The sequence below is a fragment of the Pseudomonas sp. TE12234 genome (assembly GCF_054061835.1).
In genome coordinates this window covers 1-57,671 of record NZ_JBSSEP010000004.1, presented here as the reverse complement: position 1 = coordinate 57,671, position 57,671 = coordinate 1, and the positions used below count along the sequence as shown (strand labels likewise).

46 protein-coding genes are annotated in these 57,671 nt (G+C 59.9%); 18 read left to right on the top strand and 28 right to left on the bottom strand.

Features of this window, described 5'->3' with window-relative positions:
* Positions 1-22 precede the first annotated feature (22 nt).
* Positions 23-322, top strand: coding sequence for a PilZ domain-containing protein (locus ACVWYU_RS08295; RefSeq protein ID WP_090318623.1), 300 nt, complete (start codon positions 23-25; stop codon positions 320-322).
* 60 nt (positions 323-382) lie between these two features.
* Here the strand turns inward: ACVWYU_RS08295 and ACVWYU_RS08290 are convergent, their stop codons facing one another.
* Entirely contained in the window at positions 383-1,072 is a 690-nt protein-coding gene (locus ACVWYU_RS08290) for an MlaA family lipoprotein (RefSeq protein WP_390955274.1), read from the bottom strand.
* 200 nt (positions 1,073-1,272) lie between these two features.
* Between ACVWYU_RS08290 and ACVWYU_RS08285 the strand changes: the two genes are divergently transcribed.
* Positions 1,273-1,893 carry an HAD family phosphatase gene (locus ACVWYU_RS08285; protein ID WP_390955273.1) on the top strand — a complete coding sequence of 207 codons (621 nt, stop codon included), beginning with the start codon at positions 1,273-1,275 and terminating at the stop codon, positions 1,891-1,893.
* Positions 1,894-2,002: 109 nt separating this feature from the next.
* Positions 2,003-2,266 carry a DUF4404 family protein gene (locus tag ACVWYU_RS08280; protein ID WP_090318615.1) on the top strand — a complete coding sequence of 88 codons (264 nt, stop codon included), beginning with the start codon at positions 2,003-2,005 and terminating at the stop codon, positions 2,264-2,266.
* 44 nt (positions 2,267-2,310) lie between these two features.
* Here ACVWYU_RS08280 and queF read toward each other — a convergent pair whose 3' ends face one another.
* Positions 2,311-3,141: an NADPH-dependent 7-cyano-7-deazaguanine reductase QueF gene (gene queF, locus ACVWYU_RS08275; RefSeq protein WP_247254151.1), complete on the bottom strand. Its 831-nt coding sequence runs from the start codon at positions 3,139-3,141 to the stop codon at positions 2,311-2,313.
* Between the two features lie 61 nt (positions 3,142-3,202).
* Positions 3,203-3,739: a copper-resistant cuproprotein CopI gene (copI, locus tag ACVWYU_RS08270; protein WP_457372411.1), complete on the bottom strand. Its 537-nt coding sequence runs from the start codon at positions 3,737-3,739 to the stop codon at positions 3,203-3,205.
* A gap of 155 nt (positions 3,740-3,894) precedes the next feature.
* Between copI and ACVWYU_RS08265 the strand changes: the two genes are divergently transcribed.
* Together ACVWYU_RS08265 and ACVWYU_RS08260 are read left to right on the top strand one after the other, a co-directional pair.
* On the top strand, positions 3,895-4,575 hold the full coding sequence (locus ACVWYU_RS08265; protein ID WP_090318607.1) for a heavy metal response regulator transcription factor: 681 nt from the start codon (positions 3,895-3,897) through the stop codon (positions 4,573-4,575).
* On the top strand, positions 4,575-5,924 hold the full coding sequence (locus ACVWYU_RS08260; protein ID WP_457372410.1) for a heavy metal sensor histidine kinase: 1,350 nt from the start codon (positions 4,575-4,577) through the stop codon (positions 5,922-5,924). The genes ACVWYU_RS08265 and ACVWYU_RS08260 overlap by 1 nt, the downstream gene beginning before the upstream one ends.
* Before the next feature lie 121 nt (positions 5,925-6,045).
* Here ACVWYU_RS08260 and ACVWYU_RS08255 read toward each other — a convergent pair whose 3' ends face one another.
* The 3 genes from ACVWYU_RS08255 to ACVWYU_RS08245 all read right to left on the bottom strand — a co-directional run bounded on the left by ACVWYU_RS08255 (position 6,046) and on the right by ACVWYU_RS08245 (position 9,298).
* Positions 6,046-7,290 carry a lipoprotein-releasing ABC transporter permease subunit gene (locus tag ACVWYU_RS08255; RefSeq protein WP_090318600.1) on the bottom strand — a complete coding sequence of 415 codons (1,245 nt, stop codon included), beginning with the start codon at positions 7,288-7,290 and terminating at the stop codon, positions 6,046-6,048.
* 66 nt (positions 7,291-7,356) lie between these two features.
* The gene (gene lolD, locus ACVWYU_RS08250; protein WP_457372409.1) at positions 7,357-8,040 is read right to left on the bottom strand and encodes a lipoprotein-releasing ABC transporter ATP-binding protein LolD; all 684 of its coding nucleotides are present in this window, start codon (positions 8,038-8,040) and stop codon (positions 7,357-7,359) included.
* 7 nt (positions 8,041-8,047) lie between these two features.
* Positions 8,048-9,298 (bottom strand): lipoprotein-releasing ABC transporter permease subunit, encoded by a 1,251-nt coding sequence (locus ACVWYU_RS08245; protein ID WP_090318594.1) that lies wholly within the window; start codon positions 9,296-9,298, stop codon positions 8,048-8,050.
* A gap of 94 nt (positions 9,299-9,392) precedes the next feature.
* Here ACVWYU_RS08245 and ACVWYU_RS08240 point away from each other — a divergent pair, with 94 nt between their 5' ends.
* The gene (locus tag ACVWYU_RS08240) at positions 9,393-9,974 is read left to right on the top strand and encodes a PilZ domain-containing protein (protein ID WP_090318591.1); all 582 of its coding nucleotides are present in this window, start codon (positions 9,393-9,395) and stop codon (positions 9,972-9,974) included.
* Positions 9,975-9,988: 14 nt separating this feature from the next.
* Complete coding sequence (locus ACVWYU_RS08235; RefSeq protein ID WP_090318588.1) at positions 9,989-10,711, top strand: glycerophosphodiester phosphodiesterase; 723 nt, start codon at positions 9,989-9,991, stop codon at positions 10,709-10,711.
* Positions 10,712-10,753: 42 nt separating this feature from the next.
* Here ACVWYU_RS08235 and sthA read toward each other — a convergent pair whose 3' ends face one another.
* Complete coding sequence (gene sthA / locus ACVWYU_RS08230) at positions 10,754-12,148, bottom strand: Si-specific NAD(P)(+) transhydrogenase (RefSeq protein ID WP_007984277.1); 1,395 nt, start codon at positions 12,146-12,148, stop codon at positions 10,754-10,756.
* A 207-nt stretch (positions 12,149-12,355) separates the two neighbouring features.
* Positions 12,356-13,330, bottom strand: coding sequence for an FAD:protein FMN transferase (locus tag ACVWYU_RS08225; protein WP_457372600.1), 975 nt, complete (start codon positions 13,328-13,330; stop codon positions 12,356-12,358).
* Between the two features lie 326 nt (positions 13,331-13,656).
* Here ACVWYU_RS08225 and tcuC point away from each other — a divergent pair, with 326 nt between their 5' ends.
* Positions 13,657-14,955, top strand: a complete 1,299-nt coding sequence (tcuC, locus tag ACVWYU_RS08220) for an MFS transporter (protein WP_390955269.1) — start codon at positions 13,657-13,659, stop codon at positions 14,953-14,955.
* A 97-nt stretch (positions 14,956-15,052) separates the two neighbouring features.
* On the opposite strand, the gene ACVWYU_RS08215 is transcribed toward tcuC, so the two are convergent.
* The 5 genes from ACVWYU_RS08215 to ACVWYU_RS08195 all read right to left on the bottom strand — a co-directional run bounded on the left by ACVWYU_RS08215 (position 15,053) and on the right by ACVWYU_RS08195 (position 23,098).
* Positions 15,053-16,492: an efflux transporter outer membrane subunit gene (locus tag ACVWYU_RS08215; RefSeq protein WP_390955268.1), complete on the bottom strand. Its 1,440-nt coding sequence runs from the start codon at positions 16,490-16,492 to the stop codon at positions 15,053-15,055.
* 9 nt (positions 16,493-16,501) lie between these two features.
* A complete protein-coding gene (locus ACVWYU_RS08210) occupies positions 16,502-18,652 on the bottom strand; it encodes a glycosyltransferase family 2 protein (protein WP_457372408.1) in 2,151 nt (716 codons plus the stop codon).
* A gap of 1 nt (position 18,653) precedes the next feature.
* Positions 18,654-19,898, bottom strand: coding sequence for a hypothetical protein (locus tag ACVWYU_RS08205; protein ID WP_457372407.1), 1,245 nt, complete (start codon positions 19,896-19,898; stop codon positions 18,654-18,656).
* Positions 19,895-21,100 carry an HlyD family secretion protein gene (locus tag ACVWYU_RS08200; protein ID WP_090318570.1) on the bottom strand — a complete coding sequence of 402 codons (1,206 nt, stop codon included), beginning with the start codon at positions 21,098-21,100 and terminating at the stop codon, positions 19,895-19,897. Before ACVWYU_RS08200 ends, ACVWYU_RS08205 begins: the two co-directional genes overlap by 4 nt.
* A gap of 534 nt (positions 21,101-21,634) precedes the next feature.
* Positions 21,635-23,098, bottom strand: coding sequence for a glyceraldehyde-3-phosphate dehydrogenase (locus ACVWYU_RS08195; RefSeq protein ID WP_090318567.1), 1,464 nt, complete (start codon positions 23,096-23,098; stop codon positions 21,635-21,637).
* 363 nt (positions 23,099-23,461) lie between these two features.
* Here ACVWYU_RS08195 and mfd point away from each other — a divergent pair, with 363 nt between their 5' ends.
* Genes mfd through ACVWYU_RS08180 form a run of 3 tightly spaced genes read left to right on the top strand, consistent with a single transcriptional unit; the run spans position 23,462 to position 30,192 of the window.
* Complete coding sequence (gene mfd / locus ACVWYU_RS08190; RefSeq protein ID WP_457372406.1) at positions 23,462-26,911, top strand: transcription-repair coupling factor; 3,450 nt, start codon at positions 23,462-23,464, stop codon at positions 26,909-26,911.
* A gap of 10 nt (positions 26,912-26,921) precedes the next feature.
* Positions 26,922-27,488, top strand: coding sequence for a CsiV family protein (locus tag ACVWYU_RS08185; RefSeq protein ID WP_090318560.1), 567 nt, complete (start codon positions 26,922-26,924; stop codon positions 27,486-27,488).
* Positions 27,489-27,498: 10 nt separating this feature from the next.
* Complete coding sequence (locus ACVWYU_RS08180) at positions 27,499-30,192, top strand: SNF2-related protein (protein ID WP_457372405.1); 2,694 nt, start codon at positions 27,499-27,501, stop codon at positions 30,190-30,192.
* A gap of 115 nt (positions 30,193-30,307) precedes the next feature.
* Here ACVWYU_RS08180 and ACVWYU_RS08175 read toward each other — a convergent pair whose 3' ends face one another.
* From ACVWYU_RS08175 to ACVWYU_RS08165, 3 genes are all read right to left on the bottom strand, one after another.
* The gene (locus ACVWYU_RS08175) at positions 30,308-31,045 is read right to left on the bottom strand and encodes an S-methyl-5'-thioinosine phosphorylase (RefSeq protein ID WP_390955261.1); all 738 of its coding nucleotides are present in this window, start codon (positions 31,043-31,045) and stop codon (positions 30,308-30,310) included.
* Between the two features lie 12 nt (positions 31,046-31,057).
* Positions 31,058-32,056, bottom strand: coding sequence for a beta-N-acetylhexosaminidase (gene nagZ / locus ACVWYU_RS08170; protein WP_457372599.1), 999 nt, complete (start codon positions 32,054-32,056; stop codon positions 31,058-31,060).
* A 170-nt stretch (positions 32,057-32,226) separates the two neighbouring features.
* Complete coding sequence (locus ACVWYU_RS08165; protein ID WP_247254138.1) at positions 32,227-32,934, bottom strand: TetR/AcrR family transcriptional regulator; 708 nt, start codon at positions 32,932-32,934, stop codon at positions 32,227-32,229.
* 229 nt (positions 32,935-33,163) lie between these two features.
* On the opposite strand from ACVWYU_RS08165, the gene lexA reads away from it, so the two are divergent.
* Entirely contained in the window at positions 33,164-33,772 is a 609-nt protein-coding gene (lexA, locus tag ACVWYU_RS08160; RefSeq protein ID WP_090318547.1) for a transcriptional repressor LexA, read from the top strand.
* A 10-nt stretch (positions 33,773-33,782) separates the two neighbouring features.
* Complete coding sequence (sulA, locus tag ACVWYU_RS08155; RefSeq protein ID WP_090318543.1) at positions 33,783-34,256, top strand: SOS-induced cell division inhibitor SulA; 474 nt, start codon at positions 33,783-33,785, stop codon at positions 34,254-34,256.
* Positions 34,257-34,346: 90 nt separating this feature from the next.
* Here the strand turns inward: sulA and ACVWYU_RS08150 are convergent, their stop codons facing one another.
* From ACVWYU_RS08150 to ACVWYU_RS08120, 7 genes are all read right to left on the bottom strand, one after another.
* Positions 34,347-34,580 (bottom strand): hypothetical protein, encoded by a 234-nt coding sequence (locus ACVWYU_RS08150; RefSeq protein ID WP_046041430.1) that lies wholly within the window; start codon positions 34,578-34,580, stop codon positions 34,347-34,349.
* Positions 34,581-34,732: 152 nt separating this feature from the next.
* A complete protein-coding gene (locus ACVWYU_RS08145; protein ID WP_457372404.1) occupies positions 34,733-35,257 on the bottom strand; it encodes a DUF6586 family protein in 525 nt (174 codons plus the stop codon).
* A 151-nt stretch (positions 35,258-35,408) separates the two neighbouring features.
* Positions 35,409-38,036: a type I DNA topoisomerase gene (gene topA, locus ACVWYU_RS08140; RefSeq protein WP_247254135.1), complete on the bottom strand. Its 2,628-nt coding sequence runs from the start codon at positions 38,034-38,036 to the stop codon at positions 35,409-35,411.
* A gap of 113 nt (positions 38,037-38,149) precedes the next feature.
* Complete coding sequence (locus ACVWYU_RS08135; protein ID WP_034147901.1) at positions 38,150-38,386, bottom strand: DUF1653 domain-containing protein; 237 nt, start codon at positions 38,384-38,386, stop codon at positions 38,150-38,152.
* Positions 38,387-38,485: 99 nt separating this feature from the next.
* Positions 38,486-39,661: an acetyl-CoA C-acyltransferase FadA gene (gene fadA / locus ACVWYU_RS08130; RefSeq protein WP_090318533.1), complete on the bottom strand. Its 1,176-nt coding sequence runs from the start codon at positions 39,659-39,661 to the stop codon at positions 38,486-38,488.
* Between the two features lie 29 nt (positions 39,662-39,690).
* Positions 39,691-41,838 carry a fatty acid oxidation complex subunit alpha FadB gene (gene fadB, locus ACVWYU_RS08125; protein WP_457372403.1) on the bottom strand — a complete coding sequence of 716 codons (2,148 nt, stop codon included), beginning with the start codon at positions 41,836-41,838 and terminating at the stop codon, positions 39,691-39,693.
* Positions 41,839-42,433: 595 nt separating this feature from the next.
* Entirely contained in the window at positions 42,434-42,871 is a 438-nt protein-coding gene (locus ACVWYU_RS08120; protein ID WP_247254133.1) for a hypothetical protein, read from the bottom strand.
* 104 nt (positions 42,872-42,975) lie between these two features.
* Between ACVWYU_RS08120 and ACVWYU_RS08115 the strand changes: the two genes are divergently transcribed.
* Positions 42,976-43,416, top strand: coding sequence for a universal stress protein (locus ACVWYU_RS08115; RefSeq protein WP_090327238.1), 441 nt, complete (start codon positions 42,976-42,978; stop codon positions 43,414-43,416).
* A gap of 183 nt (positions 43,417-43,599) precedes the next feature.
* Here the strand turns inward: ACVWYU_RS08115 and ACVWYU_RS08110 are convergent, their stop codons facing one another.
* Positions 43,600-45,519, bottom strand: a complete 1,920-nt coding sequence (locus ACVWYU_RS08110) for an ATP-binding cassette domain-containing protein (RefSeq protein ID WP_090318524.1) — start codon at positions 45,517-45,519, stop codon at positions 43,600-43,602.
* Between the two features lie 213 nt (positions 45,520-45,732).
* Between ACVWYU_RS08110 and ACVWYU_RS08105 the strand changes: the two genes are divergently transcribed.
* Positions 45,733-47,661 (top strand): transglycosylase SLT domain-containing protein, encoded by a 1,929-nt coding sequence (locus ACVWYU_RS08105; RefSeq protein WP_390959771.1) that lies wholly within the window; start codon positions 45,733-45,735, stop codon positions 47,659-47,661.
* A gap of 77 nt (positions 47,662-47,738) precedes the next feature.
* On the opposite strand, the gene ACVWYU_RS08100 is transcribed toward ACVWYU_RS08105, so the two are convergent.
* On the bottom strand, positions 47,739-49,520 hold the full coding sequence (locus ACVWYU_RS08100; RefSeq protein ID WP_162493933.1) for an ABC transporter transmembrane domain-containing protein: 1,782 nt from the start codon (positions 49,518-49,520) through the stop codon (positions 47,739-47,741).
* A gap of 251 nt (positions 49,521-49,771) precedes the next feature.
* Between ACVWYU_RS08100 and ACVWYU_RS08095 the strand changes: the two genes are divergently transcribed.
* Positions 49,772-49,951 (top strand): PA1571 family protein, encoded by a 180-nt coding sequence (locus tag ACVWYU_RS08095; RefSeq protein WP_090318513.1) that lies wholly within the window; start codon positions 49,772-49,774, stop codon positions 49,949-49,951.
* Between the two features lie 152 nt (positions 49,952-50,103).
* Here ACVWYU_RS08095 and pdxB read toward each other — a convergent pair whose 3' ends face one another.
* Positions 50,104-51,246 carry a 4-phosphoerythronate dehydrogenase PdxB gene (gene pdxB, locus ACVWYU_RS08090; protein ID WP_457372402.1) on the bottom strand — a complete coding sequence of 381 codons (1,143 nt, stop codon included), beginning with the start codon at positions 51,244-51,246 and terminating at the stop codon, positions 50,104-50,106.
* A gap of 223 nt (positions 51,247-51,469) precedes the next feature.
* Here pdxB and ACVWYU_RS08085 point away from each other — a divergent pair, with 223 nt between their 5' ends.
* Entirely contained in the window at positions 51,470-52,873 is a 1,404-nt protein-coding gene (locus tag ACVWYU_RS08085; RefSeq protein WP_247254130.1) for an MATE family efflux transporter, read from the top strand.
* A gap of 105 nt (positions 52,874-52,978) precedes the next feature.
* Here the strand turns inward: ACVWYU_RS08085 and tusA are convergent, their stop codons facing one another.
* Together tusA and rlmM are read right to left on the bottom strand one after the other, a co-directional pair.
* Complete coding sequence (gene tusA, locus ACVWYU_RS08080; RefSeq protein ID WP_247254129.1) at positions 52,979-53,230, bottom strand: sulfurtransferase TusA; 252 nt, start codon at positions 53,228-53,230, stop codon at positions 52,979-52,981.
* Positions 53,231-53,407: 177 nt separating this feature from the next.
* The gene (gene rlmM, locus ACVWYU_RS08075; protein WP_457372401.1) at positions 53,408-54,481 is read right to left on the bottom strand and encodes a 23S rRNA (cytidine(2498)-2'-O)-methyltransferase RlmM; all 1,074 of its coding nucleotides are present in this window, start codon (positions 54,479-54,481) and stop codon (positions 53,408-53,410) included.
* A gap of 222 nt (positions 54,482-54,703) precedes the next feature.
* Here rlmM and acnA point away from each other — a divergent pair, with 222 nt between their 5' ends.
* A complete protein-coding gene (acnA, locus tag ACVWYU_RS08070) occupies positions 54,704-57,445 on the top strand; it encodes an aconitate hydratase AcnA (protein ID WP_457372400.1) in 2,742 nt (913 codons plus the stop codon).
* The last annotated feature ends 226 nt before the right edge of the window (positions 57,446-57,671 follow it).

Genomic DNA, 57,671 nt, shown 5'->3' with positions numbered 1-57,671 from the left:
ACCCAATGGAAGGATCAAGCCCATGAGTCAAACCCGTCGAGACTACAGCGAAAAGCGCGATTACATCCGCATGCGGGTCGATGCCGATGTGTCGCTGATTCATGAGGGAGATGAGGTGCCAGCCGTCTGCATCGACCTTTCCAGCAGTGGCATGCAGCTACAGGCACCGCGTTCTTTCAAGGTAGGAGACCGACTCAGTGTGCGTATCGAATCCGACCACGCCGCGCTGAAGGGGCTCGAAGCCGATACCGAAGTGGTGTGGGTGAAGGAACAGGACGCTGGAAGTCAGAAACTCGGCCTTACAATCTTAAAGATGAAGTAACGGCTCTCCAGACAAAAAAGCGGCCGAAACAGGCCGCTTTTTTGTTTGATCGGTCAGGATTTAAAAATCATCTTCGACATGACCGTCCTTGACCTTGAATTCGCGGTTCTGCAAGTACGCGTTACGGATGAAGATGTATTTGTCGCCAGTGATCAACTTCTCGCTCGACAGCAGGTTGGCACGGGTGTCGGTGACATCCAGCGCGTAGAACGAGTTACGCACCGGCACGTCGTTCACATAGCGGTAAGCGCCGGTGTAGGTGTCGATGAATTTCGACGGCGCATCACGCAAGGTGCTTGGACCGAAGAAGGGCAGCATCACGTAAGGACCACTGCCTACGCCCCAATAACCGAGCGTCTGGCCGAAGTCTTCATCATTGCGATGCAAGCCCATCTTGGTGCCGACATCGATGAAACCCAACACGCCGAAGGTGGTGTTGAAAATCAGCCGCGCCGTGTCGACACCGGCGGCGGCCGGCTTGGCTTGCAACAGGTCGTTGGCCAGGTTGCGCACATCACCGATGTTCTGGAAGAAGTTATGAATGCCGTCTTCGACAAACTGCGGCGTCACATACTGGTAGCCCTTGGCCAAAGGCTTCAGCGCGTAGGTATCGAGCACATCGTTGAATTTGTAGATCGGACGGTTGATGCTTTCCCAAGGGTCGTCTTCCGAAGCTGCCTGGGCAACGAACGGTACCAGCAACGCGCTGGCGCACACACAAAGCTGAGCGAGATGATTGCTCCAGCGCATAGAAAACTCCTTGGATTGTACGGTCACCGGGCGCATTGGCCCGGCGCAAAGAGCGTTAGTATAAGATGGAAAGGCTGTTTTAGGCAGCATCGGGCCAGTCGGACCGCAGATGATTTCGCATCGATTGTGGCCATTCACATCCATGTCACTCAACTGTCACCGTCGTCGCCTAGCCTCGAGGCTATTTCAGGGACGTTGACATGCCGCACGCTGAAACCTCGCCTCAACCTGCGCCAAGCCTCACCGCCGTGCTGTTCGGCCTCAGTGGCTGCCTGGTGGATTTCGGTGCCCGTGCGCGCCTGAACGGCGGTCATGCGGCCGAGCACGCCGAGGCCACGCCCGGCGCCCTGGAGAGCCTGCGCAGTTTGCAGCATCTGCAAATTCCTTGCGCCTGGCTCGATGAATTGCCCTCCGCCCTCAGCCATCCCCTGGCCGCCGCCCTGCCGGAATGGATCAAACCTTCGCAACACCCCGCAACAATCAATCCTTGGCCGGCGCCGCATGCCTGCTGGCAAGCGTTGATGGCGCTGAACGTCGAAAGGCTGGATGGCTGCGTGCTGGTCAGCGGTGAACCGCGCTTGCTGCAAGCGGGGCTCAATGCCGGCTTGTGGACGATTGGCCTGGCGTCTTGCGGGTCGCTTTGCGGCATGTCACCCACCGAATGGCAGGCGTTGACACCTCAGGAACGGGACCTCAAACGCGGCAAGGCCACAATGCAGCTCTTCGCCCTGGGCGTGCATTCGGTGATCGATCACTTGGGCGAGCTCGGCACCTGCCTGGCCGATATCAGCCTGCGCCGGCTCAAAGGCGAAAAGCCCTGATCGAGATCATGCAGGTTAGGCGCGAGTGGATTAATCTAAAGGTCAGCCATAGACCTTTGGCGCGCCCTCGCGGTCTATGCCAGTGCCTATCGATAAAAGGAAGAACGCCATGCCTGCCCGCGAACTGCAAGAACAGCTCAATGCCCTGCGCGAGCAATTGGAACAGAATCCTCCGCTGACAGAAGCCGAGCGCGAAGACCTGCACGCGCTGATGCAACAGATCCAGCTTGAACTTGAACTCGAAACCAAGACCAAGGATGTCAACCTCGCCGACGGCGTCAATCTGGCGGTGGAACGCTTCGAACTCGAACACCCGACCCTGGCCGGCACCCTGCGCAACATCGCGCAAGCCCTGGGTAACATGGGGATCTGAAAAAACCTTGTGGGAGCGAGCTTGCTCGCTCCCACATCAGGGATTCATTGACGAACCAGACGATGGTTCGGCAACTGCACTTCTTCAGTACTGCGATACGGATTGATATCCAGTCCGCCACGACGAACGTAACGCGCATAAACCGTCAACTTCTCCGGCTTCAGCAAGCGCTGCAGGTCAAGGAAGATGCGCTCGACGCATTGTTCGTGGAAGTCCGAGTGCTGACGGAAGCTGACGATGTACTCCAGCAAGCTCGCATGATCCAGTGCCGCGCCACGGTACTCCACCGCCACGCTGCCCCAGTCCGGCTGACTGGTGACTGGACAATTGGACTTGAGCAAATGACTGTGCACGCTTTCTTCGACTATTCGGGTCTCGTCGCAACGCAACAGTTCCGGACGCGGATGCTCGTAGTTGCTGACACTGATATCCAGCTCATCGATACACACACCGGGCAACGCCACGACACCTTCGGCCTCGACATCTTTCAGGCTGCGAATACGCACGCCGACCGGTTTGCCGGCTGCGGCGGACAGGTCTTTGACCAGCGTCGCCTCAAGGCTCGCGGTATCGGCGAACGGGGTCTGGTTCAGGGAATTGAGGTACAGCTTGAACGACTTCGACTCGATGATGTTCGGCGAATCTGCCGGAATGCTGAACTCAGCGATGGCCACCACCGGCTTGCCGGACGGCAACAGCCACGACAGTTCAAAGCAGTTCCAGAAGTCCACGCCCTTGTACGGCAGGGTTTCAGCCGTCAAACCCAGCTCGGCCCACTTCGCGGTACGCGGAATCGGGAACAGCAAGGACGGCGTGTAAGTGGCGATGTATTCGCTGGATTTGCCCAGCGGCGAGTGTTCGGCTGCGGGATGCATGGCGGAAACCTGACTGAAGAATCAGCGGATTCTATCAGCCTTTGCTCCCGCCTTTGAGTGCTTACTGACTGACTGTCAATTTGCCTACCATGCCGGCCTGGTAATGGCCGGGGACGTTGCAGGCAAATTCCAGGTTGGCGGCTTTGCTGAAGGTCCAGGTCAGCTCGGCGGTCTTACCCGGTTCGACCAGTACACTGTTGGGATCGTCGTGCTTCATCGTATGCCCTTGTGAGGCGTGATCCATTCCGGCCATCGAACCGTGATCCATGCCCATCATGCCCGTAGGCGTCATCATGCCGCTTTGCTGCATCTGCAACATTTCCTGCTGGTGTTGGGCATGCATCGCCGCGTCACCGAGGTTGAACTCGTGCAGTAATTGACCTTTATTCACCAGGACAAAGCGAATGGTCTCCCCGGCCTTGATATCGATGGCCTTGGGAGTAAACGACATGTCGGCCATCACCACCTCGACGGTGCGGGTCGCCGTGGACGCCGGTGCCGGTTGGCCGAAATCATAAGTGCTCGCAGGCGCCGCCCACACCGGTGAGCTCAGCGCCAACACACAAGCGGCCAATGCCACAGATTTGCGAAAAAACATGGTCGTACTCCAACAAGATAAGGTTCAGCCTGTGGAAAACTCTAGACTGCTACCGCTGCCCACAACCTGACAGCCAGATTACAACTTTGTCAGCTTGGCCTGCCGCGTCGCCACCCACGGTATAAAGCTGTCGTTCCATTTAGCCCGAGTCGCCCATGAAACTGCTGATCGTCGAAGACCAACCGAAAACCGGCCACTACTTGCGCCAGGGCCTGAGCGAGGCCGGCTTCAACACCGAACTGGTGGCCGATGGCAGCACCGGCCAGCAGATGGCGTTGAGCGGCGATTACGCGCTGCTGATTCTCGATGTGATGCTGCCCGGTCGCGATGGCTGGCAAATTCTCCAGGCCGTACGCAATGCGGGCCTGGATACGCCGGTTTTGTTTCTGACCGCACGAGATGCTGTAGAAGACCGGGTTCACGGCCTCGAACTCGGCGCCGATGACTACCTGGTCAAGCCCTTCGCCTTTTCCGAACTGCTCGCTCGGGTTCGTAGCCTGTTGCGTCGTGGCAGCGCGACACCTCAGGAAACCAGCCTGCAACTGGCCGACCTGCGCCTGGACCTGATCCGCCGTCGGGTCGAACGCGGCGGCCAACGCATCGACCTGACCGCCAAGGAATTCGCCTTGCTGGAAATGCTCCTGCGCCGCCAGGGCGAAGTGCTGCCAAAATCACTGATCGCCTCCCAGGTCTGGGACATGAATTTCGACAGTGACACCAACGTCATCGAAGTCGCTATCCGCCGCCTGCGCCTGAAAATCGACGATGACTTCCCCAACAAACTGATCCACACCGTGCGCGGCATGGGTTACGTGCTCGAAGAGCGTCCAGCCTGATGCCGCGACTTTCACTGAGCAGTCGCCTGGCACTATTGTTCGCGGCGTGTACGGCGGTGGTGTCGCTGTTCGCCGGGGTGCTGTTCAGCCGTGCCAGCGAGGCGCACTTTGTTGAGCTCGATCAGCAGTTGCTCGACGGCAAGCTGATTGGCCTGCGGCGGGCGCTGCAAGACATTCAGTCGCGTGAAAGCGAAATCAAACTGGCCGATGAATTGAGCCGCCAGGCCGATCTCTCACTGCGCATCACCGGCAGCGACGGTCGGCGCTGGTATGACAGCTCGGCGAGTCTGCCCGATCAGCTTCCGCAACAACCGGGGTTGTCGACCGTCAACGATGACGGCACCGACTACCGCGTGCTGAACGCGCCCTTGTTTGAAGGCAAGCCCGATTCGCCGCAACTGACCCTGCTGCTGGACATCACCCATCACCAGCACTTCCTGCAACGCATGCAGCACTTGATCTGGCTGACCGTCGGCCTGTCGGCCCTGGCCACTGCCCTGCTCGGCGCCTGGGCAGCACGCAGCGGGTTGCGACCGCTGCGACGCATGAGCGCGATAGCCAGCGGTGTTTCAGCGCACTCGCTCAACGCCCGCCTGCCGGAAGAGCGCATGCCGCCAGAACTGGCGGAAATGGCCCACAGCTTCAACGCCATGCTCGGACGCCTCGACGACTCCTTTCAACGGCTTTCGGCGTTCTCCGCCGACATCGCCCATGAACTGCGCACACCACTGTCGAACCTGCTGACCCACACCCAAGTCACCCTCACCCGCCCTCGCCCCATCGAGGACTACCGCGAAGCGCTGCACAGCAACCTCGAAGAACTGCAATGGATGGCGCAATTGGTCAACGACATGTTGTACCTGGCGAAAGCCGACCACGGATTGTTGATGCCCAAGCGCGAGCCGCTGGAACTGGCGCAAGAAGCCGATATGTTGCTGGAGTTTTTCGCACCGCTGGCCGAGGACGCCCGGGTGACGTTAAGCCGAGTCGGTGGCGGGCACCTGGAGGGCGATCGCAGCATGTTGCGCCGGGCGCTGTCCAACTTGCTGGACAATGCGCTGCGGTTTACCCCGGCCGGTGGCGACGTTCGGGTGCAGATTGTCGATCAACCCAAAGGCTTGAAACTGACGGTGGAAAACAGTGGGGCCGAGATTTCCGAAGATTTGTTGCCGCGCCTGTTCGATCGCTTCTATCGGGCCGATCCGGCGCGCCATGAAGGAAGCAGTGAACATGCGGGATTGGGATTGGCGATCACCGAGTCGATTGTCCGCGCCCATGGCGGGAAGATTCATTGCGAATCGGAAAACGGCTGGACGCGGTTTGTGATCGAGTTGCCGAAGGGAGATTGAGGCCAGCAGGTCTGGCCTCATCGCGAGCAAGCTCGCTCCCACCGTTTTTTTGCACTCACATAATCTGTTTACGACGCAGCCCCTGTGGGAGCGAGCTTGCTCGCGATGGCGGTGTAACTGCTTACGAATAGCGTAGAGCGTGAGCCGGCTCAATCTTCGCCGCACGCCATGCCGGGTATACCGTTGCCAGGAAGCTCAGAACGAACCCCGCCGAGCAGATCAACAGAACATCACCGCCCTGCAACTCGGACGGCAGGTTGCTGACGAAATACACGTCGGAACTGAAGATGTGCTGTCCGCTGACCCGCTCGATCCAGCCCACCATTTCACTGACGTTCAACGCGGCGATCACGCCGAGTACGCCACCGATCAGGGTGCCGACAATCCCGATCACCGTGCCCTGCACCATGAAGATCGCCATGATCTGACGCGGCGTGGCGCCGATGGTGCGCAGGATCGCGATGTCTGCGCCCTTGTCGTTCACCACCATGATCAGGGTGGCGATGATGTTGAACGCCGCCACCGCGACGATCATCAGCAACAGCAGGCCGATCATGGTTTTTTCCATCTTCATCGCACTGAACAGGCTGCCCTGGGTGTGGGTCCAGTCGTCAGCCTTGTAGGCCGTGCCCAGCCCCGTGGCGATGTCGCTCGACACCTGTGGCGCGGCGTACAGATCCTTCACCGCCAGGCGCACGCTCTGTACCTGATTCGGCGCCCAATGCTGCATTTGCGCGGCATCGGCCATGTGGATCAATGCCATCGTGCCGTCGAGCTCGGCGCCTACCTTGAACACACCGACCACGTTCAAACGCTGCATGCGCGGCGTGATGCCACCCGGTGCATTGCTCACCTCCGGCACGATCAGGGTGATCTTGTCGCCCACGTTCAAACGGAAGCGCCGCGCGGTGATTTCGCCGATCACCACGCCGAACTCACCCGGCTTCAAGGCTTCGAGGCTTCCCTGGACGATGTGCTTGGCGACGATCGACACCTGGCCTTCCAGCGCCGGATCAACGCCGCTGACCTGGATCGGCTGCATCGTGCCCTTGTAGGACAGCATGCCTTCCATCTCCGTGAACGGTACGGCGGCCGTGACTTCGGGGTTTTTCATCGCAGCAGCGGCCACGGGTTGCCAATCATCGATAGGGTTTACACCGACGATGGTGGCGTGCGGCACCATGCCGAGGATGCGCGAGCTCATTTCGCGCTGGAAACCGTTCATCACCGACAACACCACGATCATCGCCAGCACGCCCAGGGCGAGGCCGATCATCGAGGTCATCGAGATGAAGGAAACAAAGCGATTGCGGCGCTTGGCGCGGGTATAGCGCGTGCCGATAAAGATCGATAACGGTCTGAACATTCGCTGGGGCACCGTATAAAAATAAAAGACCCGACGTGCTTTTCAGTCCCGCCGGGTTTCAGCCAATCAGATAGGCGTCAGACAGCCTTCCTGCAATTGCAGGACGCGATCCATCTGGCGGGCCAGGTTCATGTCGTGGGTCACCACCAGGAACGCCGTGCGCATCGAGGTGCTGAGTTCCAGCATCAAATCCTGAATCCCTTCGGCGGTGTGCGAATCGAGGTTGCCGGTCGGCTCGTCGAGCATCACCAGGCCCGGGTTGTTCACCAGGGCGCGGGCGATGGCCACCCGCTGGCGTTCACCACCGGACAACTCGGCCGGCTTGTGCTCCAGGCGATGACCCAGCCCCACCCGCTCCAGCAACGCCGTTGCACGCTTGCGCGCCTCCGGGATCGCAGTCTTGCCGATCAGCAGCGGCATGCAGACGTTTTCCAGCGCGGTGAATTCAGGCAGCAAGTGGTGGAACTGGTACACGAAGCCGAGCACGCGGTTACGCAGCAAGCCACGCTTCTTCTCGCTCAGCGCCGAGAGTTCTTCGCCGTCGAGCCAGACACTGCCCTGAGTTGGCGTATCGAGGCCGCCCAGCAAATTGAGCAAAGTACTTTTGCCCGAACCCGATTTGCCGACAATCGCCACGCGCTCGCCCGGATGCAGCTCCAGCTGCAGCCCGGCCAGCACCTCAACCGACTCCGGGCCTTCCTCGTAGGATTTGCCCAGGTTGCGGCAGCTCAAGATTGCTTTATCACTCATGCCCGACTCACTCATAACGTAGCGCCTCCGCAGGCTGGGTGCGCGCGGCACGCCAGGCTGGATACAGGGTGGCGAGGAAACTCAGGACCAACGCGGCGGCGCAGACCATCACTACATCCTGGCTCTGCACCTGCGACGGCAGGTAATCGATGAAGTACACGTCGGCGTTGAGGAACTTGTGCCCGATCAGGCCTTCCAGCGCCGAAATCGCGGCGCTGACGTTCAGCGCGGCGAAGATCCCGACCACGGCGCCGATGGCCGTACCGACCACGCCAATCACCGTGCCCTGCACCATGAACGTGCGCATGATCGTGCCAGGCGTGGCGCCGAGGGTACGCAGAATCGCGATGTCACCCTTCTTGTCGTTCACCACCATCACCAGCGTGGAAATGATGTTGAACGCGGCCACGGCGACGATCAGCAGCAACAGCAGGCCGATCATGGCTTTTTCCATGCGGATCGCCTGATACAGGTTGCCGTGGGTGCGGGTCCAGTCTCGGGCGTAGTAACGGTCTTCGCCAAGCTCGCGGGCGATGCTCCACGCCGTGCGCGGCGCCTGGAACAGGTCGTCGAACTTCAGCCGCAAGCCCTGGACCTGGTCCGGCTTCCAGCGATGCAACCGCGCCAGGTCCTGCAGGTTTGTGATGCCCAGGTAACCGTCGAGCTCGCCGGCGCCGACATGGAAGATGCCGACCACGGTGAAACGCTTCATGCGTGGGAACATCCCGGCGGGGGTGACGGTGACTTCCGGCGCCACGAAGGTCAGCTTGTCGCCGATCGCCGCGCCGAGCTTGGCCGCCGCCTTGTCGCCGATGACGATGCCGAACTCGCCGGGCACCAGATCGTCGAGTTTGCCCTGCTGCATGAAGTTATCAATGATCGACACCTGGCGTTCTTGCGCCGGGTCGATGGCATTGAGCAGGACTTTCGAGACCTTGCCGTTGTTGGTCAGCAATCCCTGCATCTGGGTGAACGGCGCAACGGCCGTCACCTGCGGGTTCTGCCGGACCTTGGTGGCGAGGCTTTGCCAATCGCTGATCGGCTCGCCGGACTCGATGGTCGCGTGGGGCACCATGCCCAGCACGCGGGTGCGCATCTCATGATCGAAGCCGTTCATGACCGACAGCACCACGATCATCACGACCACGCCAAGGGCGAGCCCGATCATCGAGGTCAGGGAAATGAATGACACAAAATGATTGCGACGCTTTGCACGGGTATAACGCGTGCCGATAAATACGAAGAGAGGTCTGAACATGTCGGGGCTTGTTCGGAGGGAAAAGGAACGTCCTTGTGGCGGGGGTCGATAACCAGCTTTACACTCAGACCACCGCCGCTACCATGGGTTCGCCATGTCGACATTAGATGAAGAAGATCGCCGCGAATACTACCGTATCGAGGACACGATCGCACTGGAAATTCGGCCCCTGTCCGCTCCCGAAGCTGCAGGCCAGGAAGTGTTGCAAGATGCTTCCCCACTCTTCAACGTGCTCAGCGAACTGCACCTGAGCGAATTCGAGTCACAGCACCTGTTGCGCCAGATCAGCGAGCGTGACCGCAACCTCTCGGCGTTCCTGAAATCCCAGAACAAACGCATCGATTTGCTGAGCCAGGTGATCGCCATCACCGTGCTGGGGCAGATCGGCGAACCGCAGCCAGTGATCATCTCCGAAGGCGGAATCGACTTCCAGCATCCCACGCCCATTGATCCCGGGGCACACCTGTCGGTCAAACTGGTGCTGATGCCGCAAGCCCTCGGTCTGTTGCTGCGCGCTCGCGTCACCCATTGCGACCGCAAGGGCGACGGCTACGACGTCGGCACCGAATTCGAACACCCGACCGACGCGCAGCGGCAACTGCTGGCACGCTACATCTTGCAAAAGCAGGCCCAGGAACGACGCCTGGCCCGCGAACAACTCGAATCAGGCAATTAATTTAAGGAAGAACCGTGACCCTCATCTACGGCCATCGCGGCGCCAAGGGCGAAGCACCGGAAAACACCCTGACCAGCTTTCAGGAATGTCTCAAGCACGGCGTGCGTCGCTGCGAACTGGACCTGCACCTGTCCATGGACGGCGAACTGATGGTCATCCACGACCCGACCCTCAAGCGCACCACCGACCGGCGCGGCAAGGTGGTCGAGCACACGGCGGCGGAGCTGGTGACCTACGACGCGCGCAAGGGCGGCCCCGGCTGGATCAAGCCGTGCCCGATTCCGACCCTGGATTCGCTGTTCGAGCAATGCGATTTCGATCACTGGCAACTGGAAGTCAAAAGCGCCTCGCGCACCCGCGCCGCGACCACCGTGCTGGCGATTCGGGAAATGGCGCAACGGCATGGCCTGATGGACAAGGTGACGATCACTTCCAGTTCACGGGAAGTGCTGAAAGCGGCGCTGGACCTGGTGCCGGACGTATCCCGCGGACTGGTGGCCGAGTACGCCTGGCTGGACCCGCTTAAGGTCGCGGCAAGCTATGGCTGCGAGATTTTGGCGCTGAACTGGACCCTGTGCACGCCGGAGCGCCTGGAAAAGGCGCAGCGTCAGGGCCTGCATGTGTCGGTGTGGACCGTCAACGAGCCCGCGCTGATGCGCAGACTCGCTGACTTCGGCGTTGACAGCCTGATTACAGACTTTCCCGGTTTGGCCATCGCCACGCTCGAGAATTGCTGAAATCGGTCTCCCCGGCCGGCTCAGGCCACCGGCCGGAGCCGCTCAAAAAAGCCGGTTGAGGCCGTCGTACGCCGCTACCCGATAGGCTTCGGCCATGGTCGGGTAGTTGAACGTGGTGTTGACGAAATACTTCAGGGTATTGAGTTCACCCGGCTGGTTCATGATCGCCTGACCGATGTGCACGATCTCCGACGCCTGATAACCGAAGCAGTGCACGCCCAGCACTTCCAGGGTTTCGCGGTGGAACAGGATCTTCAGCATGCCTTGCGGCTCGCCGGCGATCTGCGCACGCGCCATGCTTTTGAAGAACGCCTTGCCCACTTCGTACGGCACCTTGGCCTGGGTCAGCTCTTGCTCGTTCTTGCCGATCGAACTGATCTCCGGAATGGTGTAGATCCCGGTCGGTACGTCATTGACGAAGCGCCAGCTGCCGTTGTCGACGATGCTGCCAGCGGCCGAACGGCCCTGGTCGTGGGCGGCACTGGCCAGGCTCGGCCAGCCGATCACGTCACCGGCGCCGTAGATGTTCGGCACGCAGGTGCGGTACGCCTCGTCGACTTCGATCTGGCCACGGCTGTTGACCTTGACGCCGATGTTTTCCAGACCGAGCTGATCGGTGTTGCCGGTACGGCCGTTGCACCAGAGCAAGGCGTCGGCCTTGATTTTCTTGCCGGACTTCAGATGCAGGATCACGCCGTTGTCCACGCCTTCGACGCGGTCGTAGTCTTCGTTGTGGCGGACCGTGATGTTGTTGTTGCTGAAGTGGTAGCTCAACGCCTGGGAAATTTCCGAGTCGAGGAAGCTCAGCAACTGACCACGGTTGTCCACCAGCTCGACCAGTACACCCAGACCACTGAAAATCGATGCGTATTCGCAACCGATCACGCCGGCGCCGTAAACGATCAGTTTGCGCGGGGTGTGGCCGAGGCTGAGGATGGTGTCGCTATCGTAGATACGCGGGTGATGGAAATCGATGTCGGCCGGGCGATACGGACGCGAGCCGGTGGCAATGATGATGTGCTTGGCCACCAGTTTTTCGACCACGCCGTTGGCGCAGACCACTTCGATGGTTTGCTCGTCGGCGAAGCTGCCGGTGCCGAAGAACACGTCGACACGGTTGCGGGCGTAGTAGCCGGTGCGCGAGGCGACTTGTTTGGAGATGACTTTTTCGGCGCTTTTCAGCACGTCCGGGAACGAGAACCAACGCGGCTCACCAATGGCCCGGAACATCGGGTTGGTGTTGAACTGCATGATCTGCCGGACCGAGTGACGCAGTGCCTTGGACGGGATGGTGCCCAAGTGAGTGCAGTTGCCGCCGACCTGGCGACGGCTATCGACCATCGCCACCTTGCGCCCTGCTTTGGCGGCGTTCATTGCCGCGCCTTCCCCCGCCGGGCCGGAACCCAACACCACCACGTCGTAGTTGTAGACAGCCATGCGTACTCCTCAGAACAGGCCGTGGCGCCATCGGCACCTGCGGCTAAATCACGCCAATCTGTGGCATGAAGGAACAATTTGGGGCCAGTGCAGAACCCGGACACAGTCTATAGAAGCGTCAACGCCGCGCACATTAACCCTTGGTCGCGTCGTAGGCTAGTTTTGCCTGCACTACAAAGCCAGTCTTCGGCGCTTGAAACGCCGTGATCATTTGGTTTTCCCGCCCGTGACGCGCTCAAAAGCGTGACTGGTGCGTGTGACGAAACCTGTATCGGCACGAATCACAAAAAATGCGCCGATATCGTGTTTTTCCGCGTAATCCCAACCGCGCTCCGGACCAAGAATGAGCAGCAGCGTCGATAAGCCATCGGCCATCAACGCAGAAGGATGAATTACCGTGACGGAGGCCAGGGCGTGTGTGATCGGTGTACCGGTGCGGGCATCGAAGGTGTGGGAATAGCGCCGGCCATCCTGCTCGAAATAATTTCGGTAGTCGCCGGAGGTGGACAAGCCTAAACCGTCGACGGCGACGATACGTTCGGCCACCTGTTGATCATCGCGCGGTTCTTCCAGGGCGATGTGCCACGGCGAACCGTCAAGCTTCTTGCCCGCGGCCTTGAGTTCGCCAGTGGCTTCGGCCAGGTAGTCGTGGATGCCCAGCGCTTCGAGTCTTGCAGCGATCGTATCGACCGCGTAACCGGCGGCAATGCTGTTGAAATCAACCTCGACTGCAGCGTCCTTGCACAGCTGATCACCCTCGATGCGCAGGTGCTGATAACCGACTCGCTGTCGCGCCTGCGCCAATGCCTGTTCAGCCGGGACTTTTTCCTCGCGCCCCTGTGGGCCAAACCCCCAAAGATTGAGCAGCGGTTCCACCGTCAGGTCGTAGGAGCCTTCGCTTTGCTCCGACAGTTGTTCACCCACGCGGATCAATTTGAGGATGGACGCGGGCATTTTCTGACAGCGATTGGCGGGCAAGTCGTTGAAGCGCGAGATATCCGAATCGCTGCGGTAGGTCGACATTTGCCGGTCGATTTCAGTGAGGATTTTTTCCACTTCGACACGGACATCTGCCGGTGCCGGAAGTCCGGCACGCCGCACGTACTTGATCGAATACGTGCTGCCCATGGTCGGACCGCCAAAGCTTTCCATGGAGTCGCCGTTGCCACAGGCGGACAACATGACGATCAGAGTCACAAGACCACATAGCCGCCCATTCAACAAACCCAGGATCTCCGACAGTCCATGGCACAACGCCAAGGCCAGCGATTATGCGACAGGCCCCGACATTTTTGCGCTGTGTGTCCCACTTAATTCGCTCCAGTGCGCCATTGGAAGCGTGTAATGGCAAAAACGTTTAAGCAGCAAGCTAATTAATGGTTGCCTATCCATATATCCACACATATTGTTACAAATGCTCGCCGAAGGTGCCCAGCCATCCCAGCGACAGGAAGGACGTTTCCAAATCATGGATTTCCAATAAGACAGCCAACAGCGAGTACGTTCTAATGTCCTCTAATACGGGCAAAGGCAAGGCGATTTTTCGCGTTGTCAGCGGTAATTTCCTCGAGATGTTCGACTTTATGGTCTATGGCTTCTACGCCACGGCCATTGCCAAAACCTTCTTCCCTGCCGATAGCGCCTTCGCTTCCCTGATGCTCTCGCTGGCCACTTTCGGGGCCGGTTTCCTGATGCGCCCGTTAGGGGCGATTTTTCTCGGTGCCTATATCGACCGCCATGGCCGTCGCAAGGGGCTGATCATCACCTTGGCCTTGATGGCCGCCGGTACGATATTGATCGCTTGCGTGCCGGGCTACGCGACCCTCGGTGTCGCCGCGCCGCTGGTCGTGCTGTTCGGTCGACTGCTGCAAGGCTTCTCGGCGGGGGTGGAACTGGGTGGTGTGTCGGTGTACCTGGCGGAAATTTCCACGCCAGGCCGCAAAGGGTTCTTCGTCAGTTGGCAGTCCGCCAGCCAGCAAGCCGCGGTGGTATTCGCCGGCCTGCTGGGTGTTGGCTTGAACCACTGGCTCAGTCCGGAACAAATGGGTGATTGGGGCTGGCGCGTACCGTTCCTGATCGGTTGCATGATCGTACCGGTGATCTTCGTGATTCGTCGTTCGCTGGAAGAAACACCCGAGTTCCAGGCCCGCAAGCATCGCCCTTCCCTTCGCGATATTGTCCGCTCGATCAGTCAGAATTTCGGCATCGTCATCGCCGGCATGGCGCTGGTGGTCATGACCACCGTGTCGTTCTACCTGATCACCGCCTACACCCCGACTTTCGGTAAAGCCGAACTGCACCTGTCGGACATGGATGCCTTGCTGGTCACCGTGTGCATCGGCCTCTCGAACTTCTTCTGGTTGCCGGTGATGGGTTCGGTGTCGGACAAGATCGGACGCAAACCCCTACTGCTGGCGGCGACGATTCTGGCGATTCTCACTGCCTACCCGGCACTGTCGTGGCTGGTGGCGAACCCGAGCTTCAGCCATCTGCTGATCGTCGAACTCTGGTTGTCGTTCCTCTATGGTTCGTACAACGGCGCCATGGTGGTGGCCCTGACCGAGATCATGCCGGTGGAAGTTCGTACAACCGGCTTCTCCCTGGCCTACAGCCTGGCGACGGCGACTTTCGGCGGTTTTACTCCGGCGGCGTGCACTTACCTGATTCATGTCCTGGACAACAAAGCAGCACCCGGGATCTGGCTCAGTGCCGCAGCGGTACTGGGGTTGATCGCGACACTGGTACTGTTCCGCGGCAACAAGCATGAACTGCGCACGGCACGCGCGTCAGTGGCTGGCGGCGCCTGACCGATCGATATCGCGGGCAAGCCCGCTCCCACAGAATTTGTGAACACCACAAAACCTGTGGGAGCGAGCCTGCTCGCGAAAAGGCCCTCAAATCACCTCACCGATCCGCCATCTTCAACGACTGACTCCACCCGCCTCCCAGCGCCTTGTACAACGTCACCTGGTTGATCTCCCGTGCCAGCTCCAGCTGTGCCCACTTCTGCTGCGCATCAAACAACGAACGCTGGGCATCCATGGTGGAGAAATAGCTGTCCATGCCTGCTTCGAAACGCAGGCGCGATTGCCGATAGGCTTCCTGGTAATCCCCCACCAGTTTTTTCTGGAACTCCACCTGCGTGAGCATTTCCTGCCGGGCATTCAAGGCATCGGCGGCTTCGCGAAAAGCGTTCTGAACCGTGGCCTCATAAGCCGCTGACTGACCGTCGAAACGCGCATGACTGGCGTCCACTTGCGCCCGTCGCCCGCCACCGTCGATCAACGGCAACGAGCCCGCCAGCGCCACCGACCAGAACTCGGCCGGCCCACTGAGCAAGCGGGAAAAATCCCCGCTCAGACTGCCCAGTGCCGACGTCAGGGAAAAGGTCGGGAAGTACGCCGTGCGTGCCGCGCCGATATCCGCATTGGCGGCACGCAATTGAGCCTCGGCTGACATGATGTCCGGCCGACGCTCAACCAGTGCCGAGGGTAATCCCGCCGGCACATCCAGTGTGGCCATCCGCTCACCGAGCGGCCCCGTGGGCAGCAGCCCCTCTGGCACCGGCTGCCCCACCAGCACCCGCAGTGCATTAAGGTTCTGTGCCACCTGCATGCGGTAAGTGTTGACCTGCACCGCCGCTGTGTTGGTTTGTGCGTCGGCCTGATGCACATCGATCCGGGCGCTGGAACCCAGGTTATAACTCTTGCGCAACAGCTGGCCGTAGCGGTCCTGGGATTGGTAGGTGTTTTGCGCGAGATCCAGCAAATGCTGATTGGCCTTCAGGCTCAACCAGGTGCTGGCGACTTCGCCGATCAGCGCCAGCCGCGCCGTTTGATAGTCCGCCTCGGACGCCTCGAAGCGCGCCCCCGCCGCATTGCGTTGGCTGCGCAGGCGGCCGAAAAAGTCCAACTCGTAAGACGTAAAACCCGCGGTGGCCTGAAAGGTATTGGCGATACTGCCGGCCGTGGCGCCCCCGCCAGGCGTGCGCACCAGCGGCGGCAGCTTGCTGCGCCCGGCATAAGTGTCGATGCCGATGGTAGGAAAAAGCCCCGACTCGGCACTGTCATAGCCGGCCCGTGCGACTTCGACGCTCGCCGCGAATTGGCGCAAGCTGCGGTTGTTGACCAGGGCCATTTCGATCAACTGGCGCAGTCGGTCATCGACCACGAAACCGCGCCAGTCTTTGTCGAACGCCTGCTTGCCGGCGCAACATTCACCAGCGGTGTTCGCCGGCCATTGTTGGTCGATCGGAGCATCGGGTTTTTCGTAGGTCGGTTCCAGCGAACAACCACCGAGCAACAGCAAAGACATGAAGCAAGACGTGGATAAGCAACGGTTCATGGCGCGCACCTACAAGCGTTGGCCGAGCAAAGCTCGCAAGGGAGAAAGAAGCAGTGTCCACAGGCTTGTGCGACTGACATTGAGCGACGGCAGAGACGGTTGACGCGAACGGACCCGGACCGGCCGCCAGCGCGCAGGCGAAACGTGGGACGGCAGATTGACCGGTTTCGGCGCACGCGGCGCCAGGCGCTTCTCCCCCAACAGGGAACGCTGCAGTAAGGTGCCAAAGGCCTGCGCCGGCTCTGCCTTGCTGACGACGTTGATGCTCGCGTCGCTGAACAACCGGGCAATCAGCTGGCGCCGCACGCCTTCGTCCAGGTCCGCAAACCTCAGGCCCAATCGGTCATCGCCGTGATTGCGCATGACTTCCACATCCAGCCAGCCCAACTTGTCGACCCACACCTGGCCGCACAGCCCCGGCTTGATCGAGGAAGCAAAGGCGCAGGTAAAGGACGTGCCACTCAGGGAAATGTCCACCAGGCGCCCCGGAAGGACTTTGCCGCCGAAGCGAAATCCGCTGGCCTTGTCGAATGGAAAACGCTCCTCGCCATGCAACCGTGGCCGGTCGACGCAGGCCACCAGCGTGGCCAGGTTGTAGACCAGCGCAACCACCGTCCAGCACAGGTTGAACATCATGTTGCCGTCAAACGAAGCCGCAGTGCTGATGGCGATGTACGCACCGATCTGCGAAAACGCCGTCAAGGCAAAAAAGAACCCGAACAACTTCCAGTGCACCATCGTGCGCGAGCGGTCGAGCCCCTTGGCGGTGACTTTGAACGGTCGCCCGAACGGTCGGACCATGGCGCTGGCAATGGTGGCCGTGACGGCCAGCGAGGCGACGATCTGCGTGACCTCGGTGAAAATCGGCAAGGTGCGCCGGTCGGTGACCCAGGTGCCATAACCCCAGAAGGCAATCAACGCCGGCATGCCGAAGGCCAGGAAGTCCGCCGGATTGGCGTAGAACCCGGCGATGCCGAAATACCAATAGAGCACCGGCGAAACCAGCATCATCAAAATGAACGGCTTGGAAAACCAGTGCATCAGGCCATGCACATAGTGCAGTCGGTCGTTGAGCGTGTAGCCGCTGCCGCGCAGCGGGCCCTCCTTGAGCAGTGCCACCTGGATCGTGCCCAGACACCAGCGCCCGCGCTGGTTGATGTACTCGGTCAGGCCCTCGGCGGACAAACCGATCGACAGGCGTTCGTTCAACCAGCGGGTGACGTAGCCTTTCTGCAACAAGCGGTAGGTCGTGTAGATGTCTTCGCACACCGAACCGGTAGGAAAACCGCCGACTTCGGTAATCAGATCGCGCCGCACCACGAAGGACGTGCCGACACAAAACGCCGCATCCCAACCATCTTTCGCCGGCTGGAACACATCGAAGAACACCCGCTGTTCATCCACCCAGCAGGCCGACGTGCCGAGGTTGTGCTGGATAGGATCAGGGTTGTAGTAAAACTGCGGCGTTTGCACCAGGCCTACCTTGGGGTCCTCGAACAGTCCCAGCGTGCGTAAAAGAATCGGTTGCTGCGGCGCGAAGTCGGCATCGAGCACCAGAATGTAAGGCGCATTGCTGGCGGCCGCCGACTGGCGCAAGCCGTTATTCAGGTTGCCGGCCTTGGCGTGGGAATTGTCGGGACGCCGCGCGTATTGCACGCCCACCTCGGCACAGTAATCGCGCAGCCAGTCGCGCCGGGTGTCGTCGAGTACCCAGATGGTGAAGTTCGGGTAGTCGATGGCCTGGGCGGCGATGATGGTTTTTTCGAGGATATCGAGGCCTTCGTTGTAGGTGGCGATGAAGATGTCCACCGCAGGCACCGCACTGCCTTGTGCACGCAGACGCCGCTCACCCGCATCGGCCGCTTTGCGGTGATCCGTGCGACAGAGCATCACGACAATCGAGAACAACGTGTAACCAATCGCCAGCATTTCGAAAAACAGGAAGGCGTAGGCCCAGACCGTGGCAAATCCGGAATGACCGTCGGGCAACGTGTCGCGAATTCGCCAGGCCGCGTAGTTGACCAGTAACAAGGCGGTGACCGCGCCGAAACCGGCCCGCGCGGCCCATTGATCACGGTGGGTCAGGCAGGTGAACAGCACCACCGCCGCCAGCGTCCAGAAATTGATTTGCAGCAGTTGCAGCGAGTCCAGTGCCTGCATGTCAGTCAGCCTCTCGAAAGCCGGTAAAAGGATTGACGCCGGTGGCCGCAATCGCCGCCCACGCTGTGGCGCCCAAGTGAGGCAGGTGGTAGTAGAAAAAGTCATTGGTGACCGAGTCCGGACCGATGGCCAGTCCGGTACTGATGCGCGGTGCTGGTGTTGCATACAGCCATCCATTGCCCGCCTGTTGCGCCAGCAGCACGCGCCACAACGGCTGCGCCTTGTCGCCCAAGCCACTCAAGCGCGCCACGGCAGCGGCTTGCGCGGTGCCTTCGGTCCACAGGCCATCGGGATCGCGGTTGAAGCCATAGCCCTCGCCGGCACGGTGAGCGTGATCAATGAACGCGAAGACGCGCCGCCAGTCCCTGGGAGGATCTTGCAGCGCTATCAAAGGCCAGATTTGTGCATCGAGCCCGGAACGCTCGCGGTCCGACGTCCGGCCATCAGCACCGGTGCCGATCAGGAAGCGCCCTTCCCCGGCATCCCACTGGCTCGAGACAAACTGCCGGGCAATCTGCGCCTGCGCTGCCGAATCGCTATTGGGGGCCAACGCGTCGAGTGCCGACCACGCTGCGGCGAGGTCAACGTTATGTTCGGTGGATTTCCAGTTCTGCTGGATCTGTTTGGAAAAGTACCCGTAGTAACCACCACTGAAACCGGCAGGGGATTGTCCGTCGTAGGTGTTTTTCTGCGACCAGTGCAGGACTTTTCGCGCGGCCTCCAGGTAAGACGCCTCACCGCTTTGTCGATACGCCTCCAGCAGCGCCAGGGCCGCCCACGCCTGATTGCCGGTGGCGCTGCTGACTTGATACGCGTCCTGATTCCAGGCGTTGCGCTCGACGCTCCAGTAACCCGGCAATTTCATCGACGGTGAACCCACGGCACCGGCGGCGTAGGCATTGCGCATGCGCCCGTCCTGATACTCCGGATCGTGCAGTGTCGCGAAGGCCAGTGCATCGGCGATCCGCCGAGCCGATTCAGCCTTGCCGCACGCAAACAAGGCAATGCTGGCCAGCGCGTTGTCGTAGGTGAACGCCACGCCGCGCAAGGCCAGGATCGGCGCAGGATGCCCATCCAGCGGCGGGTAACTGGCAACAAGCACCGGCCCGGCCGGCAGCGCTGTCACGGCTTGATCCAGCGCCGCACAGGTCATTGCCGCCAGTTGCGGCCTCGGCTGAGCCGCCATGGCGGACATCCCGCTGCCGAGCAGCATCAAGCTCAATACCCCGCGTAGAACGACGTTCATGGCCGTGATACCTCGGCACTGGCCCACAACCCCGGGTTGCAGGTCATGGCTCGCTGGGCATCGGTCAAGTCCGCGGCAAACGTCCCGACCACGTACACCGAATTCTGCTCGGCATAGGGGAACGGCACGCTGTAGGTGTTGGCGCGAATGTCCGATGTGCTGGACAGCAACTGCACCACGCTGGCCTTGAGGGGCTGATCCAGGCCACGGATTTTCACTGTGAGCACGCTGTCGCGGTCGATCTTGCTGGCCATGCGTTCGGGGAACACCGCAATCACGTAGCTTTGCCCGCAATCAGTGGCGCGCAACAAGGTCGAGCCGGCCTGCACCAGCGTGCCCTGAGGCGCCAGCAACTCCTGGACCGTACCGGGCGAGTATGCGACGACGTCGTAGCCGGCCATCAACTTGACCCGGTTCTGCTCGGTTTCGATCAACTGATTGAGGTTGTCGAGCTCCTGTTGATAGGCCCGGCGGTTGCGTGCCTGGTTCTCCAGGCTGAGTTTCAGCGTGGTCATCTGTGCGCTGAGATCGAACATGCGCAGTTGATCGGGGTCGAGGTAAACCTGCTTGCTTGCCGCACTGACGTCGCCGTCGGTGATCCGCAATTGCGAACGCACCGATTCCGCCGCGCCTTGCAACGAAGCCAGCTGAGCCTTCGACTGTGCGACCACCGCACTGCTCACTGCCCCCTGGACGAACAACTCAAGATTGCGCTCGACGGTTTCCTGGGCGTCTAACAACCGCGCGCTGGCCGCACTGTTTTCGGCTTTCAGGGCTTTTTGAGTGAAGAGCTGGCGAGTGTGAAACGCGGCCTGGTACTGCTCGCTGGTTTTCTCCAGCTCCTCGTAGTACCGCTGATCGTGCTCGGCCTGACTGGCCGAAGACGACAATTGTTGCTCCAGGGTCAGGCGCCGGGTTTGCAGGGTGAGGAGGGTTTCCTGGTTGGCTCGCGGGTTTTCCACCACCGCGATTTTCTGGCCCTGACTGAAAGTCGTGCCGGGCTTGACCTCCAGCGAACTCACCACGCCGTCAATCGGAGTGGTCAGCAGAATCACAGGCGCATTCAAAATCGCCCGAGTCGCCGAGGCGGATACCAGTGGCATCAGCAAAGTCGACAACAGTAACCAGACGACAAATCCAAGGACCCCCAAACCCACCAGGCGTGGCAACAGTGACAATAACTTCGAGCGTTCTTCTGCCATGTTTGACTCTCCCGATAGACCAACCGCATATCAGTCAGGCAATAACAAACCGTGACTGCGAAACACTTTTGGCAGGGTGAGCAAAACGAAATTGTTCTTTGCACGGCAATTAAGCCGACGCCGTTTTATTGGATTTTATGGTGATGTGAGCAGGAATGAGATTCCTGTCTTTTTGGAGAGTTGTTGTACAGCAATAACGAAGCGGCTCAACAGGCCCGTGGCAGAGCGGGCGCTTACATTGGCGACACTAAATTCAGTCCCGAGGGGTGTCAAGCATTTGGATTTAACAAATAAATGACGTCAAATATTTACCACGCAAAGAAATGGATCCATTCAAACGACTCATGTCGATTTGATCGACAACTACTTATTTTCATTGATAGTTTTTATTTTTAATATTCAAGTGAACTTTTTATCTATTTTTAGATAATTCTGAGTTTTTTATCAGAAAGATTAAAAAGATATAAGTAGCGATGCGATACACAAAAAAAAACGCCCCGACCAAGTCGGGGCGTTTTCATGTACCGCTAAGGCTTAGCGCGGGAACGCTGGCGGGTTTACACCGGCCATGTCTTCCATCACGCGAACCACCTGGCAGCTGTAGCCGAACTCGTTGTCGTACCAAACGTACAGTACAACGCGGTTGTCCTGGGTGATGGTCGCTTCAGCATCCACAACGCCTGCGTGGCGCGAGCCGACGAAGTCGGTGGAAACCACTTCCTGCGAGTTGACGTAGTCGATTTGCTTGTGCAGATCGGAGTGCATGGCCATCTGACGCAGGTACTCGTTGATCTCTTCGCGGGTGGTGGCCTTCTCGAGGTTCAGGTTGAGAATGGCCATCGACACGTTTGGCGTCGGAACGCGGATCGCGTTACCGGTCAGCTTGCCGGCCAGCTCAGGCAGGGCCTTGGCAGCGGCAGTGGCAGCACCGGTCTCGGTGATGACCATGTTCAGCGCCGCGCTACGGCCACGGCGATCGCCCTTGTGGAAGTTGTCGATCAGGTTCTGGTCGTTGGTGTACGAGTGAACCGTTTCAACGTGACCGTTGACGATGCCGAACTTGTCATTCACGGCTTTGAGCACCGGCACGATGGCGTTGGTGGTGCAGGAAGCGGCCGAAATGATCTTGTCGTCAGCAGTGATCTCGGCATGGTTGATGCCGTGAACGATATTCTTCAGCTTGCCTTTGCCAGGCGCGGTCAGAACTACGCGGTCGATGCCCGGGCAGGCCAGGTGCTGGCCCAGGCCATCGGCGTCACGCCATACACCGGTGTTGTCCACCAGCAGCGCGTCTTTGATGCCGTACTGGGTGTAATCCACTTCAGTCGGGTTTTTCGCGTAGATAACCTGGATCAGGTTGCCGTTGGCGGTGATGGTGTTGTTGGCTTCATCAATGGTGATGGTGCCATCGAACGGGCCATGAACCGAATCACGACGCAGCAGGCTTGCACGCTTGACCAGATCGTTCTCGGCGCCCTTGCGGACAACGATGGCGCGCAGACGCAGGCCGTCGCCACCACCGGTTTTCTCGATCAGGATGCGCGCCAGCAGACGGCCGATGCGACCGAAGCCGTACAGGACGACGTCGGTGCCTTTGCGAGCGGAAGCGTTTTGCTGGCCAACCACGTCAGCCAGTTCTTCGCGGACGAACTGCTCGGCAGTGCGGCCGTTGCCTTCGCTACGGAATTTGAACGCCAACTTGCCCAGGTCTACCGAAGCCGCGCCGAGCTTGAGCTCGCTCATGGCCTTGAGCAGAGGGAATGTTTCGTGGACGGAGAGTTCGCTGTCGTCGGAAGAACGGTGGCGAGCAAAGCGGTGAGCTTTGAGAATCGCGATGACAGACTGGTTGATCAGGCTGCGGCCATAGATCGAGCTCACCACGTTGTTATTGCGGTAGAGCTGACCGATAAGCGGAATCATCGCTTCTGCGAGTGCTTCACGGTCGATCCATTCACCAAGACACTGGTCGGGCTTCTGAGTCACGGTAACCTTCCACATGTAGGGGCAGAAAAAAGGGGCTACATTATGCCGCCGAGTGACTCACGTAGCAATGCGCGCTTGTCGTGCGATCCGTAACAATTCTCCGTTCAAAAAAATCACGCCTCGCGCAAACCCAATAAAACCGGGGCTTACAGCGCAGTCAATTTTTTGCGGTTTGCGCCGCGTTGTGCGTAACCCTCCGTAACACTCGTTCGTTTTACCACTACATATTCAATAATTTTTGGTAAAAAACAGGCGTTTTTTGTCTTTACCACTACATTTCGCCAAACCGGTGTAATAGACGCAGTCTGCAACTGACAGGCGGCACCCGAGGCCGCTACAATTACCGACTTTGTCGCAACGCTTGGAGCTCAACCTTCCGTGCCCGTTCTGCGTCTACCGCATCTCCCTGCCGCGGCAGGTAAACAGCATTGGGGCAACCTGCCCGGTGCCGCCCTGAGCCTGGCGATCGCCGAGGCCGCCAGTGCGGCCAAGCGCTTTACCCTGCTACTGACCGCCGACAGCCAAAGTGCCGAACGGCTGGAACAGGAGCTGAGTTTCTTCGCCCCGGATTTGCCCGTGCTGCATTTCCCCGACTGGGAAACCCTGCCCTACGATCTGTTCTCGCCGCACCAGGACATCATTTCCCAGCGCATCGCCAGCCTGTATCGACTGCCGGAACTGGTGCACGGCGTGCTGGTGGTACCGATCACCACCGCCCTGCATCGCCTGGCACCGACCAAATTCCTGCTCGGCAGCAGCCTGGTGCTGGACGTCGGCCAGAAGCTCGACGTCGAGCAAATGCGCACCCGCCTCGAAGCCACCGGCTATCGCTACGTCGATACCGTGTACGAGCATGGCGAATTCACGGTCCGCGGATCGCTGATCGACCTGTTCCCGATGGGCAGCAAGCTGCCTTACCGGATTGACTTGTTCGACGACGAAATCGAAACCCTGCGCACCTTCGATCCGGAGAACCAACGCTCCATCGACAAGGTCGATTCGGTCAAGCTGTTGCCGGCCAAGGAATTCCCGCTGCAGAAAGAAGCCGTGACCCGTTTCAAGGCACGCTTTCGCGAGCGCTTCGACGTCGACTTCCGCCGCTGCCCGATCTTTCAGGACTTGAGCAGCGGGATTACTCCCGCCGGCATCGAGTACTACCTGCCATTGTTCTTCGAGGAAACCTCAACGCTGTTCGATTACCTGCCCCAGGACACTCAGGTGTTCTCATTGCCTGGCATCGAACAGGCAGCGGAAAACTTCTGGAACGATGTGCGCAATCGCTATGAAGAGCGGCGTGTCGATCCATCCCGTCCTTTATTGCCACCCGCCGAATTGTTCCTGCCGGTGGAAGATTGCTTCGCGCGACTGAAGAACTGGCCACGGGTCGTCGCCAGTCAACAGGACGTGGATTCCGGTGCCGGTCGCGAGCGCTTCCCTGCCCGGGAACTGCCGAACCTGGCCATCGAAGCCAAGGCCACCCAACCGCTGGCGGCGTTGTCCGGTTTTCTCGACGAGTTTCCCGGGCGCGTGCTGTTTACCGCCGAATCCGCAGGCCGGCGCGAAGTGCTGCTGGAACTGCTGGAACGCTTGAAGCTGCGACCAAAAACCGTCGACAGCTGGCCGGACTTCGTGGCGAGCAAGGAACGCCTGACAATCACCATCGCGCCGCTGGATGAAGGCTTGCTGCTGGACGATCCGGCCCTGGCCCTGATTGCCGAAAGCCCGCTGTTCGGTCAGCGCGTGATGCAGCGCCGTCGCCGCGAAAAACGCGCCGATGCCAACAACGACGCGGTGATCAAGAACCTCACCGAACTGCGTGAAGGCGCGCCGGTGGTGCATATCGATCATGGGGTCGGTCGCTACCTCGGCCTCGCCACCCTGGAAATCGACAGCCAGACGGCCGAATTCCTCGCCCTGGAATACGCCGAGGGCGCCAAGCTCTACGTGCCGGTCGCCAACCTGCATCTGATCGCCCGCTATACCGGCAGCGACGACGCCTTGGCCCCGCTGCACCGACTGGGCTCCGAGACCTGGCAGAAAGCCAAGCGCAAAGCCGCCGAACAAGTACGCGACGTCGCAGCCGAATTACTCGACATCTATGCACGCCGCGCCGCCCGCGAAGGTTATGCCTTCGCCGACCCGAAAGCTGATTACGCGACCTTCAGCGCCGGGTTCCCGTTTGAAGAAACCCCGGACCAGCAGACCACCATCGAAGCCGTGCGCGAAGACATGCTCGCGCCAAAACCGATGGACCGCCTGGTGTGTGGCGACGTTGGCTTCGGCAAGACCGAAGTGGCGATGCGCGCCGCGTTCATCGCCGTGCACGGCGGCAAGCAAGTCGCGATTCTGGTGCCGACCACCCTGCTCGCCCAGCAGCACTACAACAGCTTCCGCGACCGCTTCGCCGATTGGCCGGTGACCGTAGAAGTGATGAGCCGCTTCAAGTCTGCCAAGGAAGTGAATGCGGCGGTGGCGGACCTGGCCGAAGGCAAGATCGACATCGTCATCGGCACGCACAAGTTGCTGCAAGACGACGTCAAAATCAAAAACCTCGGGCTGGTGATCATCGACGAAGAACACCGTTTCGGTGTGCGCCAGAAAGAACAGCTCAAGGCACTGCGCAGCGAAGTCGACATTCTCACCCTGACCGCCACGCCGATTCCGCGCACGCTGAACATGGCGGTGTCGGGCATGCGCGACCTGTCGATCATCGCCACGCCGCCGGCGCGTCGCCTGTCCGTGCGCACTTTCGTCATGGAACAGAACAAGAGCACGGTCAAGGAAGCCCTGCTCCGCGAGCTGCTGCGTGGCGGCCAGGTCTACTACCTGCACAACGACGTGAAGACCATCGAGAAATGCGCCGCCGATCTTGCCGAACTGGTGCCTGAGGCACGAATCGGCATCGGTCACGGGCAGATGCGCGAACGCGAACTCGAACAGGTGATGAGCGACTTCTACCACAAGCGCTTCAACGTGCTGATCGCCTCGACCATCATCGAGACCGGCATCGACGTGCCGAGCGCCAACACCATCATCATCGAGCGCGCCGACAAATTCGGCCTGGCGCAGCTGCACCAGTTGCGCGGACGGGTTGGACGCAGTCACCACCAGGCTTACGCCTACCTGCTGACACCACCGCGCCAGCAAATCACCCCGGACGCGGAAAAACGCCTTGAAGCGATCGCCAACACCCAGGACCTCGGCGCGGGCTTCGTACTCGCCACCAACGACCTGGAAATCCGTGGCGCCGGCGAATTGCTCGGCGATGGTCAGAGCGGGCAAATCCAGGCGGTCGGTTTCACGCTGTACATGGAAATGCTCGAACGTGCGGTGAAGTCGATCCGCAAGGGCGAGCAGCCGAACCTCGACCAACCCCTGGGCGGCGGTCCGGAAGTCAACTTGCGGGTGCCGGCACTGATTCCCGAGGACTATCTGCCGGACGTCCACGCACGCCTGATTCTCTACAAGCGCATCGCCTCGGCCACCGATGAGGAAGGCCTGAAGGATCTGCAAGTGGAAATGATCGATCGTTTCGGCCTGTTGCCAGAGCCGACCAAGAACCTGATGCGCATCACCGCCCTGAAGTTGCAGGCCGAATTGCTGGGCATCAGAAAGGTCGACGGTGGTCCGCAAGGTGGTCGCATCGAGTTCGCCGCGCAAACCCCGGTCGACCCGCTGACGCTGATCAAACTGATCCAGAGCCAGCCCAAACGCTACAAATTCGAAGGGGCCACGGTGTTTAAGTTCATGGTCCCGATGGAACGCCCGGAAGAGCGCTTTAATACTGTAGAGGCGCTGTTCGAGCGCCTCATCCCGAAAACTGCTTGAAGGACGCCGCATGCGCCTGTTTCGCTTACTGACCTTGATGATCTCCTTGGTCACTCCCACGGCGTTTGCCGCCGATCTGTATCAGGTTGAAATGATTCTGGTCCGTCAGAACGCTGTGCCACCCATTGTCAGTCGCGCCGCACCGGAAGACTGGGCAGCCGGCGCGCAGCCCATCAGTCCCGACAGCCTGCGCACACCGAGCCTCAATGGCGAAGTGGCAAAACTCAGTGCCAGTACCGACTACACCGTGTTGCTGCACAAGGCCTGGCAACAAACGCTCGGCGAAGAAGCCACCAAAGTCGCGATCAGCGAGGGCAAGGAACAATTCGGTCAATTCCCGATCGAAGGCACGCTCAACCTGAAACTGGGACGTTTTACCGACGTCGACGCAGACTTCTGGATCAACCAGATCAACGCCGATGGCCTGGTCACCGCCAGTGAACGCCTGAAACAGGAAAGCCACACCAAGAACGGCCAGCTGAACTTCCTCGACAACGGCCACCTTGGCCTGCTGATCAAAATCACCTCGCTGACCATCCCCGCACCTCGGCCAGCCCCCGAAGAAATTCCGGACTGATTGAGTCCCTATGTCCGCGACCCTGAGCAAACCCCTGGCACCCTCCTGGGTCAGCCGCTTCAAGGAGCAGAGCCTCGAACGCGGCCGCCGCTACGCACTGGAGAATCGCGTCAGGATAGTCGAGGCCGGCGACGCGACCATCATTGCCGCTTGCGAAGGCTCTGGCGGCAACGTTTATCGTCAGACCATTCGCCTGCGTGAGTCAGCCAAAGGCACCTTGCTGATGGTCGATGCCACCTGCTCTTGTCCGGTGCACACCAACTGCAAGCATTGTGCGGCGGTCTTGCTGCAGGTGCAGGAAACACTCGATTACCCCGCCGCCGCCAAGGACGCCGAGCTTCTGGAGAAACTGCAGGCCGTACTGGAAAACCGCAGTCCGAAAGCACCGCCACAAGTCCTGATAGATAACGTGCAACCTGTGCCTCGCCTGTGGCTGGCGAGCATCGAGTTCAGTGCCTTCGAGCCACGCAATGGCAAGATGCAGCGCTATATCCAGCATCGCGCGGCGCTGTCCTTCAGCTATCTGGACGAGTACGTTTCCGGGCAGAAAAACGCCGATATCCTGATTCGCCAGGAAACACAGACACTTCGGATAAAGCGTCATCCGGACGTGGAACAGTCCTACCGGGAACAGCTGCGGATCCTCGGTTTCAAAGTCGCCACCCGCCAGAGCAAAGCCCTGCCGGAAAGTGCCGGCGAATTGTTCGAGATGGTCAATGACAGCGCCTGGCTGACCTTCACCCTCAATGAATTGCCGAAGCTGCGCACCCAGGGCTGGGAGCTGCAGATCAACGAAGACTTCGGTTTCGACCTGACCGCCGTGGACGACTGGTACGCCACCGTCGAACAGGCACCGGAACGTGACTGGTTTGATCTGGAACTGGGCATCATCGTCAATGGCGAGCGGCTGAGCCTGCTGCCGATCCTGTTGAACCTGATGCGTTCCCACACCGAAATCCTCAACCCGGAACGCCTCGCCCGACGGCGCGACGATGAGTTGATCCTGGTGAACATTCCCAACCGCCCGAACTCCGAACAGGGCCCCTTGCAAGTCGCCCTGCCCTTCGGGCGCTTGAAGCCGGTGCTGGCCACCCTTGGCGAGTTCTACCTGCAAGAGCCTGGTGAAACCACACTACGCCTGAGCAAGGCCGACGCCACGCGCCTGAATCCGCTGGAAGACCTGCCGCTGCTATGGGAAGGCGGCGAACAGATTCGCACCTTTGCCCAACGCTTGCGAGACATCAAGGACTACACCGCCACGGCACCGGACGGCTTGAATGCGACGCTGCGCCCCTACCAGCTGGAAGGCTTGAGCTGGATGCAGTCATTGCGACAACTGGAAGTCGGCGGGATCCTGGCGGACGACATGGGCCTGGGTAAAACCCTGCAAACCCTGGCGCATGTTCTTACGGAGAAAAACGCCGGACGTCTCGACCGGCCATGCATGGTGGTAATGCCTACCAGCCTGATCCCCAACTGGCTGGACGAAGCGGCACACTTCACACCACAGCTCAAAGTGTTGGCGCTGTATGGCGCCAGCCGCAAAAAGCATTTCGACAACCTCGCCGATTACGACCTGATTCTGACCACCTACGCCTTGCTGCCCAAGGATGTCGAACGCTTGGCGGCTCAGCCATTACACGTACTGGTACTGGACGAAGCGCAGTACATCAAGAATCCGAACAGCAAGGCGGCCCAGGCAGCGCGCGAACTGAATGCTCGTCAGCGCCTGTGCCTGAGCGGCACACCCCTGGAAAACCACCTGGGTGAACTGTGGTCGCTGTTTCACTTCCTGCTGCCGGGCTGGCTGGGTGACGTCAAAAGCTTCAACAGCGATTACCGCGTACCGATCGAAAAGCGCGCCAGCGAAGTCAGACTTCAGCACCTCAATGGTCGGATCAAACCCTTCCTGTTACGTCGCACCAAGGAACAGGTGGCGACCGAGTTGCCGCCGAAAACCGAGATAATCCACTGGGTCGAGCTCAACGAAGCCCAACGCGACGTTTATGAAACGATGCGCCTGGCCATGGACAAGAAGGTTCGCGACGAGATCACCCGCAAGGGCGTGGCGCGCAGCCAGATCATCATCCTTGAGGCGCTGCTGAAATTGCGGCAAGTGTGCTGCGATTTACGCCTGGTCAACGACGCCACCCTACCGGCGCGTGGCAGCACTTCGGGCAAACTCGACAGCCTGATGGAAATGCTCGAAGAGCTGTTTGAGGAAGGGCGGCGGATTTTGCTGTTCTCGCAGTTCACTTCGATGCTGTCGTTGATCGAAGATGAGCTGAACAAACGCGGAGTGGCCTACGCCCTGCTGACCGGACAGACCCGTGATCGACGCACGCCAGTGAAGGACTTCCAGAGCGGCAAACGTCAGATATTTCTGATCAGCTTGAAGGCAGGCGGCGTGGGCCTGAACCTCACGGAAGCAGATACGGTGATTCATTACGATCCGTGGTGGAACCCTGCGACTGAAAATCAGGCGACCGACCGTGCCTATCGCATTGGTCAGGAGAAGCCGGTGTTCGTCTACAAGTTGATCGCGCGCGGCACGGTGGAAGAGAAGATTCAGCATCTGCAAAAAGAAAAATCCGACCTCGCGGCGGGCGTGCTAGATGGACGTCAGGCCGGGGACTGGAAACTGCAGAGCGATGATATCGAGGCGTTGTTCGCGCCGTTGCCGGATAAGCTGGAGAAGCGCTGAGAACGGCGGCGCCTGAGAGATCGCTATCGCGAGCAGGCTCGCTCCCACATGGTTTTCACCGCACCTGTGGGAGCGAGCCTGCTCGCGATAGGGTCAACTCGGTCTTGAGCCTGACTCAGCCCCTGAGCACCCGCGCCAGCGTCGACTTCACCTTGCCCATCCCGTCATGCAACGCCTGCTCGATCTCGGCCATGGTGATCACCGCAGTCGACTTGCCCGCCGCCGGATTCACCACCAGCGCCAGACAGGCGTAATCCAGCTCCAGCTCACGAGCCAGGGCCGCTTCCGGCATTCCGGTCATGCCGACGATGTCGCAACCGTCACGCTCCAGGCGCGCGATCTCGGCAACGGTTTCCAGGCGCGGACCCTGGGTACAGGCATACACGCCATGGCTGCTGTAACCGACGCCCTCAGCCGCCAGTGCCGCGATCAATTGCTGACGCAGCGGTTCGCTGTAGGGATAGCTGAAATCGATGTGCGTGACCTGCTCCAGATCATCGGCAAAGTAAGTGTGCTCGCGACCACTGGTGTAGTCGATCAACTGATGCGGCACGCAAAAATGCCCAGTACCCATCGCCGCATGAATGCCACCCACCGCGTTCACCGCGAGAATCGCCTCGGCCCCGGCCTGTTTCAGCGCCCAGAGGTTGGCGCGGTAGTTCACCTGATGCGGCGGGAAACGGTGCGGGTGACCATGACGGGCGAGGAACAGCACTTCCTTGCCTGCGTACTCGCCGACCTGCACCTCGGCAGAGGGCGCGCCGTAAGGGGTGTCCACCGCCAATGACTGACGAATGCGCAGATCTTCGAGCTGAGTGAGGCCAGTGCCTCCGATAATCGCGTAAACCGTCATAACGAACCGCCCTTAATCGATCAATTGAGCTTCTTTGAGCGCGCCGACGGCAACCAGCCAACGCGGATCCTGACGGTACTCTGTGTTCGCAAACGACTGACCGCGCATTCGTGCGATGCGCGCAGACGGCTTGACCTTCAGGCGTTGCGCGGCGCTCAGGGCCAGCTCGGCGGCAGCGCGATCGTTGCACACCAGGCCCATGTCGCAACCGGCGGTCAAGGCCGCTTCAATGCGACTGGCGGCATCACCCACTACGTGGGCGCCGGCCATGGACAGGTCATCACTGAAGATCACACCGTCGAATTGCAATTCACCACGCAGAATGTCCTGCAACCAGCGCCGGGAGAAACCGGCAGGCTGGGAATCGACTTGAGGGTAGATGACGTGCGCCGGCATGATCGCTGCCAGCTGTTTGCTCAGCCTGGCGAACGGCACCAGGTCATTGGCGCGGATCTCGTCGAGGCTGCGCTCGTCGTTCGGAATCGCCACGTGGGAATCGGCCTCGGCCCAACCGTGACCGGGAAAATGCTTGCCGGTGGCAGCCATGCCCGCACTGTTCATGCCACGAATGAACGCACCGGCCAGCAGAGCCGCACGCGCAGGGTCGCCTTCGAACGAACGGGTACCGACCACCGCGCTGCGCTGGTAATCGAGGTCAAGTACCGGTGCGAAACTCAGATCCAGGCCAACAGCCAACACCTCAGTTGCCATGATCCAGCCGCACTGCTCGGCCAGGTACTCAGCATTCGGATTATCGGCAATGGCGCGCATCGCCGGCAGTCGGACGAAGCCCTGGCGAAGACGCTGTACACGCCCGCCTTCCTGATCCACCGCCAGCAACAGATCCGGACGGATGGCACGGATTGCGGCACTCAACTCACGGACCTGACGCGGATGCTCGATGTTGCGAGCGAAAACAATCAGGCCACCCACCTCGGGCTGGCGCAGCAATTGGCGATCTTCGGCCGTCAGCCAGGTACCGGCGACATCCACCATCAACGAGCCTTGCAGGCCAGCAGTCATAGAGATTCCTTGATAACGAAAAATCCGGCTCGCACGAATTCGCCGCCATGGGCAGTGCCCGGCAGATCGGCGATATCGATAGGGAACGGATTCAGAACGAGAGTCGGCATGGGCGGCTAGCTTAGCGGATGTCAGCTGCCGCGCCCACCCGTGCGGGATTAAACCTTGGCGGCAACCGCTGTCGACTTGCTGCGCGGACGCAATTGAGCGCTGGCCATGGCCGTGTCGGTGACACCGGACTCGGCACGCATGCCCGCAGCCAGGAACGGCACCATCAGTCGCATGACTTGCTCAATGGAGGTATTCACCCCGAAGTCGGTTTCGGCAATGGCGCGCAAGGCCTTGATGCCGGACATGCTGAACGCAGCGGCGCCCAGCATGAAGTGCACACGCCAGAACAGTTCGATCGGCGGAATCCGTGGCGCGGCTTCGTTGACCAGCATCATGTAGCGGCGAAACACCTTGCCGTACATGTCTTCCAGATAACGACGCAAATGCCCCTGGCTCTGACTGAAAGCCAGACCCAACAAACGCATGAAGATAGAAAGATCGTTGCCACTGCGCGGCTGGACCACCAGGGCCTGCTCGACGAGGATTTCCAGCAATTCCTCAAGTGTCGCCTTGTTCTCCGGCTTGGCCTGACGACGCTCCAGCTCTTTGTCGAGACTGATGCAGAACGGCCCGAGAAACCGGGAGAAGACAGCCTGGATCAGTGCTTTTTTCGACCCGAAGTGGTAGTTCACCGCCGCCAGATTGACACCGGCCTTGCTGGTTATCAGACGCAACGAGGTTTCGGCGAAACCTTTTTCCGCGAACAACTGCTCGGCAGCATCAAGAATGCGTTCTACGGTTTCCGACTGGGCCATGACTACTCCGCCTGACAAACACTTGTTTGAAACATACGTTTCAGTCTGAGTATTGTCAAGTCTGGCAGTTCGATTTGGGAATGGTCAGTCAGACATTTAACCATACAACTGCAAAGCTTCAATCAGAAGGCTGATCGACCGTCTGGCGGCAGGCAAAAAAAGGGGCATTGCCAAGATCGTTTCACTGTATATAATCCCAGTCACTGTATAAAAAGACAGAGCGATCATTATGCTAAAGCTGACGCCACGCCAAGCAGAGATTCTGGCCTTCATCAAACGCTGCCTAGAAGACAACGGCTACCCGCCAACCCGCGCGGAAATCGCTCAGGAATTGGGTTTCAAATCCCCCAATGCGGCAGAAGAACACCTCAAGGCGCTGGCCCGCAAGGGTGCCATTGAGATGACGCCCGGAGCCTCTCGCGGGATCCGCATTCCCGGTTTCGAGGCCAAGGCCGACGACTCCAGCCTGCCGATCATTGGCCGCGTTGCCGCTGGCGCGCCAATCCTCGCTCAACAGCACGTCGAGGAATCCTGCAACATCAATCCTTCGTTTTTCCATCCTCGCGCCGACTACCTCCTGCGGGTACATGGCATGAGCATGAAAGACGTCGGTATTTTCGATGGCGACCTGCTGGCCGTGCACACCACCCGTGAAGCCCGCAACGGCCAGATCGTGGTCGCTCGGATCGGCGACGAAGTGACCGTCAAGCGCTTCAAGCGTGACGGCAGCAAAGTCTGGCTGATCGCCGAAAACCCTGACTTCGCCCCTATCGAAGTAAACCTTAAAGATCAGGAACTGGTGATCGAAGGCTTGAGTGTCGGCGTCATTCGCCGCTAAAGGAGGCTTTATGCAGTTCCCACACACATCACAGCAAGCCCAACTGCCGTTGTTCGAGGCGTTCATGGCGCAGCCATTGGCGCCAATTCTGAAGGAAGTGGTCGAGTCGCCATGGAGCGCGGAACCCGAGGTCTTCAGTGAGTTGTCTCTGCGTGGTGCCGCCGGAAACTGCCTGAACCTTCTGGCACCAATCCTCAGGGAATTGAGCCAGGATCAGGATGCGCGCTGGCTGACGCTAATCGCCCCGCCCGCCAGTCTGACCCAGGCTTGGCTACGGGACGCCGGCCTCAATCGCGAACGTATTCTGTTGTTGCAGCCGCGCGGCACTCAGAGCGCTCAGCAACTGACCTGCGAAGCCCTTCGCCTGGGTCGAAGCCACACGGTTGTCAGCTGGCTCAATCCGCTGACCGCGAACTCGCGGCAACAGTTGATCAGCGCAGCCCGGACCGGGGACGCTCAAAGCCTGAATATTCGATTGGGCTGACTGACACATACTGCGCCTTTACCGGCGCAGGGCTTCTCCAGGGACAGAAAAGCTGATCTACAACTGGGTACTGGAATCCGACGGGCGGGATCAATGAAGGACCCGCGACCCCTCTTCCTTATCGAATTCGCCTTCAACCAGACGTCCTGCCATCTGCACACCAACGCTCAACATCGCCTTGGCGACTTCCACGTGCTGGCCTTGAAGGAACGCTTTGGCGTCCTCGGAGAAATCCAAAGTCACCAGAGAACCCTCGTCCTCAGCCCTGCGCAGCTCAATCCGGCCGTCTGGTAACTCGACAATTTCTAGAAAGGACGTTGGCATAAAGGTCTGTTCTCCACGAAAGGCGGGGATTATATAGGCATTGGCCACGCTCCGCTCGGGATCTTGACCAGATGTCATTGCAAGAAAATATCTTTTAGCGGTCACCCCTGAGGCGGAAAGCCATTAAGGGCCTCCACCAACCGCTCAATTTTTCAGCACTCGTTCAAGCCATCGCGAAAACGGATCGCCAAACTTTTAAGGTTCTGTCGCCAGCTCTCCAGCTCTTCGCGGCTCAACTCCTCAGGCACCTCTTCTTCATCCAGATTCACGGCCAGAATCAACGGCTGCGTCACGTCGCCCTTGGGTTTGTGCGGTGCGCGGGGTGGCTGGAACAATGCTTTATGAGCCGCCAGCAACTTGGCCAGCCAGGTTTCCGGGTTGTTGGCCAGTTCGATCATCTCGGCCAGCTCAGGAATGGCGATGGTTTCCAGGACTTCGCGAGTCAGCAACGTTTCGGCCCGTGATGCATTGGCCTGAGGCAAGCGATAGAAGCCAGCGATCTCGTGACACAACCCCAACAGCGCACCGTACAGGTGAAACAACGTTGACTCACGGCCAGCCTGAATCAGCGCCAGAGAGTTCATTGCCCGCCCCTCTTCAGCTTTGGCGAGCGCCTCCAGGGACAGTCCGGCGAAATAAATCTTTTGATTGGTACGGGTATAGAGCTCGTGGGCCATGGCGGCAGTCTCCACAACGAAATAATTGCATCACGCAGGTCATGCAGGAGCGAGCTCGCGATGGTCGTCTACGATGACGCGGGCCTTCAGAATGCCCGCGCTACTCTCACGCTCATCGCGAACGCGCTCACTCCTGCAAGGTATTGCGATTTTACGCCTTCGCAGCCGGTCGCTTGTCCTCGACCTTCCACTTGCCACCGTCGTAGAACGCCTTCCAGCCAGTCGGCTTGCCGTCGACTTCTGTCTGCACGTACTGCTCTTTGGTCTTGCGGCTGTAACGGATCACTGCCGGGAGGCCGTCCGGATCTTTCTTCGGCGCTTCGCAGAGGAAATGATACTTCGGATCGATTTCATCCTTGTGCGGGATGATCTCCATGACCAATGGCGCACGAGTCTCACGGTTTTTCGGGAACTGGCTCGCTGCCAGGAACAGACCGGATGCACCGTCGCGCAGGATGTAGGTGTCGTTGACCTTTTCGCATTTCAGCTCAGGCATCTTCACCGGATCCATCTTTGGCGGCGCCGCATCACCACTCTTCAGCAGTTTGCGAGTGTTCTTGCACGTTGGGTTGGTGCAACCGAAGAACTTGCCGAAACGACCGGTCTTGAGTTGCATCTCGCTGCCGCACTTGTCGCACTCCAGGCTAGGACCTTCGTAGCCCTTGATGCGATAGTTGCCCTCTTCGATTTCGTAGCCATCGCAATCCGGGTTGTTACCGCAGATGTGCAGCTTGCGCTTCTCGTCGAGCAGATAAGCGTCCATCGCCGTACTGCAGATCGGGCAGCGATGCTTGCCGCGCAATACCAGGGATTCCGACTCACCCTCGTCGTCCGCAGCGATTTCATCGCCGGGCACCAGGTTGACGGTCGCCTTGCAGCGTTCTTTCGGTGGCAGGCTGTAGCCCGAGCAACCGAGGAATACTCCGGTCGATGCGGTACGAATCTGCATTGGGCGACCGCAGGTCGTGCACGGAATATCGGTCATCACCGGCTGGTTCGCCCGCATGCCGTTTTCCGCGCCTTCGGCCACTTCGAGTTTTTTCTTGAAGTCGCCGTAGAACTCGTCGAGCACGTTTTTCCAGTCGCGCTCGCCCTGGGCCACGTCATCGAGGTTCTCCTCCATGCCGGCAGTAAAGCCGTAGTCCATCAGGTTGGAGAAGCTTTCGGCCAGACGCTCGGTGACGATGTCACCCATCTTTTCCGAATAGAAACGACGGTTGTGCAGCGCCACGTAACCGCGGTCCTGGATGGTCGAAATGATCGCCGCATAGGTCGAAGGACGACCGATGCCGCGTTTTTCCATTTCCTTTACCAGGCTGGCTTCCGAGTAACGCGCCGGCGGTTTGGTGAAGTGCTGGGTCGGATCAAGCTTGATCAGCTTCATCGCATCGCCCTGGGCCATGTCCGGCAGCACGTCATCATCACCTGGCTTGGCGATCTGCGGCATCACACGGGTGTAACCGTCGAACTTGAGGATACGGCCCTTGGCGCGCAGCTCGAAGTCACCGGCGCCGACAGTGACCGTGGTCGACAGGTATTGGGCCGGCAGCATCTGGCAGGCGAGGAACTGGCGCCAGATCAGCTCGTAGAGGCGCTCGGCATCACGCTCCATGCCAGAGAGCTTGCTTGGCTCGGTGTTGGCGTCGGACGGGCGAATCGCTTCGTGAGCCTCTTGGGCGCCTTCCTTGCTGCTATAGACGTTCGGTGTTTCCGGCAGGTACTTCTTGCCGAACTCGCCTTCAATATAAGTACGCGCCATCGCCACGGCGTCTGCCGAGAGGTTGGTGGAGTCGGTACGCATATACGTGATGTAGCCGGCTTCATACAGACGCTGGGCCATCATCATGGTTTTCTTCACGCCGAAGCCCAGGCGGTTGCTCGCGGCCTGCTGCAGGGTGGAAGTGATGAACGGGGCCGATGGCTTGCTGCTGGTCGGCTTGTCTTCGCGCTTGACGATGCTGTAGCTGGAAGCCTTGAGCTTCTCCAGCGCGGCCATGGCCTGGGCTTCGTTGAGCGGCTTGAAGGCTTCGCCCTTTTCTCGAGCGACGTCGAAACGCACGGTTGCACCCTTGGCGGTGCCGAGGTCAGCGTGAACCTCCCAATATTCTTCCGGAATGAACGCACGGATCTCACGCTCACGCTCGACCACCAGTTTCACGGCAACCGACTGCACACGACCGGCGGACAGACCACGGGCAATCTTGGCCCACAGCAGCGGCGAAACCATGTAACCCACCACGCGGTCGAGGAAACGACGCGCCTGCTGGGCGTTCACGCGATCGATGTCCAGCTCGCCCGGCTGGGAGAAAGCTTCCTGAATCGCCTTCTTGGTAATTTCGTTGAACACCACGCGCTTGTAGCGGCTGTCGTCACCACCGATGGCTTCGCGCAGGTGCCAGGCAATGGCTTCCCCCTCGCGATCCAAGTCGGTTGCGAGGTAGATGGTGTCAGCATCCTTGGCGAGCCGGCGCAGCTCTTCGATGACCTTTTCCTTGCCTGGAAGGATCTCGTACTTGGCTTTCCAGCCATGATCGGGATCGACCCCCATGCGAGCGACCAGCTGCTTGCGCGCCTTTTCTTTCGGCGACAGTGCCGGCGCTTCACCCGCAGCGGCCTTGCCGCGCTTGGCGGCTGGCTCTTTGCTGGCGCTAGCCGAACCGCTGGTGGGCAGGTCTCGGATATGGCCGATACTCGACTTCACCACGTATTGGTTACCCAGATACTTGTTGATGGTCTTGGCCTTAGCCGGGGATTCCACAATGACCAGCGATTTGCCCATGGATCAGAAAATTCCTGAATTCTAGAAGTGAAAGGCGTTGGCGCCTGACGCGGCACCGCTATATATAGTGGCTACAAGGTGAGGTCAAGCGCAGGGTTTTGCGCGCACTCAGCTTATGGCTTGGAAAAAACACTCGGTTCGGCTTGCACCAAAGCAAAGCGTGGCACCTGCTCGCCGTCAACTTCGACCGACTCCAGGAACATGCTCAAGGGACGCACCCAAAAGCCGTAATCGCCATACAGGGCTTGGTAGAAGACCACTTCTTCTTCGGTTTCCGAGTGCCGTGCAACACTGAATACACGGTACTGCGGACCTTTGTAATGTTGGTAGAGCCCAGGTTGTATCGGCATGCTTCGGCCCTCACTCAAATCTTTTCAAAATAAAAATAAAAATAAATCCGGAAAAACAAAAACCGGGGCACTTGGCCCCGGCTTCCGTCGACGAAACGATTAAACGCGTTCGAAGACGGTGGAGATGCCTTGGCCGAGACCAATGCACATGGTCGCTACCCCGAAGGTACCGCCATTTTGCTTCATCACATTGAGCAAAGTGCCGGAGATACGCGCACCGGAGCAACCGAACGGGTGACCCAGGGCGATCGCGCCGCCGTGCAGGTTAACCTTCTCGTTCATCTTGTCGAGCACTTTCAGATCTTTCAGCACCGGCAGGGCCTGTGCGGCGAAAGCTTCGTTGAGCTCGAAGAAGTCGATATCGTTGATGCCAAGGCCCGCGCGCTTCAGTGCTTTCTGTGTGGCCGGTACTGGACCATAGCCCATGATCGCCGGGTCCACACCTGCCACTGCCATCGAACGAATCACCGCCATGGGCTGGATGCCCAGGTCCTGCGCACGCTGCGCCGACATCACGATCATGCACGAAGCACCATCGGTGATCTGCGACGAAGTACCCGCGGTCACGGTACCGCCCTTTGGATTGAAGGCCGGCTTGAGGGCCGCCAGGCTTTCCAGGGTGGTTTCCGGACGAATGGTTTCGTCGTAGTCGAACAGTTTCAGGAAACCGTTCTCGTCGTAGCCCTGCATCGGGATGATTTCGTCTTTGAACTTGCCTTCCACGGTCGCCTTGTGGGCGAGCTGGTGAGAGCGCAGGCCGAAAGCATCCTGCTGCTCACGAGTAATGCCGTGCATTTTGCCCAGCATTTCGGCGGTCAGGCCCATCATGCCCGAGGCTTTCGCCGCGTACAGGGACATGTGCGGGTTCGGATCGACACCGTGCATCATGCTCACGTGACCCATATGCTCGACGCCGCCAACGACGAATACGTCACCATTGCCGGTCATGATCGCTTGCGCGGCCGTGTGCAGCGCACTCATCGACGAGCCACACAGACGGCTGACGGTCTGGCCGGCCGAGGTGTGCGGGATCTGGGTCATCAGCGACGCCATGCGGGCGATGTTCCAGCCCTGTTCCAGGGTCTGGTTTACACAGCCCCAGATCACGTCTTCGACTTCGCTCGGGTCGACCTTGACGTTGCGTTCCAGCAGTTTGCTGATCAGGTGCGCCGACATGTCTTCGGCGCGGGTATTGCGGTGCATGCCGCCCTTGGAGCGGCCCATCGGAGTACGACCGAAGTCGACAATCACGACGTCTCTAGGATTCAAGCTCATAAGTTCACTCTCACTCTAGTTGGGGGCGCTTAACCGAAGAAGCTCTGGCCGTTTTTGGCCATTTCGCGCAGCTTCGCGGTCGGGTGGTACAGCGCGCCCAAATCAGCGTACTGGTCAGCCAGGGCAACGAACTCTGCAACACCGATCGAGTCGATGTAGCGCAGCGCACCGCCACGGAATGGAGGGAAACCAATACCGTAGACCAGACCCATGTCGGCTTCGGCAGCGGTTTCGACAATGCCGTCTTCCAGGCAACGCACGGTTTCCAGGCACAGCGGGATCATCATCCAGTTGATGATGTCTTCGTCAGTGACTTCGCGCTGTTCAAACACGATTGGCTTGAGCACTTCCAGGACCGACGGATCGGCCACCTTCTTCTGCTTGCCCTTCTTGTCGGTCTCGTAGGCGTAGAAGCCCTTGCCATTCTTCTGGCCCAGGCGCTTGGCTTCGTAAAGCACGTCAACGGCCGAACGACGGTCGTCTTTCATGCGATCAGGGAAACCTTCGGCCATCACGTCACGGCCGTGGTGGCCGGTGTCGATGCCGACCACGTCCATCAGGTAGGCCGGGCCCATGGGCCAGCCGAATTTTTCCATGACCTTGTCGACACGGACGAAGTCCACACCGGCGCTGACCAGCTTGGCGAAACCGCCGAAGTACGGGAACAGAACGCGGTTGACCAGGAAGCCCGGGCAGTCGTTGACCACGATCGGGTTCTTGCCCATTTTCTTGGCGTAGGCAACGGTGGTGGCCACGGCCAGCTCGCTGGACTTTTCGCCACGGATCACTTCGACCAGCGGCATCATGTGCACCGGATTGAAGAAGTGCATGCCGACGAAGTTTTCCGGACGCTTGAGGGCCTTGGCCAACAGGCTGATGGAAATGGTCGAGGTGTTCGAGGCGAGGATGGTGTCCTCTTTGACCTGCTCTTCGACTTCGGCCAGAACGGCTTGCTTGACCTTCGGGTTCTCGACGACCGCTTCAACCACCAGGTCAACGTGACCGAAGTCACCGTAGGACAGGGTCGGACGAATGCCGTTGAGCACTTCAGCCATTTTCGCGGCGGTCATGCGGCCTTTCTCAACGCGGCCCACCAGCAGCTTGGCAGCTTCGGCCAGCCCCTGCTCGATACCGTGCTCGTTGATGTCCTTCATCAGGATCGGCGTGCCTTTGGAAGCCGACTGATAGGCGATACCGCCACCCATGATGCCGGCGCCGAGTACGGCAGCCTGCTTCACGTCCTTGGCGATTTCGTCGTAGGCCTTGGCCTTTTTCTTCAGCTCCTGATCATTCAGGAACAGGCCGATCAAGCTCTGCGCAGCAGAGGTCTTGGCCAGCTTCACGAAACCGGCGGCTTCGACTTCCAGCGCCTTGTCGCGACCGAAGTTCGCGGCTTTCTGGATGGTCTTGATCGCTTCGACCGGCGCCGGGTAGTTCGGGCCAGCCTGGCCGGCCACGAAACCTTTGGCGGTTTCGAAAGCCATCATTTGCTCGATCGCGTTCAGCTTCAGTTTTTCCAGCTTCGGCTGGCGCTTGGCCTTGTAATCGAACTCGCCGGAAATAGCGCGCTTGATCAGTTCCAGCGCAGCTTCCTGCAGCTTTTCAGGAGCCACCACGGCATCGACGGCGCCGACTTTCAGCGCGTCTTCCGGGCGGTTTTCCTTGCCGGCGGCAATCCATTCGATAGCGTTGTCGGCACCGATCAGGCGCGGCAGACGCACGGTACCGCCGAAGCCCGGGTAGATGCCCAGCTTGACTTCCGGCAGACCGATCTTGGCCTTGGTGGACATGACGCGGTAGTCCGCTGCCAGACACATTTCCAGACCGCCACCCAGAGCGATGCCATTGATCGCGGCGACTGTCGGGACGTTGAGGTCTTCGAAATCGCTGAAAATCTTGTTGGCTTCGAGGTTGCCAGCAACAAGCTCTGCATCCGGCAGCTTGAAGTTGTCGACAAATTCGGTGATGTCGGCGCCGACGATGAAGACGTCCTTGCCACTGCTGACGATCACACCCTTGATCGAAGCATCTGCCTTGATGGTGTCTACGGCCTGACGCAGTTCGTTCAGGGTTAGACGGTTGAACTTGTTGACGGACTCACCCTTGAGGTCGAACTTCAGTTCGACGATGCCACTTTCAAGAGCCTTAACCGTGATGGCTTTACCTTCGTAAATCATCAACTGATCTCCACGATATGGAAGCTGAACAGTACACGTCGGACGCAGGCGAATGGCTCGGCAGGGACGTTAAACGTCGATGCTACGCCGATTCACCCGACACACCCGCCAACGCGATAGTCGGGATTCTGTAGGAGCGGTCTGAAATACAAACGCTCAATTCATACGCCCGTTTGATTTGGGTACGTCACCTTCACGGAATTTCCGACAATTGTCAATCGCCCGAAACAGGGGTTGAAACGCGACTTTCCGCTCATTTCCGTACTGCGAAGACCTTCAACACGCCAAGGCATGTGGAGTCATTCATAGGATCAATCATTAGAAAAGTCGCCCTAATTCCCGGCAGCCCGTGTTTAACGAGCTACGCTGGCGGAATCTCAGGGAAAAATGTGCACGCTTTTGGCGAATGCCCAGCGTAAGATCAGCCCACAGCGAATTACCGGCCTGCCTGGCCAGCCCCGCCCGATGATGTTGTCGGGCTTTTTATTGCCTGCAAAAAAGTCTGGGGGAGCTGGGCTGCCGGGGATGGACCTGCCACCCCCGTGGCGCTCTCGGGTTCATCGCGAGCAGGCTCGCTCCTACAGGGGGTTGCGGTTCAGGCGAGGGCTTTGAGGGTAGCGTCGATGTGCTGCAAGACCTCGGCTTCGCCCTTCTCGCCCCAATAAAGAGCAATCATTTGTTTGTCGGCCTCGACTTTGTAGACATTGTCCGGCAATTTTTCGAAATGATTGAGCAGCGATCGATCTTCGCAGACCTCCTGCCACTGATTCACCCACACGCCCGGTGATTTTTGCCAGAAACTCCAGCACGCCGGTTGATTGCCCCGTCGTGGTCGGTGGTACTGCGCACAGGGATTTGGCGGCTCCTGGCCGAGCCAGTGCGGCCACTCCTGCGGCGCCAACTGCATGGCCAGGCCAATGCGCCGCGCCTCCATGCGCAGGGCCATACGCCCGCTCTGGTGTCGCGACGGTCGCAACCAGGCCAGCGGACTGAGAACCACCAGCAGGATTGACACCACTATCCAGACCGTCATATCTGTACTCCCGATTCTTGATGAGCGTATTCAGTCACTTTGAAACCAATACGCTTGAAACCAGCCATACTTACCAATATCGCAATCCTCAGGAGGAGCACTTCATGCCCTACAACCACATTCTGGTCGCTGTAGACCTAACCGAAGAGTGCGACCCTGTAATCCACCGCGCTCGCGAACTGGCGGTGAGCAACGGTGCGAAATTGTCCCTGGTGCACATTGTCGAGCCGATGGCCATGGCCTTTGGCGGTGACGTGCCGATGGACCTGTCACAACTGCAACAACAGCAGTTCGACCAGGCCAAAGAGCGCCTTGACCGGTTGATCTTGAAATATCCGGAGCTGTCCAGGGAGTACAGCCACCTGACCTACGGCCAGCCACGCCAGGAAATTCACCACCTGGCCAAAGAGCAAGGGTGCGACATGATCGTGGTCGGCAGTCACGGGCGACATGGCCTGGCACTGCTGCTGGGCTCCACCGCCAACGACGTACTGCACGGAGCACCTTGCGATGTGCTGGCGGTGCGCCTGCAAACCAAAAGCTGATAGCCCCCTGTAGGAGCGAGCTCCCTCGCGATGGTCGTCAATGATATCTCGCAACGCCTGACGCCCCGCGAAACTCCCGGATTCATCGCGAGCAAGCTCGCTCCTACGGGGAATTGACCGTATTCCATATGAAAAGCCCGGCGTTCATGCGAATGAAGCCGGGCTTTTTCATGACAGGATCAATCAGGCGTCCAGCTCGGCCCAACGCTCGACCATCACGTCGAGTTCAGCCTGCAATTGCGCCAGTTGAGCGATCACCGCAGCGGTCTCGGCAGCCGGCCGCAAATAGAAACCAGCATCGGCCATTTGCGCCTCAACACTAGCGATCTGCTGCTCCATCGCTTCAATCTGCCCAGGCAGCGCCTCCAGCTCACGCTGCAATTTGTAGCTGAGCTTCTTCTTCGCCACAGGCGCTTCAACGGCTGCCGCAACCGGCGCAGGCTCGGCCTTGACCACCGCGGAGTTCAGGTCGGCCTTGCCGGACTTGCTCTCGGTCACGCCCAACAGGCGCGGCGAGCCGCCCTGGCGCAGCCAGTCCTGATAACCACCGACGTATTCGCGAACCTTGCCCTCACCTTCAAAGACCAGGGTGCTGGTGACCACGTTATCGAGGAACGCCCGGTCGTGGCTGACCATCAGCACGGTGCCGTTGAAGGTCAGCAATACCTCTTCCAGCAGCTCGAGGGTTTCAACGTCGAGATCGTTGGTTGGTTCGTCGAGCACCAGCAGGTTCGCCGGCTTGCTGAACAGCTTGGCCAGCAACAGTCGGGCACGCTCACCACCGGACAGTGCCTTGACCGGCGTGCGGGCACGCTGCGGGCTGAACAGGAAGTCGCCGAGGTAGCTCAGGACGTGACGGCTCTGGCCGTCGATATCGATGAAGTCGCGGCCTTCGGCGACGTTATCGATCACGGTTTTTTCCAGATCCAGCTGGTGACGCAACTGGTCGAAGTACGCCACGTCAATGCGCGTGCCCTCTTCCACCTTGCCGCTGGTGGGCTGCAGACCGCTGAGCATCAGCTTCAGCAACGTGGTCTTGCCGGTACCGTTGGCGCCGAGCAGGCCAATACGGTCGCCGCGCTGCAGGACCATGGAGAAATCCTTGATCAGGAACGGGCCACCCGGGTGAGCGAAACTCACGTTTTCGAGGACCATCACCTGCTTGCCGGACTTGTCGGCGGTATCGAGCTGAATATTGGCCTTGCCGGTACGCTCGCGACGTTCGCTGCGCTCAACGCGCAAAGCCTTGAGGGCACGTACGCGGCCTTCGTTACGGGTGCGGCGAGCCTTGATGCCCTGACGGATCCAGACTTCTTCCTGGGCCAGTTTTTTGTCGAACAGCGCGTTGGCGGTCGCTTCGGCAGCGAGTTCGGCTTCTTTATGCACCAGGAAGCTGGCGTAGTCGCCGTTCCAGTCGATCAAGCCACCGCGATCCAGTTCGAGGATGCGGGTCGCGAGGTTTTGCAGGAAAGAACGGTCGTGCGTGATGAACAGCACGGCACCCTGGAAATCCTTCAGCGCTTCTTCGAGCCAGGCAATCGCACCGATGTCCAGGTGGTTGGTCGGTTCGTCGAGCAGCAGCAGGTCGGGTTCGGAAACCAGCGCCTGGGCCAGCAGCACGCGACGACGCCAGCCGCCGGACAACTCGGCGAGGGTCTTGTCGGCGGGCAATTGCAGACGGCTCAGGGTGCTGTCGACCAGGGTCTGCAGACGCCAGCCATCGCGGGCTTCGAGATCGTGCTGGACGTGCATCAGCTTGTCCAGGTCAGCATCGGTGACGATGTTCTGGCTCAGGTGGTGATATTCGGCGAGCAGTGCGCCGACGCCGTCCAGGCCTTCGGCGACCACGTCGAACACGGTCCGCTCGTCGGCTACCGGCAATTCTTGCGGCAATTCGCCGATCTTGAGCCCGGGTGTGCGCCAAACGGAGCCGTCATCGGGCTTCTGGTCGCCCTTGACGAGCTTCATCATGCTGGACTTGCCAGTGCCGTTGCGGCCGATGATGCACACCCGCTCTCCACGGGCGATCTGCCAGGACACCTTGTCCAACAACGGCATAGCGCCGAAAGCAAGGGACACATCGCTGAATTTGAGCAGGGTCATGAGCTTCTCCAAAAACCGGGCGCGCATTCTACCTGACTTGAGGCTTCAGAAGGCCGGCAATTTCACTGTCGGAGCACTCTGCACAACAAATGTTGCGAACTTATTCAGACAGACCGGCAAAGCTTTCGTCCCCTGCTGGCAAAAGGCTAAGCTACAGTTAATAAAGTGTTGGCTTCGTCAGCACTTGTCATGTTTTCTCTGTTCGGACGTCTCATGCGCAGTCGCATTTTCAAGCTTTTTTCATGTCTTTTACTCTCTGCCGCTGCCGTTAACTCCGCCCAGGCGGTGGACCTGTCTACCCAACGCCAGTATTACGATGAAGCCAAGCGCGCCCTGGCCAAAGGCGATAGCGGCCCTTATTTCCGCTACAGCCAGGCCCTGAGCGATTACCCGCTGGAGCCCTACCTCGCGTACGACGAACTGACCGCGCGTCTGAAAACCGCGAGCAATGCCGAAATTGAAAAATTCCTTGCCGAACATGGCGACCTGCCACAAGCCAACTGGATGAAATTGCGCTGGCTGCGCTGGATGGCTGATCGAGGCGATTGGGAGACGTTCGTCAAATATTACGACCCCAAGATGAACTTCACCGAACTGGACTGCCTGAATGCGCAGTATCAGATCAGCCACAACCTCAAGTCCGAAGGTTACGCCAACACCAACAAACTCTGGCTGACCGGCAAATCCCAACCGGCCACCTGCGATGCACTGTTCGGCATGTGGGCCGCCGAAGGCCAATTGACCGAGCAAAAACGCTGGGAGCGCGCCAAGCTTGCCGCCCAGGCGCGCAACTACCCGCTGGCCAACAGCCTGGTCAACAGCCTGACTACCCTCGCCCCTCGCGGTCGCCTGCTGATCGATGTGGCGCAAAAACCCGAGCTGCTCAATCAACCGTCGCGCTTCATCCCGGCCGATGAGCCGATGTCCGATATCGTCAGCCTCGGTCTGCGGCGCCTGGCGCGGGAGGACCCGGACAAGGCCATGGATCTGCTCGACGGCTACGCCAGCAGCATGCACTTTTCCCGGGACGAAAAAGTGGCGATCGCCCGGGAAATCGGCCTGACGCTCGCGCGCCGCTTCGACAGCCGCGCGCTGGACGTCATGACCAAGTACGACCCGGAACTGCGTGACAACACGGTGTCCGAATGGCGCTTGCGCCTGTTGTTGCGCCTGGCTCGCTGGGAAGACGCCTATGAACTGACTCGCCGCCTGCCGCAAGACCTGGCCACCACCAACCGCTGGCGCTATTGGCAAGCCCGCAGCCTCGAACTGGCGCAGCCGCAAAACCCTGAGGCGCAGACGCTCTATAAAAACCTCGCTCGCGAACGCGATTTTTATGGTTTCCTCGCCGCCGATCGTTCGCAGTCACCCTATTCGCTGGTTAACAAACCCTTGGTGCTGAGCCAGGCGACAATCAATAAAGTGCGCAACACTCCCGGTATTCGTCGCGCCCTGGAGTTTCATGCCCGCGGACAGATCGTCGACGGTCGCCGCGAGTGGTACTACGTCAGCCGCCACTTCAGTCGAGAGGAAATGGTTGCCCAGGCAAAACTGGCCTACGACCTGAAATGGTATTTCCCGGCGATTCGTACGATCAGTCAGGCGCAGTATTGGGACGACCTGGACATCCGCTTCCCGATGGCTCACCGAGAAACCCTGGTCCGTGAAGCCAGAAACCGTGGCCTGCACTCGAGCTGGGTATTCGCCATCACCCGCCAGGAAAGCGCCTTCATGGACGACGCCCGCTCCGGCGTCGGCGCGTCAGGCTTGATGCAACTGATGCCCGTGACCGCCAAGGAAACCGCGCGCAAGTTCAGCATTCCCTATGCCTCGCCGCAGCAGCTGTTGGAGCCGGACAAGAACATTCAGCTCGGTGCCGCGTACCTGAGCCAGGTCCACAGTCAGTTCAACGGCAACCGCGTCCTCGCCTCCGCCGCCTACAACGCCGGACCCGGCCGAGTTCGCCAGTGGCTGCGCGGCGCCGATCACCTGAGCTTCGACGTATGGGTGGAAAGCATCCCGTTCGACGAAACCCGTCAGTACGTACAGAACGTGCTGTCTTACTCGGTAATCTACGGCCAGAAACTCAATTCACCGCAACCGCTGGTGGATTGGCATGAGCGGTATTTCGACGATCAGTAACCTGAGCCGGATTGCCGGCGATCGGTCCGCAAGGTGGTGCATCACCCTTGCGAATGCCATCGCTGGCAAGCCAGCGCCTACAGGTCGGCCAGTACCTTGCCATCACTGAACTGCAACGCCGCCAATCTTGCATACAGCGCATTAGTGGCAATCAGCTCCTGATGCGTCCCTACCGCCACCAGTTTTCCCTGATCCATCACAGCGATCCGGTCGGCATTTTTCACCGTGGCCAAGCGGTGGGCGATCACCAGGGTCGTGCGGTTTTTCATCAGGCTCGGCAGGGCTTGCTGGATCAGGTGTTCGCTTTGGGCATCTAGCGCGCTGGTGGCTTCATCCAGCAACAGGATTGGAGCATCCACCAGTAGCGCCCGGGCAATGGCCAGGCGCTGGCGCTGACCACCGGACAAACCCAGGCCGCCGTCACCCAAGTGAGTCTGATAACCGTTGGGCATGGCTTCGATAAAATCGTGGGCATAGGCAATTTTCGCTGCCTCCTGAACCTCCGTCAGCGTCGCCGTTGGCTTGCCATAGCGGATGTTCTCCTCGATGCTGCCGAAAAACAGCGCCGGGGTTTGCGAAACGAGGGCAAAGCAGCGACGCAGGTCCAGAGGATCGAGACAGGTCAGCGGCACGCCATCGAGCAGAAGGCGCCCTTCAGCAGGATCGTAAAAGCGCAGCAGCAGGTCATACACCGTCGACTTCCCGGCCCCGGACGGCCCGACCAGGGCCAGGGTTTCGCCGGCCTTGACGGTCAGACTCAAGCCATCAACGGCATAGCTTTCCGGACGTGACGGGTAGGAAAAACGTACGTCTTGCAGCTCCAGATCACCCCTTACCCGCTCGGGTAAGGTCGCGAGCCCCGTGCTCGGCGGCTGGATGATGTTTTCCGAACGCAGCAACTCGGCAATCCGCTCGGCTGCGCCGGCCGCGCGCTGCAATTCGCCAATCACTTCGCTCAGGGTGCCGAATGCACTGCCGACGATCAGGCTATAAAAGACAAACGCCGCCAGCTCACCGGCAGAAATACGACCGGCTATCACGTCCATGCCGCCGACCCACAGCATGACGCCGACTGCACCCAGCACCAGCACGATCACCAAGGTGATCAACCAGGCCCGCTGGAAAATACGCTTGCGCGCAGTGTTGAACGCCTCTTCCACGGTCAGGGCAAAACGCCGCTCGTCCTGGGCCTGGTGGTTATAGGCCTGCACGGTTTTGATCTGGCCCAGGGTTTCGGAGACATAACTGCCGATATCGGCAATCCGGTCCTGACTCAGGCGCGACAGGTTGCGCACCCGGCGACCGAAAATCAGGATAGGCGCGACCACCAGTGGCAGTGCAACCACAACGATGCTGGTGAGCTTGGGATTGGTCACAAACAACAGGACGATCCCGCCGATCACCATCAACAGATTGCGCAAAAACAGTGACAAGGAAGAGCCGATTACCGATTGCAGCAAGGTGGTATCGGCGGTCAACCGTGACTGGATTTCAGAGCTGCGGTTGTTTTCGTAGAACCCGGGATGCAGGTAGATCAGATGATTGAACACCTGACGACGGATGTCGGCGACACAGCGCTCGCCAATCCACGACACCAGGTAAAAACGCGCAAAGGTACCCACCGCCAGGCCGACCACCAACAGCATGAATAGACCGATCGATTGGTTGAGCAAGTGCGGGGACTGGGTCATGAAGCCCTGATCCACCAGCAGGCGGATACCCTGCCCCATGGATAAAGTGATGCCTGCCGTGACGATCAGCGCCAGCAAGGCGCCGAACGCCTGCCAGCGATAAGGCGCGATGAAATGGCTGGCCAGACGTATCGCACGGCGGTGACGAACAGAGAGCATTGGCATCATCCACAACGGAGCAGTGATTAAGGTCGGCCTAGACCGCTGAACGGGGCGGAACTCGGTAAATCATAATGAGTCAGGTTAATTATGACCGCCCCTGCTAGATGCTAGACACTATTGGTCTAAAGTCCGGGTGGCAACATCGCGCTATTTCTGGTGGACTGGTGCTGCCGCCATGCAGAGATCGCAGGGAGTTGTCACAGCCTGGTCACTTGGCGGTTCTAAAGTAGGCACACAACCTGATGAGGAGACAGGCCATGTCCTTGCAAGACAGCAGAGATGACAAGATTCAAGTGATCCGCACACAGCCCGACCAGTCTCTGGGTTGCTCCATAATCGATGCAGATGGCCGCGAAGTACCGATCACTGAAGACATGATCCAGACCGCGTGCCGTGAACTGGAACAGCGATTGGTCAAGCCTGCCGAACAAAAGTGATATAGCCACCGTCTTCTTGACCCGGCCCCTGTTGGCCGGGTTTTTTATGCTGTTTTTTGAGGGTGCTGCGCTCCCACGGATTCAATGCGATGCCAATGTTTCCGCATGACCTGTGGGAGCGTGGCCTGCCCGCGATAGGGCCAACGTGGTTATCAGACAGCCGACGCGCCCAACGCCGCCACGATCTGCCGCAATGCCGGCGAATCTCCTTCAATGCGCACCTTCAATCCGTCGATCTCACGGCGCGAAGGATAGTTTTTGCGCAAAGCATCGAACGCCGCCCGCTGCTCGCTCACGCTGCCTACAAGGCTGCGGCGGAAATCCGCGTCATCACGGCGCGGGTCGTACACCCCGCGGCACAACATCGCCAGTGCCCAGGCCGGATCGCTTTCAGCACTCAAGGTCGCTGCGGACAACCATGGCGCCGGCAGCAAATCGTTCAGGCTGACCTCGGCCGGTTGTCCGAGAAAATCGCAATACGCCTGGTAGATCTGTGCTGTTCCGCGTTGTTTGCCATCCAGGCTATAGCCGGCAATGTGCGGCGTGGCCAGCACACAGAGTTCGGCGAGTGCCACATCCACCTCCGGCTCACCCTCCCAGACATCGAGCACCGCTTGCAGGTCTTCACGCTGCAACAGCACCTGGCGCAGGGCGCTGTTATCCACCACCGGGCCACGGCTGGCATTGATCAGCCAGGTGCCGGGCTTGAGTTGGTTCAGATTCTTTTGATCGAACAAATGCCAGGTCGAATGCGCGCCCTGCTTGGTCAGCGGCGTGTGCAGGCTGATGACATCGCACTGTTCGATGATCTGCTCCAGGCTGACGTACTCCCCCCCTTCGGCGGCCTGGCGCGGCGGGTCGCAGACCAGTACCTTCCAGCCGAGCCCTTGCAGGACCTTGATCAGGCGCCCACCCACTTCACCGGCCCCCACCACCCCGTAAGTACGCTGAGTCAGGTCGGCGCCTTCGATTTCAGCCAGGGTCAGGAGACTGCCGAGCACGTAGTCGACCACGCCACGGGCATTGCAGCCCGGAGCACTGGACCAGGTGATCCCGGCTTTTTGAAAGTAATCCAGATCCAGGTGATCGGTGCCAATGGTGCAGGTGCCGACAAAACGCACCTTGCTGCCTTCAAGCAACGCGCGGTTGACATTGGTTACCGAGCGCACCAACAGCACATCGGCCTGTTCGACGGTGGCACGGTCGATGGAACGCCCTGGTACCCGGCGGATTTCACCGAAACTTGCAAAGAAGGCATCGAGCAGGGGGATATTTTCGTCGGCAACAATCAGCATGGCAGGCTCCTTAGGCGGATCGGCAGTGTAGGCGGAGATGCGGGTGGTGGGCCAGCGTGCATTGCGCATCCTGGATAGGAAGGACTGCAGATTCCTGTCGCGAGGGAGTTGTGGATTCATTCAAGAGGTCGATTACAAATCCCCAACACGGGTCTTTTCCTGACCGTTGCGTCAACGCGTAGAATGCGCGTCTGCGCATCAATACCTTCTGGACGTTTTGCCCTTGAACTCTGTGACTGACCGCTCCACCGCCAAGCCCCTCAATCGCCCGGCCCGGGTTCGCCTCGAGCTGAAAAACCTGCTCGCCCTGGCGCTGCCGATCATGATCGCGCAACTGGCGACCACGGCCATGGGGTTCGTCGATGCGGTGATGGCCGGCCGGGTTGGGCCACGTGATCTGGCTGCCGTGGCATTGGGTAATTCGATCTGGGTGCCGGTGTTCCTGTTGATGACCGGCACCTTGCTGGCCACCACACCGAAAGTCGCTCAACGTTTCGGCGCCGGCACCCACAGCGAAATCGGTCCGATCGTGCGTCAGGCGCTGTGGCTGGCATTGGTGGTTGGGTTGATGGCGACCGGCATTCTGTTCAGTGCCGAACCGATTTTGCGCGTCATGAAGGTCGACCCCGAACTGATCGGCCCGTGCATGCAGTATCTGCACGGCATCGCCAGTGGCCTACCCGCTGTTGCCTTCTACCATGTGCTGCGCTGCTTCAGTGATGGCCTGGGCCGTACCCGGCCGGCGATGGTGCTGGGCCTGTGCGGGCTGGCGCTGAATATTCCGCTGAACTACATCTTCATTTATGGCCACCTCGGTGTCCCGGCCATGGGTGGCGTCGGCTGCGGCTGGGCCACGGCGATCGTGATGTGGGTCATGGCGCTGGGCATGGCCGGCTGGGAGCGCTGGGCGCCGGCGTACCAATCGAGTGAATTGTTCAGCCGCTTCGACTGGCCACAATGGTCGGTGATCAAGCGCTTGCTGGGCATCGGCCTGCCCATCGGCATCGCGGTATTCGCCGAGTCGAGCATCTTTGCCGTCATCGCCCTGCTGATCGGCAGCCTCGGCGCCACCGTGGTCGCCGGGCATCAGATTGCCCTGAACTTCAGCTCGCTGGTCTTCATGATCCCCTACTCCCTCGGCATGGCAGTGACCGTGCGGGTCGGCCAGGCGCTGGGCCGCCAGGAGCCGCGCGAAGCACGCTTCGCTGCCGGGGTCGGCATGGGCACAGCCCTGGCCTACGCCTGTTTGTCGGCGAGCATGATGCTGTTACTGCGCGAGCACATCGCGACGATCTACACCGCTGACCCGACGGTGATCAAAGTGGCGGCAATGCTGATTGTCTACTCGGCACTGTTCCAGTTTTCCGATGCGATCCAGGTAACGGCAGCCGGCGCGTTGCGCGGCTATCAGGACACACGGGTGACGATGATCCTGACGCTGTTCGCTTACTGGGGCATTGGCTTGCCGGTGGGTTACGCCTTGGGCCTGACCGATTGGTTCGGCGCACCGAGTGGCCCGAGCGGGCTGTGGCAGGGTTTGATCGTGGGCCTGAGCTGCGCGGCGCTGATGCTGTCAATCCGCCTGACCCGCAGTGCGCGCAAGCGGATTCGCAACAGCCTGAATTGACTCTGTGGGAGCGAGCCTGCTCGCGATTGCGATGCATCATTCAACATTGATGGCGACTGATACAGCGCCTTCGCTGGCAAGCCAGCTCCTACAAGGCTTTGAGCGTCAAACGGACTTCTTGCGGATCCAGTAGAGGTAGGTGCCCGCCTCTTCCTGCTGACCGACCAGTTCATGATCGAGAAACACGCAGAACTTGGGGATGTCGCGCCGGGTCGATGGATCGGTGGCGATCACCTTCAGCAGACCGCCAGGCGCCAGGTCACGGATGTGCTGGTGCAGCATCATGACCGGCTCCGGGCAATTGAGGCCGGTGGCATCCAGGGTGCCGTCAACCGGCGTATTGATCATTTCACTCATGATTTGCTCCTGAAACGTGCCGGCATTGTCGCGCATTGCCGGGTGTTCGGTCATCTGTGGCATTACGCCTCACCCTGTGGGAGCGGGCTTGCCCGCGATGGCGGTTGATCAGCCGACTCAAATGTCGAATGTTACGGCCTCATCGCGGGCAATCCTGCTCCCACAGGTTTTATCTGATCAGCGGGCCTTGGGTTTCTTCACATCCAGCCGCCGCAAATGGCAGGTCACTTCTTCACGGTCGTGATACAGCTGTTTGCAGCCAATCTCGACCTTGATGCCCCGCGCCTTGAAGCCATCGGCAATCCGCTCCAGCAGACGTTTCACTTCGGCGTAACGCTGTTTCATCGGCAACTTGAGGTTGACCACCGCTTCGCGGCAATGCCCCTCGCCAATCCATTCTTCGAGCATCGCGGCGTTGCGCGCCGGTTTCTCGACGATGTCGCACACCATCCAGTCCACCGGTTGCTTGGGCTTGAAAGTGAAACCGTCGGCCATCAGATGTTGCACCAGTCCGGTGTCCATCAGGCTTTCGGCCATCGGGCCGTTGTCGATGGCGGTCACCAGCATGCCGCGATTGACCAGTTGCCAGGTCCAGCCACCGGGCGCGGCGCCCAGATCGACGCCGGTCATGTCGCCGTGCAGGCGTTCGTCCCACTGGTCGCGCGGGATGAAATGGTGCCACGCCTCTTCCAGCTTCAGCGTCGAACGGCTTGGCGCCTCGCGGGGGAATTTCAAACGTGGAATGCCCATCGGCCACATCGCCGAGTTGTTCGCCTCTGCCAGGCCCATGAACACTTCACGACCACTTTTGAAGGTCAGCAACAAACGCGGCTTGTGGGCGTCTTCCACCAGTTTGCCGGCCGCCGTCAGCGCCTTGCGCAGGTGGACTTCGAATTTCTTGCAGAAGTTCGACAGTTCCTTGCCGTCGTTGGTGTCGACCATCTCCAGCCACAGGCTGCCGCACAGCGGAAAGTCGGCCATATGGGCGAGGATCACACTGATGCGATCGGTTTCCGGCAAATCGATGAAGATCCCCCGAGCCCATTGGCGCGGGAAGATCAATTGATCGAAACGCTGACCGCGCATCAACCGCTCGGCGCCATCTTCTTCGGTGCAGACAAATTCGGCGCAGGCACTGGCGGTCTTGGCCTTGGCATAACCGGCCACATTCAGCCGCGCGGCGAGGTCGGAAATCTCGGAACAGACTTCGCCTTCGAAGCCCGGCCGGCAATGCATAAAGAGGGTGTTCATTCTTACTCCTGGGCAGATGGCGAGACATTCAACCACTGCGCGATGCCCAGACCTGCGTTGAAGCAAAGCCTGTCACGAAAACCGGCGCATGATAACTGAGATCGGAACCTGGGGTCTGTCCATAGAGTCCAGTTATTAGCCAGCTACTCAAAACAGGGCTAGGTTTAATGCTCTGCCCGTCCCCTCCGTCCGTAGCCGTGCGGACTTAAAGGAGTGATTGCAATGCCCTCCCTCAACAGTTTGAACACCCTTAAAACCCTGCAAGTCGACGACAAGACCTATCACTATTTCAGCCTGCCGGATGCCGCCAGGAGCCTGGGCGATCTGGATAAGTTGCCAATGTCGTTGAAAGTGTTGCTGGAAAACCTGCTGCGCTGGGAAGACGAAAAAACCGTCACCGGCGCTGACCTCAAGGCGATTGCCGCCTGGCTCAAGGAGCGCCGCTCCGACCGCGAAATCCAGTACCGCCCGGCGCGGGTACTGATGCAAGACTTCACCGGCGTGCCCGCTGTGGTCGATCTGGCGGCCATGCGCGCGGCGATGGCCAAGGCCGGCGGTGACCCGCAACGAATCAACCCGCTGTCGCCGGTGGACCTGGTGATCGACCACTCAGTGATGGTCGACAAATTCGCCAGCAGCAGCGCCTTCGAACAGAACGTCGACATTGAAATGCAGCGCAACGGCGAACGTTATGCCTTCCTGCGCTGGGGTCAGAGCGCCTTCGACAACTTCAGCGTGGTGCCGCCCGGCACCGGGATCTGTCACCAGGTGAACCTCGAATACCTCGGTCGCACGGTCTGGACCAAGGACGAGGACGGGCGCACCTACGCGTTCCCCGACACACTGGTGGGCACCGATTCCCACACCACCATGATCAACGGTCTCGGTGTGCTCGGCTGGGGCGTTGGCGGGATCGAAGCGGAAGCGGCGATGCTCGGCCAACCGGTGTCGATGCTGATCCCCGAAGTCATCGGCTTCAAGCTCAGCGGCAAACTCAAGGAAGGCATCACCGCCACCGACCTGGTGCTGACGGTCACCCAGATGCTGCGCAAGAAAGGCGTGGTCGGCAAGTTCGTCGAATTCTACGGTGACGGGCTGGACGACTTGCCGTTGGCCGATCGCGCGACCATCGCCAACATGGCCCCGGAATACGGTGCCACCTGCGGCTTCTTCCCGGTGGATGACGTCACGCTGGAGTATCTGCGCCTGTCCGGCCGCCCCCTCTCGACGGTGAAACTGGTCGAGGCCTACAGCAAGGCCCAGGGCCTCTGGCGTCTGCCGGGCAAAGAGCCGGTGTTCACCGACAGCCTGGCGCTGGACATGGGCAGCGTCGAAGCCAGCCTCGCCGGGCCGAAACGCCCGCAAGACCGCGTCTCGCTGCCGAATGTCGCGCAAGCCTTCAGCGATTTCCTCGGCGTGCAGCTCAAACCCACCAGCAAGGAAGAAGGCCGCCTGGAAAGCGAGGGCGGTGGCGGTGTGGCGGTTGGCAATGCGGACATGGCCGGCGAAGCGGACTATGAATATGAAGGTCAGACCCATCGACTGAAAAACGGCGCGGTGGTGATCGCCGCGATCACCTCCTGCACCAACACCTCGAACCCGAGCGTAATGATGGCCGCCGGACTGGTGGCGAAAAAAGCCGTGGAAAAAGGCCTGCAACGCAAACCCTGGGTGAAAAGTTCGCTGGCCCCCGGCTCGAAAGTGGTCACCGACTACTACAAGGCGGCCGGGCTCACGAAGTACCTTGATCAACTGGGTTTCGCCCTGGTCGGTTATGGCTGCACCACCTGCATCGGCAACTCCGGGCCGCTGTCGGAACCGATCGAAAAAGCCATCCAGCAGGCCGACCTGACCGTGGCCTCGGTGCTCTCGGGCAACCGCAACTTCGAGGGCCGGGTGCATCCACTGGTGAAAACCAACTGGCTGGCCTCCCCGCCGCTGGTGGTCGCCTATGCGTTGGCGGGCACGGTGCGCATCGACCTCAGCACCGAGCCGCTGGGTAAAGACCAGAGCGGCAATCTGGTGTACCTGCGTGACATCTGGCCGAGCAGCAAGGAAATCGCCGAAGCCGTGGAACAGGTCAACACCGCGATGTTCCACAAGGAGTACGCCGAAGTGTTTGCCGGCGACGAGCAGTGGCAAGCCATCGAAGTGCCGCAGGCCGCCACTTACGTCTGGCAGGCGGATTCGACCTACATCCAGCATCCACCCTTCTTCGATGACATCGGCGGGCCGCCACCCGTGGTCAAGGACATTGCCGGCGCCCGCGTCCTCGCGCTGCTGGGCGACTCGGTGACCACCGACCACATTTCACCGGCCGGCAACATCAAGGCCGACAGCCCGGCGGGCCGTTATCTGCGCGAGAAAGGCGTGGAACCGCGGGACTTCAACTCCTACGGTTCGCGGCGCGGCAATCATGAAGTGATGATGCGCGGCACCTTCGCCAACATCCGCATTCGCAACGAAATGCTCGGCGGCGAAGAAGGTGGCAACACCCTCTACATACCGACTGGCGAGAAACTGGCGATCTACGACGCGGCCATGCGCTATCAAGCCTCGGGGACGCCGCTGGTGGTGATCGCCGGGCAAGAATACGGCACCGGGTCGAGCCGGGACTGGGCGGCCAAGGGTACCAATCTGCTGGGGGTGAAAGCGGTCATCGCCGAAAGCTTCGAGCGCATCCACCGCTCCAACCTGGTGGGGATGGGCGTGCTGCCGCTGCAGTTCAAACTCGACCAGAATCGCAAAAGCCTGAACCTGACCGGCAAGGAAACCCTGGACATCCAGGGCCTGACCGGCGTCGAACTGACGCCACGGATGAACCTGAACCTGGTCATCACCCGAGAAGACGGCAGCAGCGAGAAAATCGAAGTGTTGTGCCGGATCGACACGCTGAATGAAGTGGAGTACTTCAAATCGGGAGGGATCTTGCAATACGTGTTGCGGCAGTTGATTGCTTCCTGAGGCGGAAAGCAAAAAACGCCTTTGAGCGAACGAGGCCCCCTGTAGGAGCCGGCTTGCCGGCGAAGGTCGTCAACGATAACGCGTGCATCCTGATTAAACGCGACGTACTTGAGATCATCGCCAGCAAGCTGGCTCCTTGTATGTTGGCCAAACACTCGGCGAGAGCAGCTAAGCTCGTCGGTGTCGTCAAAACGATGTGTTTCTGGGGGAGGCCGACGGCTCCTGA

Bases quoted from the DNA above. Each gene is read 5' to 3' on its own strand.
- ACVWYU_RS08295 (WP_090318623.1), top strand. From the start codon at position 23: ATGAGTCAAACCCGTCGAGACTACAGCGAAAAGCGCGATTACATCCGC.
- ACVWYU_RS08290 (WP_390955274.1), bottom strand. From the start codon at position 1,072: ATGCGCTGGAGCAATCATCTCGCTCAGCTTTGTGTGTGCGCCAGCGCG.
- ACVWYU_RS08285 (WP_390955273.1), top strand. From the start codon at position 1,273: ATGCCGCACGCTGAAACCTCGCCTCAACCTGCGCCAAGCCTCACCGCC.
- ACVWYU_RS08280 (WP_090318615.1), top strand. From the start codon at position 2,003: ATGCCTGCCCGCGAACTGCAAGAACAGCTCAATGCCCTGCGCGAGCAA.
- queF (WP_247254151.1), bottom strand. From the start codon at position 3,141: ATGCATCCCGCAGCCGAACACTCGCCGCTGGGCAAATCCAGCGAATAC.
- copI (WP_457372411.1), bottom strand. From the start codon at position 3,739: ATGTTTTTTCGCAAATCTGTGGCATTGGCCGCTTGTGTGTTGGCGCTG.
- ACVWYU_RS08265 (WP_090318607.1), top strand. From the start codon at position 3,895: ATGAAACTGCTGATCGTCGAAGACCAACCGAAAACCGGCCACTACTTG.
- ACVWYU_RS08260 (WP_457372410.1), top strand. From the start codon at position 4,575: ATGCCGCGACTTTCACTGAGCAGTCGCCTGGCACTATTGTTCGCGGCG.
- ACVWYU_RS08255 (WP_090318600.1), bottom strand. From the start codon at position 7,290: ATGTTCAGACCGTTATCGATCTTTATCGGCACGCGCTATACCCGCGCC.
- lolD (WP_457372409.1), bottom strand. From the start codon at position 8,040: ATGAGTGATAAAGCAATCTTGAGCTGCCGCAACCTGGGCAAATCCTAC.
- ACVWYU_RS08245 (WP_090318594.1), bottom strand. From the start codon at position 9,298: ATGTTCAGACCTCTCTTCGTATTTATCGGCACGCGTTATACCCGTGCA.
- ACVWYU_RS08240 (WP_090318591.1), top strand. From the start codon at position 9,393: ATGTCGACATTAGATGAAGAAGATCGCCGCGAATACTACCGTATCGAG.
- sthA (WP_007984277.1), bottom strand. From the start codon at position 12,148: ATGGCTGTCTACAACTACGACGTGGTGGTGTTGGGTTCCGGCCCGGCG.
- ACVWYU_RS08225 (WP_457372600.1), bottom strand. From the start codon at position 13,330: ATGTTGTCCGCCTGTGGCAACGGCGACTCCATGGAAAGCTTTGGCGGT.
- tcuC (WP_390955269.1), top strand. From the start codon at position 13,657: ATGTCCTCTAATACGGGCAAAGGCAAGGCGATTTTTCGCGTTGTCAGC.
- ACVWYU_RS08215 (WP_390955268.1), bottom strand. From the start codon at position 16,492: ATGAACCGTTGCTTATCCACGTCTTGCTTCATGTCTTTGCTGTTGCTC.
- ACVWYU_RS08210 (WP_457372408.1), bottom strand. From the start codon at position 18,652: ATGCAGGCACTGGACTCGCTGCAACTGCTGCAAATCAATTTCTGGACG.
- ACVWYU_RS08205 (WP_457372407.1), bottom strand. From the start codon at position 19,898: ATGAACGTCGTTCTACGCGGGGTATTGAGCTTGATGCTGCTCGGCAGC.
- ACVWYU_RS08200 (WP_090318570.1), bottom strand. From the start codon at position 21,100: ATGGCAGAAGAACGCTCGAAGTTATTGTCACTGTTGCCACGCCTGGTG.
- ACVWYU_RS08195 (WP_090318567.1), bottom strand. From the start codon at position 23,098: ATGTGGAAGGTTACCGTGACTCAGAAGCCCGACCAGTGTCTTGGTGAA.
- ACVWYU_RS08185 (WP_090318560.1), top strand. From the start codon at position 26,922: ATGCGCCTGTTTCGCTTACTGACCTTGATGATCTCCTTGGTCACTCCC.
- ACVWYU_RS08180 (WP_457372405.1), top strand. From the start codon at position 27,499: ATGTCCGCGACCCTGAGCAAACCCCTGGCACCCTCCTGGGTCAGCCGC.
- ACVWYU_RS08175 (WP_390955261.1), bottom strand. From the start codon at position 31,045: ATGACGGTTTACGCGATTATCGGAGGCACTGGCCTCACTCAGCTCGAA.
- ACVWYU_RS08165 (WP_247254138.1), bottom strand. From the start codon at position 32,934: ATGGCCCAGTCGGAAACCGTAGAACGCATTCTTGATGCTGCCGAGCAG.
- lexA (WP_090318547.1), top strand. From the start codon at position 33,164: ATGCTAAAGCTGACGCCACGCCAAGCAGAGATTCTGGCCTTCATCAAA.
- sulA (WP_090318543.1), top strand. From the start codon at position 33,783: ATGCAGTTCCCACACACATCACAGCAAGCCCAACTGCCGTTGTTCGAG.
- ACVWYU_RS08150 (WP_046041430.1), bottom strand. From the start codon at position 34,580: ATGCCAACGTCCTTTCTAGAAATTGTCGAGTTACCAGACGGCCGGATT.
- ACVWYU_RS08145 (WP_457372404.1), bottom strand. From the start codon at position 35,257: ATGGCCCACGAGCTCTATACCCGTACCAATCAAAAGATTTATTTCGCC.
- topA (WP_247254135.1), bottom strand. From the start codon at position 38,036: ATGGGCAAATCGCTGGTCATTGTGGAATCCCCGGCTAAGGCCAAGACC.
- ACVWYU_RS08135 (WP_034147901.1), bottom strand. From the start codon at position 38,386: ATGCCGATACAACCTGGGCTCTACCAACATTACAAAGGTCCGCAGTAC.
- fadA (WP_090318533.1), bottom strand. From the start codon at position 39,661: ATGAGCTTGAATCCTAGAGACGTCGTGATTGTCGACTTCGGTCGTACT.
- fadB (WP_457372403.1), bottom strand. From the start codon at position 41,838: ATGATTTACGAAGGTAAAGCCATCACGGTTAAGGCTCTTGAAAGTGGC.
- ACVWYU_RS08120 (WP_247254133.1), bottom strand. From the start codon at position 42,871: ATGACGGTCTGGATAGTGGTGTCAATCCTGCTGGTGGTTCTCAGTCCG.
- ACVWYU_RS08115 (WP_090327238.1), top strand. From the start codon at position 42,976: ATGCCCTACAACCACATTCTGGTCGCTGTAGACCTAACCGAAGAGTGC.
- ACVWYU_RS08110 (WP_090318524.1), bottom strand. From the start codon at position 45,519: ATGACCCTGCTCAAATTCAGCGATGTGTCCCTTGCTTTCGGCGCTATG.
- ACVWYU_RS08105 (WP_390959771.1), top strand. From the start codon at position 45,733: ATGCGCAGTCGCATTTTCAAGCTTTTTTCATGTCTTTTACTCTCTGCC.
- ACVWYU_RS08100 (WP_162493933.1), bottom strand. From the start codon at position 49,520: ATGATGCCAATGCTCTCTGTTCGTCACCGCCGTGCGATACGTCTGGCC.
- ACVWYU_RS08095 (WP_090318513.1), top strand. From the start codon at position 49,772: ATGTCCTTGCAAGACAGCAGAGATGACAAGATTCAAGTGATCCGCACA.
- pdxB (WP_457372402.1), bottom strand. From the start codon at position 51,246: ATGCTGATTGTTGCCGACGAAAATATCCCCCTGCTCGATGCCTTCTTT.
- tusA (WP_247254129.1), bottom strand. From the start codon at position 53,230: ATGAGTGAAATGATCAATACGCCGGTTGACGGCACCCTGGATGCCACC.
- rlmM (WP_457372401.1), bottom strand. From the start codon at position 54,481: ATGAACACCCTCTTTATGCATTGCCGGCCGGGCTTCGAAGGCGAAGTC.
- acnA (WP_457372400.1), top strand. From the start codon at position 54,704: ATGCCCTCCCTCAACAGTTTGAACACCCTTAAAACCCTGCAAGTCGAC.